The sequence below is a fragment of the Micromonospora sp. CNZ296 genome (assembly GCF_007827635.1).
In genome coordinates this window covers 1-53,944 of the sequence record NZ_VISW01000026.1, presented here as the reverse complement: position 1 = coordinate 53,944, position 53,944 = coordinate 1, and the positions used below count along the sequence as shown (strand labels likewise).

The following is a 53,944-nucleotide window of genomic DNA, read 5'->3' as shown; positions in this document are numbered from 1 at the left end:
GGATCGGGGCGGCCTGATCGGCGACCGGGCGGCCGGCGCCCTCTACGGTGGTTACCGCGGCCCGGTTCGCGCTGGATGGATCGCGGGCGCGTGCCGGCGGGCTCCGGCCGGACCGCCGACCGGACGACGAGGGGGATGCATGACCGAGGGCGCCGTCTCCCGGCCGGTGCGGATTCTGCTCGCCGACGACCAGCCGCTGCTGCGTACCGGATTCCGGATGGTGCTCGGCGCGGAGGACGACCTCGACGTGGTGGGTGAGGCCGGCGACGGCGTGGAGGCGGTGGAGCTGTCCCGGCGGCTGCTGCCCGACGTGGTGCTGATGGACATCCGGATGCCGCGCCTGGACGGAGTGGCCGCCACCCGGGCGATCGTGTCGGCCCGGCTGCCGGTCCGCGTGCTCGTGCTCACCACGTTCGAGCAGGACGAACACGTCGTCGGGTCGCTGCGGGCCGGGGCGGGCGGCTTCCTCACCAAGGACGTGCCGGCCGAGGATCTCGTCGCCGCGATCCGCACTGTGGCCGCCGGGGGCGCGGTGATGTCCCCACGCATCCTGCGCCGGCTGCTCGACCGCTTCGCCCAGGTGCTGCCGGACCCGGCCGCCGCGCCGGCGCGAGCGCTGGAGCCGCTGACCGACCGGGAGCGCGAGGTGCTCACCCACATGGCGCGTGGACTGTCCAACGCGGAGATCGCCCGGTTGCTGTCGGTCAGCGAGACCACTGTGAAAACCCATGTCGGTCATGTGCTGACGAAGCTACGGTTGCGCGACCGGGTCCAGGCGGTCGTGCTCGCGTACGAGACGGGCCTGGTCCGTCCCGGCGGCTGAGGTGGCGCGGGTCGCCTACCGTGACCAGCGGCGGGGCTGATGTGTTGACCATCACGCGGGGTCAGGCCCTGACGTCGGCGTCGCCTGCCGGTCAGGGGTCACCCTGAGCCCGGATGGGGGTCGACCCTCACCGGAAGATCGGCGCGGATTCCACCCCAGGTCGGAGGGCTTTCGGGCTCGCGACCCCGAGGATGGATTCCGCCGCACCGGCCAGCGGGGGCGGTGCGGCATGAGAACGACATACGGAAGAGGTAGATGACGTGACCGCGACGGTAGGCCGAGAGCAGGCCGCGGCCCGGGCGAACGACGTGTGGAAGGTGTACGGCAGCGGTGAGGCGCAGGTCGTCGCGCTGCGGGGGGTGACCGCCGAGTTCGAACGCGGCCGGTTCACCGCGATCATGGGGCCGTCCGGCTCCGGCAAGTCCACACTCATGCACTGCCTCGCCGGTCTGGACACGGTGACCAAGGGCACCGTGATGATCGGCGACACGACGGTGACCGGTCTCAACGACGCGGGTCTGACGAAGCTGCGCCGGGACAAGGTGGGCTTCATCTTCCAGCAGTTCAACCTGCTGCCCACGCTCACCGCGCAGGAGAACATCCTGCTGCCGCTGTCGATCGCCGGGCGCAAGCCCGACCCGGCCTGGTACGACACGGTGATCGACACGGTCGGCCTGCGGGAGCGGCTCGGGCACCGCCCGGCTCAGCTCTCCGGCGGCCAGCAGCAGCGCGTGGCGTGCGCCCGGGCGCTCGTCGCCCGCCCCGAGGTGATCTTCGCGGACGAGCCGACCGGCAACCTGGACTCCCGCTCCGGCGCCGAGGTGCTCAAGTTCCTGCGCAACTCGGTGCGCGAGCACGGCCAGACCATCGTGATGGTCACGCACGACCCGACCGCCGCCGCTTACGCCGACCGGGTGGTCTTCCTCGCCGACGGGCAGATCGTCTCGGAGCTGATCGAGCCGACCGCCGAGACGGTGCTGGACACGATGAAGAAGCTGGACGCCCCGGTCGAGGTGGGCAACTGATGCTGCGGGCAACGCTCAAGAGCCTGCTGGCGCGCAAGCTGCGCCTGCTGCTGTCCGGCCTGGCGGTGGTGCTCGGCGTCATGTTCGTCTCCGGCGCGTTCGTGCTCACCGACACGCTCGGGCGGTCCTTCGACGCGGTCTTCGCCGACGCGTACGCCGAGGTCGACGTCAGCGTCGAGGCGAAGCCGAAGATCGACGTCTCCACTACGGAGGGCATGCCGCTGAGCACCCCGATGCCGGCGTCGGTGCTCGACCGGATCAAGGCGGTGCCCGGCGTCGCCGACGCCGAGGGCGTGGTCGCCGCCGACGGCGCCCGCATGATCGGCAGCAACGGCAAGGTGGTCACCTCGTTCGGTCCGCCGCAGCTGGGCCAGAACTGGCTCGGTGAGAGCGACCTGGTGGAGATCCGCGAGGGCCGCGCGCCGCAGGCCGACGACGAGATCGTGATCAACACCGCGCTGGCCGAGGCGGGCAAGGTCAAGGTCGGCGACCGGGTCGGCGTGCTGACGCTCGCCCCGAAGAAGGAGTTCACGCTCGTCGGCGTGTTCGGCTACAGCGGCGGCCGGGACTCGATCGGTGGCGCCAACGAGGTCTACTTCACCACCCCGGTGGCGCAGCAGCTGATGCTGGGCAAGCCGGACGTGTTCAGCAACGTCAGCGTCCAGGCCGCCGACGGCACCACGCCGGCCGCGCTGCGCGACGAGCTGGCCCGCACCCTGGGCGCCGACTACCAGGTCAAGACCGGCGAGCAGCTCGCCGCCGACGCCTCGGCCGGCCTCAAGGAGGGGCTGTCGTTCTTCAACAAGATCCTCCTCGGGTTCGCCGCGGTGGCGCTGCTGGTCGGCACGTTCCTGATCCTCAACACGTTCTCGATCATCGTGGCTCAGCGCACCCGTGAGCTGGCCCTGATGCGCGCGATCGGGGCCAGCGGCAAGCAGGTCATCGGCTCGGTGGTGCTGGAGGCGCTCGCGGTCGGCCTGATCGCCTCGGTGCTGGGGCTCGCCGCCGGCATCGGCGTGGGCGCGCTGCTGGCGTACCTGTTCGGTCAGCTCGCCGGGGGTCTCACCCTGGCCGGGCTGGGTGTGCCGGCCTCGGCGGTGATCGGCGCGTTCGCGGTCGGCATGCTGATCACGGTGATCGCCGCGCTGCTGCCGGCGGTGCGCGCCTCGCGCATCCCGCCGATCGCCGCGATGCAGGACGTCGCCACGCCGGACCGGCCGCTCACCAAGGTCACCATCGGTGGCGCGGTGGTGACCGGCATCGGCGCGGTGCTGCTGTTCCTCGGTCTCGGCGGGCACGCCGGCGACAGCACCCTGGCGACCATCCTCGGCGGCGTACTGTTCGCGTTCATCGGCGTGGCGCTGCTGACGCCGATCATCAGCCGGCCGGTGGTCTCGCTGCTCGGCGCGATCTTCTCCTGGTCGGTGCCGGGCAAGCTGGGCCGGCTCAACTCGGGCCGCAACCCGCGCCGCACCGCGATCACCGCCGCCGCGCTGATGGTGGGCATCGCCCTGGTCACCGGCGTGACGGTGATCCTGGACTCGGCAAAGGGCAGCATCGGCGCGCTGGCCGAGGACACCATCAAGGCGGAACTGGTGATCTCCGGGGCGTCGTCCGGGCCGCGCCCGGCGAGCTTCGACCCGGCGGTGCTGGAGAAGGCCGCCACGATCCCGGGCGTCCAGATGGTCGACGGCGAGTACGGCGACATGGCAGTGGTCGGCGGCGAGCGGACCTGGGTGGCCGTGTCGAGCAACGTGGCCGCGCTCCAGCAGATCTTCGGGGCGAAGGCCACCGCCGGTGACATCAGCAAGCTGGCGCCGGACCAGATGCTGGTCAGCTCCGACACCGCGAAGGCACGCAACCTCAGCGTCGGTTCGACGGTGCCGGTGCAGCTGTCCCGCGGCGACGCCCGCACCTACACGGTCAGCGGCATCTACGAGAGCTCGCAGCTGACCAACCCGGTGACGCTGCCGCCGCAGGCCGCCGCGGACTTCGCCATCCCGCAGCCGATCCAGGGTTTCCTGCAGCTCGCCCCCGGCACGTCGGTGGACGCGGTGCAGCCGCAGGTCGAGCGGTTGCTGGCGGACAGCCCCGAGGTGTCGGTGGCCGACCGGGCCGCGTTCATCGAGCAGCAGACCGGCCAGCTGGACTCCCTGCTCCAGATGATCCAGATCCTGCTGGCGCTGGCCATCGTGATCGCCGTGCTGGGCATCATCAACACGCTCGCGCTGTCGGTGCTGGAACGGACCCGCGAGCTGGGCCTGCTGCGGGCGATCGGCCTGCGCCGCGCCCAGACCATGCGCATGATCACGGTCGAGGCGGTGGTGATCTCCATCTTCGGCGCACTGCTCGGCGTGGTGGTCGGCACCGGTCTCGGCGCGGCGGTGGTCGAGGCGCTCAAGGACGAGGGCATCACCGACCTGGTCCTGCCGTGGGGTCAGATGGTGACGTTCCTGATCCTGGCCGCGATCATCGGCGTGGTCGCCGCGGTGCTGCCGGCGATCCGGGCCGCGCGGATCAACGTCCTGGGCGCCATCGCCCACGACTGACGTGAAAGGAAGGGCCCCTTCTTAACGCCTCGCGCATAAGAAGGGGCCCTTCTTAACGATTGAGCAGGGCCGCGAGCAGCTCCAGGTCCGCCGCGAGCAGGCTCTCCACCTGGTGTACGCCGTCGGCGGGCGCCAGCGGCACCTCGGCCGGTACGGCCAGCACCGCCGCCCCGGCGGCGAGCGCACTGGCCACCCCGGTCGGTGAGTCCTCGATCGCCACGCACCGCTCGACCGGCACGCCCAGCAGACGCGCGGCGGTCAGGTACGGCTCCGGGTGCGGCTTCGCCGAGTCCACCTCGTCGCCGCAGACCACCGCGCCGAAGCTGTCCCGCCCCAGCGTGTCCAGGGCCACCTCGACCAGGGACCGGCCGCTGGAGGTGACCAGCGCGGTGGGGATGCCGGCGTCCCGTACCGCCCGCAGCAGCGCCAGCGCGCCCGGACGCCACCGCAGCCCGGTGCGGAACAGGTCCAGGATCCGGGCGCTGATCCAGTCGGCGCTTTCCTGCACGTCCCGCTCGGGCTGGCCCAGGTCGTCGTGCACGATCCGCATCGCGTCGGCCATCCCGGTGCCGACGATCGCGCGGCGGGCGTCCTCGGACAGGACACCGCCGTACACGGCGGCCAGTTCCTGCAAGGCGACGTCCCACAGTTTCTCGCTGTCGACCAGGGTGCCGTCCATGTCGAAGAGCACGGCGGCGGGGTGCTTGCTGCTCAGCGGGGGCCTCCTTCGATACGCGTACCCCGCCGATCCTGCCAGTCGCGTCCGGTGCGCCCGTCACCGTCCCCGATCGGGGTGACCCGCGGCATCAGCCGAGGCCGCAGGCGCCGAGCGACTTCTCGTACCCCCGGAAGAACGACTCGCTGCGCTGCTCGGCGGTGCCGTGCGAGCCCTCGGCGAACCACGGCTGGTCCGGGTCGTCGCCGACCGCCAGCAGCCCTTCCCGGAACTCCTCCAGGTCGCCGTCCTCCAGCTCCAGCGCCCCGGACCGCACGCTGTCACCGAGGTACGCCCCGGCCATGCAGTCGGCCTGCAACTCCTGCTGGATGGTGAAGTTGTAGCGGATGCCCAGCCGCACCTGCATGCCGTGGGCGTACTCGTGGCCGAGCAGGTAGAACAGGAACGCGTCGCCGATCTGCCGGAACGCCGCCACCGACCAGTTCACGTCGTAGGCGATGAAGTCGCCGGCCGAGCAGTAGACCGCGTTGTTGCGCGGCAGCCCCTGCCCGGCGCAGGCCACCTCGCCCTCGCGGCTGTAGGCCACCACCCGCCGGATCGGGGTGAACCGCTCACCGGAGGCGCGGAACCGCTCCGCCCAGTAGCGTTCGGCCAGCCGTACCGCGTCCTGGATGTCCTGCTTGAACTCGGCCACGCTCGTCGTGCCGTCCGCGCGGGTGGTCTGCGACTCGGGCTGCGCGCTGCGCGGGGGTGCCGGCTGCTGCGGCTCGCCCTGGTCGTAGCCGCCGGCCATGCAGCCGGCCGCCACCAGCGCGGCCACCACCAGTCCGGCGATCGGCCCGCGCCCCTGACGTCCCGCCCTGTCCCCCACCGTGACCTCCCGGCTGTTCGTTCCCGTGTCCCGCAGCAGTACCCCCGGCGGCCGCCGGTGATGCTCACCGGCTCTCACGCACCGCCGCCGGGAATCGTTCACCGGTGCGCGGGAACGGTACGGTCGGCGTCGTGGGCCGGTCGTACGCGGGAATCGTCTACTGGCGACGCAGCCTCTGGAACGGCATGCGGTGCGTACCGGTGCTGCTGACGCTCGACGAGGGCCGGCTGCGCGCCCGCGACCGGCGCGGCGCGGAGGTGTTCGCCGCGCCCGCCGGGCAGGTCGAGGCCCGGGGGACGATCGTCGGCACGATGCTGCTCACCGTCGGCGGCCACCGGTACGCCCTGGTCGGCGTGGGCGCCACCGTCTCACCGGCGCCGAGCGCGGAGCAGCGGCGGCGGTTGGATGAGTACACGGCCCGCGCCGAGCCTGTTCCCGACCTCGCGTCGTGGTGGGAGGTGCTGGCGGGGGCCGGCGTGACGGTGCGCTGACCGGCGCGGTCAGTCCAGGCCGCGCATGATGTGCGGCTCGCCGTCGTCGTCGCCGAAGCAGCGGTGCAGCACCTGGGCGCGCGCCCACAGGTCCAGGCTGCTCGGCGGTCCGACCGGCCCGGTTCCGGCGGGCGTGGTGGTCAGCACGGGAGCCGGTTCCGGCGGGACCTGCGACGTCACCTCGTCGGTCATGTCCGCCCCTTTCGTCGTACCCATGCTCGTCTGCGGGCGTTTCCGCCACGTCAACTCCGACGGCGCGGGCGTGGACGCGGCGCGCCTGACCCACGCCGGCCCGTACTCCGGTGACGGTAGCCCGCCGGGCCGTCGAGCACAGCCGTATTCCCGACGTCGCCGCAGGTCGCGGCCGGTGATCAGGCCCGCCCGCCGCCCGGTCCGCAGGTGGCGCAGCAGGTGTCGCCGCGCCAGGCGTCGCGGCCCTCGCGGACCGCGACCACGGCGATCACCAGGGCGGCGACCGGGTCGGCCCAGGACCATCCGAACAGGCCGTTGAGGGCCAGCCCGACGAGCAGGACCACCGAGAGGTACGTGCACAGCAACGTCTGCTTCGAGTCGGCCACCGCCGACCGGGAGCCCAGTTCACGCCCGGCGCGCCGCTGCGCTGCCGACAGCACCGGCATCACGATCACCGAGAGCCCGGCGAGCACCAGCCCGACCGGTGAGTGCGCGGCCTCGGCGCCGCCGAGTAGCGCCCGTACCGCCTCGACTGAGACGTACGCGGCGAGCGCGAAGAACGACACCGCGATGACGCGCAGCGTGACCCGCTCCCGGGCCTGCGGATCCGGACCGACGAACTGCCACGCCACCGCCGCCGCGGAGGCCACCTCGATGACCGAATCCAGACCGAAACCGATCAGGGCGGTCGAGGACGCGACGGTGCCGGCGCCGATCGCCACCACCGCCTCGATCACGTTGTAGGTGATCGTCGCGGCGACCAGCAGGCGTACCCGGCGGGTGAGCAGCGCACGGCGGTCCGGCCCCGGGCCTGCGGGCGTGACGGGGATCAGCGGCAGGCTCATCAGCAGCATCCGTCCGCGGCGTCCGGGCAGGCGGCCGGGTCGACCGCGAGCACGACGCCGACCAGGTCGCCGAGCGCGTGGGCGAGGCGGGCGTCGGCCAGCTCGTACCGGGTGCGGCGACCCTCCGGCACGGCCACGACCAGGCCGCAGCCGCGCAGGCAGGCCAGGTGGTTGGACAGGTTCTGCCGGCTGGTGCCGAGCGCCTCGGCCAGCTCGGCCGGGTAGCCGGGCCCCTCGCGCAGGGCCAGCAGCAGCCGGGCGCGCAGTGGGTCGGACAGCGCGTGACCGAAACGGGACAGCGCCTGGGAGTGGTGCAGCGTCCGCATGCTGTGACTGTACAGCGTCTGCTGTATTCAGGAAAGAATGAACCGGCGGTTGCATCCGGTACCCCGGTACGGGCTTACCGTCGAGAGGTGACCGACGAATCCTGGGTGCCCGACACCTGCACGCTGCCGACCACCGAGCGGCCGCTGCGGCTGGCCGAGTTCGACGGGCTGTTCCACGACGCGCTGCGCGGCGCCGACCGGCCGGCCGCCGGGCATCTGCGGCTGCACCTCGACGGCCGCGCCGAAGCGCTCGCCCGGGACCTGATCGCCCGCGAGTCCGCCTGCTGCTCCTTCTTCACCTTCGATCTCGCCGGCCCGGACGGCGACACGCTGACGCTCGACATCCGCGTTCCGGCGACCCGTGTCGCCGTACTCGATGCCCTGGCCCTGCGGGCCACGACCGCGCGGGGCCGGTGATGGGCGAGCCGGAACTGCGCAGCGGCCGGCTCGCCGACGCGGCCGGGGTCAACGTGCAGACGCTGCGCTACTACGAACGGCGCGGGCTGCTGCCCGCGCCCCGGCGGTCGCCGGGCGGGCATCGCCTCTACCCGGCCGAGACGGTCACCCTGCTGCGGGTGGTGAAGGCCGCGCAACGTCTCGGCTTCACGCTCGCCGAGGTCGCCGACCTGCTGACGGCCGGACGGCACGACGCCGGCCTGCGGACCCGGGCCCGCGACAAGCTCGCCGAGGTGGAGCGACGGCTCGCGGACCTCACCGCCGTCCGCGACACGCTCCGGGCCGCCGTCTCGGCCGGCTGCGACGACCTGGTCACCTGCGCCGAAAGCCCGCACTGTCCCCTGCCCTTCACCGGTCCGGACCGAGGCCCGGCTACGGTCTGACGCATGACGGTCGTGCGTTCCATCCTGCTGTTCCTGCTCGCCGCCCTCGCCGAGATCGGCGGCGCCTGGCTGGTGTGGCAGGGCTGGCGGGAGAACCGCGGACTGCTCTGGATCGCCGCCGGGGTGATCGCGCTCGGCGCCTACGGGTTCGTGGCCACGTTCCAGCCGGACGCGAACTTCGGCCGCATCCTCGCCGCCTACGGCGGCGTCTTCGTCGCCGGGTCGCTCGCCTGGGGCATGGTGGTCGACAAGTTCCGGCCCGACCGCTACGACCTCGTCGGAGCGGCCATCTGCCTGGTCGGCGTCGCCGTCATCATGTACGCCCCGCGCGCGAGCTGACGTCGCGGTGATGAGTTTCCGCGCCCGTGCCCGTCACACCTGCGAAGGGACACGACGACGCGGAGGGATGACGTCATGGGTAGGGACACGCAGCTGCAGGAGCTGGGCGTGAGCGATCTGGCTGAGGTCGACGAACCGGCGTTCACCGGGCTGGCGCAGCAGCACCGACGGGAGCTGCACGTGCACTGCTACCGGATGCTCGGGTCGTTCGAGGACGCCGAGGACACCGTCCAGGAGACGTTCCTGCGGGCGTGGCGGCGGCGGGACACGTTCGCGGGACGGTCGACGTTCCGGGCCTGGCTGTACCGGATCGCCACCAACGCCTGCCTGGACCGGCTCGCCAGGTGCCGGCCCGAGCCCGCGACCGGCGGCGAGGTGCGGTGGCTCCAGCCGTACCCGGACCGGCTGCTCGACGAGCTGCCCGCCGCCGACGCGGACGAGCCGGAAACCGTAGCGGTGGCGCGGGAGACGATCGAGCTGGCGTACCTGGTCGCGGTGCAGCACCTGGCGCCGCGCCCACGCGCAGTGCTGATCCTGCGGGACGTGCTCGGCTGGCCCGCGAAGGACGTCGCGGAACTCCTTGGGGACTCGGTCAACTCGGTGAACAGCGCCTTGCAGCGGGCTCGCGCGGGCATGCGGGAACACCTGCCCGCGCAACGGCAGGACTGGACCGGCGACGAGACGGACACCCGGACGCGCGAGCTGGTACGCCGCTTCACCGACGCCAGCATCGCCAAGGACGTCGACGGTCTCGCCGCCATGCTGCGCGACGACGTGCGCTGCTCGATGCCGCCCACCCCGGGCCTCCAGATCGGCCGCGACGCCGTGGTGAACGACTGGATCGCAGACGGTTTCGAGAGCCTGGGCAGCCTGCGAGCAGTGCCCACCGCCGTGAACCGGCAGCCCGCCGTCGCGTTCTACCTCTGGCAGGACAGCGACGGCGCGTACCTGCCGCTCACAGTCGACGCCTTGCGCATCACCGGCGGGGCCATCACCGAGATCGTCACGTTCCACGCCGACCAGTTCCCGCGGCTCGGGCTGCCGGAGCGCCTGCCGGCCGACCGCACGCCGTAGTGCCCGCGCGGACGCTCGCGCTGCCCGGCGGCGCGCGAGTTCCGGTGGTCGCGGCCCAGTGGCGTCACGCGTACGGCGTGGTCACGCGCGGCCGGGTGCAGCTGGAGCTGCGCGACGGCACCCCCGGGCCGGTCCTCGGCCGTGACGCCGGCTTCTGGCTGCGCGGAACCGGCGTACGCGCGCTGCGCAACCCCGGCCGTCGCACCGCGACGGTACGGATCCTCACCCCCGGCTCCTGGAGGAACGACATGATCAGCAGCACCGACACCGGCGTCACAGTGGGCCGCCCGCACGGCTTCCGGCGGCTCGCCGTCACCGGCCTGGTCGCCACGATCGCCGCGATGGCGGTCACCACGCTCGCGGCGGCGCTCGCCCGCGCTGCCGGTGTGGACTTCGAGATCCCCGACGGCGGCGAGACGATCCCGTTGGGCGGGTTCGCCGTGGTGACCGGGTTCTTCTCGCTCGTGGGCGTCGTCATCGCCGCCGTCCTGCTGCGGTTCAGCGCGCGTCCCGCGCGGCGGTTCGTGTGGACGGCGGTGTCACTGACCGCACTGTCGATGGTGCCGCCGTTGATCGCCGGGGGCGACGCAGCCACCACTGTCGCGCTGGTCGGGCTGCACCTGGTCGCGGCGGCGGTGATGATCCCCGCCCTGACGCGGAGCCTGCGCGCAGACCCTTCGCGAGGTGCCTGACGGCTACCGGGTCGTGGCTCCGCGGCGGTGGAGGGCCACCTTGGTGCCGCCGAACGCGACGAGCCAGGGCAACATCAGGAAGCCGCCGCAACCGATCACGATCAGCCACAGCGTCTCAGTCGGTTTGCCCTGGTGTTCCAGGCCGGGCCAGGTGAAGGCGCTGCCGAGCAGCGACAACGCGTAGAACAGGACGATCACGATCGCGGCGGCCGTACCGATCCGGCGGCTGAGCCCGATGCCCGCGGCGCAGAGAAACCCGAGCCCGGACATGACGACGGGGGCGAGGTACATACCGGACAGGACGACGAAGGTGTAGTACGTCGCGCCGGGGTCGAGAGCCGGGTCCGCCAACGGTGGCGGGCCGGCTCCGACCGCGTGGACGACAGCGGAGAGGGCGGAGTTCACCACTTCGGACTCCTCGCGCTGGGACGCTCGCACGCCATCGAAATCGATCCCTCAGTCTGGCACCGGTCGAGCCGCCGGACCGACCGGGAGCCGCAGGCCCGACACAGAATGATGCGATCCACAGGGTTCGATCGGTATCACTCGGGCACTTCGATACGGACCACACGCCGGGCGCCGCCAGTCGGCGCCCGGCGCCACGTACGACCGAGAGGTGACACCATGACCTTCCGCGCCAGGCTCGTCGGAGCCGCACTCGCCGGGACGCTCGCCGCCGGTGCATCGGCACTGGCCACGGCCTCCACGGCCAGCGCGCAGGCCGAACCCTGCGTTCAGCGCATCGCCGTGGTGAACAACGCCGCCTTCGTGATGTCCTTCAGTGTCGCGGCGAGCAACGGCCTGGAGACGGCGAACACCGACACCTACCCGATCAACCAGTCGCGGACGATCGATCTCACTACCACCGCGCTGCCGGTCGGGTCCGATGTGCGGCCGGTGGTGGACGCGGTGGCCGGAGCGCAACGGACCCCGAGCAGCTTCGTGTCGTACTGCGAGAACGGGCAGACCGCGACGTACTCGGTGACCGGGACGACGTACGACTACTCGGTCACGCTGATCGGCTGACCGACGCGTCGACGCTTCGGGGCGTCCGCCATCCCGGCGGGCGCCCCGCGCTCGTCCGCGCCAAGACGGGTAACCGGCGAGGGCCGCCGGTAGGCAGGTCGTCCGCTCACGCGTCAACCGATCGAGTCACCGAACGCCAAGGCGTCGAAGGCCCGTTCGAGGTCGGCCGTGTCCGCACCGGTGAGGACCGTTTCCAGGTACGCGCCGTCGGCACGCATGACTCAGGTCATCGAGCAGTCTTCACTCGCCCGCCCTGATCAATAAGACCGCAGGGCAGGACAGTAAGCGCGCTCACCCTGGCTACTTGGCGTTGAAGTAGTTCGCCTCCGGGTGGTGCACCACGATCGCGTCAGTGGCCTGCTCCGGCACCAACTGGAACTCCTCCGACAACTGCACCCCGATCCGCTCGGCGCCCAGCAACTCCACGATCTTCGCCCGGTCCTCCAGATCCGGGCAGGCCGGGTAGCCGAACGCGTACCGGCAGCCCCGGTAGTCGGTGCGCAGCAGGCCGGCCAGATCGGCCGGGTCCTCGTCGGCCACAGTGCCGCCGCCGGGCAGCACCAGCTCGGCCCGGATCCGCCGGTGCCAGTACTCCGCCAGGGCCTCGGTGAGCTGCACGGACAGGCCGTGCACCTCCAGGTAGTCGCGGTACTCGTTGCCGGCGAACATCTTCGCCGTGTACTCGCTGATCGGCTGCCCCACGGTGACCAGCTGCAACGCCACCACGTCGAGCTGGTCGCCCTTGGGCCGGAAGAAGTCGGCCAGGCACAGCCGCCGCTCCTGCCGCTGCCGGGGGAAGGAGAACCGGGCCCGCTCGCTGTGCCCGTTCTCGTCCAGCACCACCAGGTCGTTGCCCTCGGAGTACGCGGGGAAGTAGCCGTACACGACGGCCGCCTCCAGCACCTGGTCGGAGATCAGGCGGTCCAGCCAGTACCGCAGCCGGGGCCGGCCCTCGGTCTCGACCAGTTCCTCGTACGACGGCCCCTTGCCGCCACGGGCGCCGCGCAGGCCCCACTGGCCCAGGAACGTGGCCCGCTCGTCGAGCAGTGCCGCGTAGTCGGCCAGCGGCACACCCTTGACGACACGGGTGCCGAAGAACGGCGGCTTCGGCACCGTCACGTCCACCGCCACGTCGGAGCGGACCGACGCGTCGTCCAGTTCGGGCAGCGCCTCGCGCACCTGCGCCCGCTGCCGCTCGCGGCGCTCCCGGCGGGCCGCCAGTGCCGCCTCGCGCTCCGGGTCGACCATCGGCGCGCCGCCGCGCTTGGCCGCCATCACGCGGTCCATCAGGGACAGCCCTTCGAACGCGTCGCGGGCGTAGTGGACCTGGCCCGGGTAGATCGACCGCAGGTCGTCCTCCACGTACGCGCGGGTCAGCGCCGCGCCGCCGAGCAGCACCGGCCAGCGCTCGGCCACGCCGCGGGAGGCCATCTCGGCCAGGTTCTCCTTCATGATGACTGTGCTCTTGACCAGCAGGCCGGACATGCCGATCGCGTCGGCCCGGTGTTCCTCGGCCGCGTCGAGGATCGCGTTGATCGGCTGCTTGATGCCGATGTTCACCACGTCGTAGCCGTTGTTGGACAGGATGATGTCGACCAGGTTCTTGCCGATGTCGTGCACATCGCCCTTCACTGTGGCGAGCACGATCCGGCCCTTGCCGTCGTCGTCGGTCTTCTCCATGTGCGGCTCCAGGTAGGCCACCGCGGTCTTCATCACCTCGGCGGACTGGAGCACGAACGGCAACTGCATCTGGCCGGAGCCGAACAGCTCGCCGACCACCTTCATGCCGTCCAGCAGCAGGTCGTTGATGATGGACAGCGGCGTACGCCCCTGCGCCATCGCGGTGTCCAGGTCGGCCTCCAGGCCGTTGCGCTCGCCGTCGATGATCCGCCGCTTGAGCCGCTCGTCCAGCGGCAGCGCGGCCAGTTCCTCGGCCCGGGTGGCGCGCGCCGACGCCGCGTCCACGCCCTCGAACGCCTCGATGAACCGCTGCACCGGGTCGTAGCCCTCGCGGCGGCGGTCGTACACCAGGTCGAGCGCCACCTCGCGCTGCTCGTCCGGGATCCGCGACATCGGCAGGATCTTGCTGGCGTGCACGATCGCCGAGCTCAGCCCGGCCTGGGCGCACTCGTGCAGGAAGACCGAGTTGAGCACCTGCCGGGCCGCCGGGTTGAGGCCGAACGAGACGTTCGAGATCCCGGCGGTGAAGTTGACGCCCGGGTAACGCGCGGCGATCTCCCGGATCGCCTCGATCGTCTCGATGCCGTCGCGGCGGGTCTCCTCCTGCCCGGTGGCGATCGGGAACGTCAGCGCGTCGATGAGGATGTCCTCCCGGCGCATCCCCCACCGGCCGGTCAGGTCGTCGATCAGCCGGCAGGCCACCCGTACCTTCCACTCGCGGGTGCGGGCCTGGCCCTCCTCGTCGATGAGCAGCGCCACGACGGCGGCGCCGTGCTCCCTGACCACCGGCATGATCCGCGCGTAGCGGGAGTCGGGACCGTCGCCGTCCTCGAAGTTGACCGAGTTGACCACGCACCGGCCGCCCAGCATCTCCAGCCCGGCCTCGATCACCGCCGGTTCGGTGGAGTCCAGCACGATCGGCAGCGTCGAGGCGGTGGCGAACCGGCCGGCCAGCTCCCGCATGTCCTGCGTACCGTCACGGCCCACGTAGTCGACGCAGAGGTCCAGCAGGTGCGAGCCGTCGCGGGCCTGGCTGCGCGCGACCTCCACGCAGGCCTGCCAGTCCCCGGCGAGCATGGACTCGCGGAACGCCTTCGAGCCGTTGGCGTTGGTCCGCTCCCCCACCATCAGGATGCTGGCGTCCTGGGCGAACGGCACGTGGTGGTAGATCGAGGAGACCCCGGCCTCCGGCTTCGGCTCTCGCGCCACCGGCGCCCGCCCGCCGAGTCGCTCCACCAGCACCCGGATGTGCTCCGGGGTGGTGCCGCAGCAGCCGCCGATCAGGGCAACGCCGTAGTCGGTGACGAACTGCTCCAGCGCGTCGGCCAGCTCGTCCGGGCTGAGCGGGAAGTACGCCCCGTCGGCGGTCAGCACCGGCAGGCCCGCGTTCGGCATCACCGAGATCGGGATACGCGAGTGCTGCGCCAGGTAGCGCAGGTGCTCGCCCATCTCGGCCGGGCCGGTGGAGCAGTTCAGCCCGATCAGGTCGACGCCCAGCGGCTCGATCGCTGTCAGCGCGGCGCCGATCTCGCTGCCGAGCAGCATGGTGCCTGTCGTCTCCACCGCGACCTGGCAGATGATCGGGACGTCCCGGCCGGCCTCGGCGCGGGCCCGCTTCGACCCGACCACCGCCGCCTTGACCTGGAGCAGGTCCTGGCAGGTCTCGATGATCAGCGCGTCCGCTCCGCCGGCGATCAGGCCGGCGGCGTTCTCCTGGTACGCGTCGCGCAGCGAGGCGTAGCTCGCGTGCCCGAGGGTGGGCAGCTTGGTGCCCGGACCCATCGAGCCGAGCACGAACCGGGGATGCTCCTCCGTCGCGTACGCGTCGGCGGCCTCCCGCGCGATCCGCGCGCCCGCCTCGGACAGCTCCCGGATGCGGCCGGGGATGCCGTACTCGGCGAGGTTGGGCAGGTTCGCGCCGAACGTGTTGGTCTCCACGCAGTCGGCGCCTGCGGCCAGGTAGGCGTCGTGCACGCCGCGGACCACGTCCGGGCGGGTCACGTTGAGGATCTCGTTGCAGCCTTCCAGGCCGTCGAAGTCGTCGAGGGTGAGGTCGGCGGCCTGGAGCATCGTCCCCATCGCGCCGTCCGCGATCAGGATCCGATCGGCCAGCAGGTCACGCAACGAAATAGGCACATGCCCCAGGTTAGTGCGCCCGAGTGCGGCAGAGTCACCCGAACCGGGCCTTCCCACATTCTGCCCACCGGGCCGGCGTACACCTTTCCGCCGGTTCGCCCGAGTGGTCCGGCCCGGCGACCGGCGCGGCCGACGGGCCGGGCCCGGCGGCGGCACGTAGGCTGACGGACGTGAAGGACAACTGGGGTGCGACCGTGCGACGGGGCGGCGCCGCGCCCGACGAGCAGGGTGAGGTGACGGCGTGACCGAGTTCGACGGGCTGCCGGTACTGCGCTCGCCGGTCGCCATCGCGGCCTTCGAGGGCTGGAACGACGCCGCCGACGCCTCCACCGCCGCCGTGGAACACCTGGAACAGGTCTGGCAGGCCCGGGAGGTGACCGAGCTGGACCCGGAGGACTTCTACGACTTCCAGGTGAGCCGCCCGACGATCACCATGGCCGACGGGGAGACCCGGCGCGTCGAGTGGCCCACCACGCGCTTCATGGTGGCCAGCCCGGAGGGCACCGAGCGCGACGTGGTGCTGATCCGCGGCATCGAGCCGAGCATGCGCTGGCGTACGTTCTGCGAGCAGGTGCTGGAGATCTGCCACAGCCTGGAGGTCGAGCGGGTGGTGCTGCTCGGCGCGTTGCTGGCCGACGTGCCGTACACCCGGCCGCTGCCGATCAGCGGCAGCGCGTCGGACGCCGACGCGGCCAAGCGCTACCAGCTCACCCCCACCCGGTACGACGGGCCGACGGGCATCGTCGGCGTGCTGCACGACGCCTGCACCCGGGCCGAGGTCGACGCGGTGTCGTTCTGGGTGCACGTGCCGCACTACGCCAACAACCCGCCCTGCCCGAAGGCCACCCTCGCCCTGCTGCACCGGGTCGAGGAGGTGCTCGACCTGCCGGTGCCGATGGCCGACCTGGCCGAGGAGGCAGCCGAGTGGGAGCAGCGGGTGCGCAGCGCTGCCGAGCAGGACGCCGAACTCGGCGAGTACGTCCGTGAGCTGGAGGAACGGGTCGGCGACGCCGGCATCACCCCGTTGACCGGGGACGAGATCGCCCAGGAGTTCGAGAAGTACCTGCGTCGCCGCGGTGGTTCCGCCGGGCCGACAGCGGGTTCCTGGTAGCACCCTTCCGTCGAAGCCGGGCTCCCCTGCCGGGGCCCGGCTTCTTCGTGTCCGGGGTGGCGCCGTCACACCCGCTAGGGCATCCTAGGAACCTAGCTGTTGTGAGGAGGCGGGCATGCAGATCAACCCCGGCGCGGCCGAGTTCCCGCACCGGCAGATCGCCGCGCAGCTCAAGGCCCAGGTGCGCCGCGGCGACTGGGGTCCGGGCGAGCGGCTGCCGTCCATCCCGGCCATCGCCGAGATGTTCGGCGTCGCGAAGCAGACCGTGCAGCGCGCCGTCGACCAGCTGCGGGTCGAGGGCATCCTGATCACCAAACCCGGCTCCGGTACGTACGTCCGGGGCACCCGGCGCCGCCTCAACCGCCTGTCCCGGGGCCGGTACGGCGGCTTCCGCGGCTACCACACCGACCTGGCCGCCCGGTACCGCCAGCAGCTCGTCTCCGTCGGCCGTTCCCCCGCCCCGTCCGAGGTGGCCGACGCGTTCGGCGTCGCCGACGGCACCGAGCTGCTCTGCCGGCGGCACCTGGTACGCACCGACGACTCCCCGGTCGAGGTCGGCGCGTCCTGGTTCCTGCCCGCCGACACCGCCGGCACGTCACTGGAGCGGGCCGAGGCATTCGGCCGGCCGCTGTACCAGGAGGCGGAGGAGGTCACCGGCCGGCGGTACGTCACCGCCACCGACACGATCAGCGCCCGCCAGCCCAGCCGGGAGGAGGCGGAGATCCTCCAGATCCGCCCGGACACGCCGGTGCTGCACCTGCTGCACGTCGCGTACGACGAGCGGCACAAGCCGATCGAGGTCGCCCAGGCCACCTGGCCCGGCCCGATGACCACGCTGACCGAGGAGTACAAGATCCCCGCCCCCGCTCCCGACCAGGACCCCGACCCCGGCCTGGTCCTGGGCTGACCCGCCCTCGACGCCCGGCCCCGGCCCCGGCACCCCGGCACCCCGGCACCCCGGCACCCCGGCGATCTTGCACTTTCCGCCCCGGCGAAAGGGACATTCACGACACCCACGGGGCCACAACTGCAAGATCGCCGAGTCAGCGGTCGGGTCGCCAGCGCACGGAGCAGCCGGGGCCGGCCACGCCCGAGTGGAACATCACGTGTGTCAAACCGTCCTCGACGCACCCACCACGTTCCACCCACGCCACACCCGCCCCCGGACGGCGCGATCTTGCGGTTGCGGCCCCCGCGAACCGGGCAAAGCGCCGGAACGTGGGCCGCAAGTGCAAGATCGACGCGCGAGCAGCGCGAGAAGGCGCGGCGCGAGGGCGATGAGACGCGGCGGAAGGACAGGGCGGGGCTAGAGGGCGATGCCTAGGAGGGCGTCCACCGTGTCTCGGAAGAGGGCCGGAGCGGTCTCGTCGTCCGTGACGCCGTTCAGGGTTCCTTCGGCCCAACGGTCGGCCGCCGCCAACGCACCCGGCGTGTCCAGGTCGTCGGCCAGGCGCTCGCGTACCGCGGCCAGCAACGCCGCCCCCGACGGCCCGGCCGGCGCGGCGGCGGCCCGCCGCCAGCGGCCCAGCCGCTCCTGCGCCTCGGTGAGCAGGTCGTCGGTCCAGGAGCGGTCGCTGCGGTAGTGCCCGCTCATCAGCGCCAGCCGGACCGCCATCGGGTCGACCTTGTCGGCCCGCAGCCGGGACACGAAGACCAGGTTGCCCTGGGACTTCGACATCTTCTCGCCGTCCAGGCCGATCATGCCGGCGTGCACGTAGTGGTCGGCGAACGGTGCCTCGCCGGTCAGCCGCTCGGCGTGCGCGGCGGAGCACTCGTGGTGCGGGAAGATCAGGTCGTTGCCGCCGCCCTGCACGTCGATCCGGTCGCCGAGCAGGTTCAACGCGATGACTGTGCACTCGATGTGCCAGCCGGGACGGCCCGGGCCCAGGTCGCCGCCGGGCCAGGACGGCTCGCCCTCGCGGGCGCCGCGCCACAGCAGCGGGTCGAGCGGGTCGCGCTTGCCGGCGCGTTCCGGGTCGCCGCCGCGCTCGGCGAACAGCTCGATCATCTGCTCGCGGGTCAGGTTGGACTCGTATCCGAAGCGGGGCGCGGCGGAGATGTCGAAGTAGACGTCGCCGGTGCCGTCGTCGAGCCGGTACGCCGCGCCGTCCTTGAGCAGCATCAGCACCTTCTCGGCGATGTCCGGGATCGACTCGACCGCGCCGACGTAGTGCGCCGGCGGGATCATCCGCAGCGCCTCCATGTCCTCGCGGAACAGCGCGGTCTCCCGCATGGCCAGGACCTTCCAGTCCTCGCCGTCGCGTTCGGCGCGCTCCAGCAGCGGGTCGTCGATGTCGGTGACGTTCTGCACGTACCGCACGTCGAGGCCGGCGTCGCGCCACATCCGCTGCACCAGGTCGAACGTGATCATGGTGGCGGCGTGCCCGAGGTGCGTCGCGTCGTACGGGGTGATGCCGCAGACGTACATCGAGGCCGCGCCCTCGGGCCGGCTGGGATGGGCGCCCTGCCGCGCCGAGTCGTACAACCTCAGCGACACGCCCTCGCCGGGCAGCCGTGGCACGTCATGTCCCGCCCAAGACTCCATGACCGCCAGCCTAACGATCCGTCAGACGCTCGGGTGCCGCCCTACGGGTGATCAACGCGACAGCAGCTCACATGGGTGGCCAGGGCATCGCCGGCCACTCCTGCGGCGGCAGGGGGAACCGGCCGCTCTCGCGCAGCCGCTCGACCCGTTCCGCCAGCGCGGCCAGCTCACCGATGGTCAGGTGCTCGGCCAGTTCCTCACCGAGCGGCCCGCGGAGCTGCCCGGCCAGGCCGTCGAGCATCTCCACCGCGTCCGGCGGCAGTTCGCGGCCGGCCCAGCCCCACAGGACCGTACGCAGCTTCTCCTCGACGTGGAAGCTCACGCCGTGGTCGACGCCGTAGATCCGGTCGTCCGGGCCGACGAGCACGTGCCCGCCCTTGCGGTCGGCGTTGTTGATGATCGCGTCGAGCACGACGAGCCGGGCCAGGCGGGGGTCGTCGGCGTGCGCCAGCGCGTACGCCGCCCCGTCGTCGTCGCGCGCCGCGGCGACCGGGAACCAGCGCGGCGGGATCTCCCGCGCCGGCACGAATCCAACGAGCGGCTCGGCGTCGTCCGGCTCGTCGATCCAGAGCTGGCACGAGCCGGGGCCGAACGGGCCGTCGCGCAGCACCGTGGGCGGAACCAGGTCCCAGCCGGTGGCCCGGGACACCAGGTAGGCGGACACCTCCCGGCCGGCGAGCGTGCCGTCCGGGAAGTCCCAGAGCGGGCGCTCGCCGCGTACCGGCTTGTAGACACAGTGCGCTGTCACGTCGCCGAGCGCGATGACGCCGCGCAGCGTCGCGTTGGAGGCGTCGACGAGCCGCCCCTCCAGGGTCAGCTCACCGTCGGCGAGCAGCCGCAGTGCCTCGGCGCCGTCCTGTCGGGGCTGCAGTTCCGACGAGGTCACCGGTGATAGCCGTTGTGCCGGGGGCAGAGGTGACCGGCCGGGTCGAGCGGCTGGCCGCACAGCGGGCAGGGGGGCCGGCCGGCGTTCACGACGCGCTTGGCCCGTTCGATGAACTCGCGGGTCGCCTCCGGGGTCAGCCGCACCCGCAGGCGGTCGAGGTCGTCGTCCGGCTCGTCCGGGTCCTCGTCGGCGTCGTCGTCCGCGTCGCCCAGCTCGACCTCGACCTCGGCCTCACCGACGGCGATCGCCTCGATCACCACGGTGGCGGTGTCCACGTCGAAGGCCAGGCCCAGCGTGCCGACCCGGAACTCCTCGTCCACAGGCGTGTCGAGCGGCTCGTTGTCGCCGGTCACGGTGGTGACCGGCTCCGGAAGCTTCACGCCGAAGCGGCGCTGCGCCTCGGCGAGCAGCTCCTCCAGCTTCTCGGCGAGCAACGACACCTGGACCTTCTCCAGCGACACGCTGACCAGCCGGCCGCCGCCGCGCGCCTGGAGGAAGAACGTGCGCTCCCCCGGCGGGCCGACCGTACCGGCGACGAACCGCTCCGGCGGCTCGAAGGCGTGCACCTGGTGCGTCATACCCACGACCCTATCCGGCGTGTGGAAGCACCGCGCAGCCCACCGACGCCGAATCCGCCCAGAGCGAACGCGCCGCGTACGCCCGCTTCACCCGGCCGCGCCCGCGCCTCCACCGACCGCCGCGTCGGACTCGGCCGCCCGCGCCGGTCGCCGGCGCCGCTTGCGCGGCGGCGGGACCAGCGCCGACAGGTCACCGCCGGTGTCGTTGAGCCGGACCAGGAACGGTCGCAACGGGGTGTAGCGGATCGCCGTCACCGACGCCGGGTCGGCCACGATCCGCTGAAAAAGATCAAGGTGTACGCCGAGCGCGTCCGCCACGATCGCCTTGATCACGTCACCGTGGCTGCACGCCAGCCAGATGGCCTCCGGCCCGTGCTCGGCGGTGACCCGCGCGTCCCACGCCCGTACCGCGGCGACCGCGCGCGCGGACATGGCCGCCATCGACTCGCCCTGCGGGAACGCGGCGGCGCTCGGGTGCTGCTGGACCACCGGCCAGAGCGGCTCCTTCGCCAGCTTCTTCAGCGACTGCCCCTCCCAGTCGCCGTACCCGCACTCGATCAGCCCTTCGTCGACGACCGGCTCGGCGCCGGGAAGCGCCAGCTCGAGGGTCTGCCGGCAGCGGATGAGCGGGCTGGTCACCACCGCCGCCAGCGGCAGCCCGGCGAGGCGCCCGCCGACCGCCGTGGCCTGCGCCCGGCCGGTGTCGTCCAGCTCGACCGGTTGCCGCCCGGCCAGGCCGCCGTCGGCGTTCGCGGTGGTCCGGCCGTGTCGCAAGAGCAGAAGGGTCGCCACGCTGACCACCCTAGGCGGTACGTCCCCCCGATGATCGTCCCGCCACGACAGCTCGTTCCCCGGCCGCTCCCGGCTCCCGGCCCGCCTCCGCCCCCTCCGCCCCCCTTTCGGCGTCGATCATGAGGTTGGCCCGGACAAATCGGACGGCAATCCCGGCCAACTTCATGATCGACCGACGGAAGGCGTCCCGTGGGCGACGCCCGGGCCTCGCCGGGATCAGGTGCGTGGCGGCGGAGAACTTGGAAGGTTTGCGCCCCTCTGGGGGCCTTCTCGTACCAAGATCTCCCGTCGAGCGTAGGCGGATGCCGGGTGCCCCGCTCCAGCCGGGCTCGCGCCACTAGCTCCACCCTCGCGGACCCACCCACAGGGCCGATCATGAGGTTGGCGGAGACAAACCGGACAGACGATGCCGCTAAGTTCATGATCGACGCGGTGGGACGCGGGCGGGCGCGACATGGGCGGGCGACGCGGGCGGGCGACATGGGCGGGCGCGACGCGGGCGGGCGACATGGGCGGGCGCGACGCGGGCGGGCGGGACGCGGCCGGGCGCGACGTCGGTGGCGGGGGACATGGCGGGCTCGGGTGGATGGGGGCGGTGTCCGGGCTGCGTCGGGGTGTCGGGTTTCGGGGTGGTCGGGGACACGCGCCCGGCGGAATCGTGGGCGGGGCCGGGGCGTTATACCTGGTGAACGACCGCAGCAGCACCCCCGCAGCACGCGAGCGCGGGTGGCAGGGTCCGGGAATGATCCCGGGCAGGCGGTCGTTGTGGATGTCTCCGGCGCCACCCAGCCGAACCCCGCACGCCACCCCGGGCGTGCCGCGGGCCGCGTGTGAGCAGGACGCCGGATCCCCCCGAGAACCTTTCTTGAGCGCCTGACGGTGCTCGCACCCGCACCGAACCCCCCTTCGGCGCGGGCGTCGACCCCCGAATGGAGCCCCCTCATGAACACGATCCTGCGTAAGAGCATCCTCGGTATCGCCGGTCTGACCGTCGCCGGTGGCCTCGCCGCCGGCCCCCTCAACCACGACACCACCACCCCCACGCGGGACGCCGCGGTCACCACCACCCAGGCCGCCGCGAAGCTCGACACCGCCACACTCATCCCGCACGGCGTGCAGGGCAACCAGTCCCACATCGACCTCAACGACGAGCAGACCGCCAACGTCAAGGCCATCATCGCCGCCACCAAGAAGGCCGGCATGGACGAGCGCGCCGCCGTCGTCTCCATCGCCACGGCACTGCAGGAGTCGAAGCTGGAGAACCTCGGCCACCTCGGCGACCGTAACGACCACGACTCGCAGGGCCTGTTCCAGCAGCGCCCCTCCAGTGGCTGGGGCACGGTCGAGCAGATCACCGACCCCGAATACTCCACCACCGCCTTCCTCAAGGGCCTCAAGCAGGTCGACGGCTGGCGCGACATGCCGCTGACCAAGGCCGCCCAGACCGTCCAGGTCTCCGCCTACCCCGACCACTACGCCCAGTGGGAGCAGCAGGCCGCCGACCTCGTCGCCCAGCACTGGAACAGCTAAGAACCAAGTAAGAACAGCGAAAGGCCGGCACTCCGAACCAACGGGGTGCCGGCCTTTTCGCGTGCCAGGAGACAGCGTCAGGTCGCGCTGATCGTGCCGGTCGCCAGCAGGCAGATCACCAGGCTGCCCAGCGCCACCCGGTACAGCACGAAGACGTACAGCGTGTGGTGTGCGACGTAGCGCAGCAGCCACGCGATGGCCGCGTAGCCGACGGCGAACGCGATGAGCGTCGCGATCACCATCTGCGCCACGCTCGGCGCCGCGGTGCCCGGCGCGGACGGCTCGAAGACGTCGGGGAGGCTGAACACGCCGGAGATCACCACGGCCGGGATCGCCAGCAGGAACGAGTAGCGGGCCGCGGTCTCCCGGGTGAGGTTGAGCAGCAGGCCCGCGGTCAGGGTGCCGCCCGAGCGGGAGACGCCGGGGACCAGCGCCGCGGCCTGGGCGAAGCCCATGATGACGCCGTCGCGCATCCGGAAGTTCTCCAGCGTACGGGTCTGCCGGCCCCAGTACTCGGCGAAGGCCAGCAGCATCGCACCGATGATCAGCGTGCAGGAGATCAGCCAGAGGTTCCGGCCGGCGGTGCGGATCTGGTCCTTGAAGATCAGCCCGAAGATGCCGATCGGGATGGTGCCGACGATGACGTACCAGCCCATCCGGTAGTCGAGGCTCGACCGCACCGAACGGTCGACCAGGCCGACGAACCAGGTCCGGACGATCCGCCAGATGTCCTTGGCGAAGTAGATCAGGACGGCGGCCTCGGTGCCGAGCTGGGTCACCGCGGTGAACGACGCGCCCGCGTCCCGGCCGAAGAACAGGGCCGAGGTGATCCGCAGGTGCCCGGACGAGGACACCGGAAGGAACTCGGTCAGTCCCTGGACCAGGCCCAGGACGATGGCCTCGATCCAGGTCACTCGCCGACTCCGGACAGCTCCAGCGCCTCGGCGACGGTACGCAGGGTCTGCACCCCGCTGTCCCGGTCGGCCACGAACAGCGACACCGACAGCGTGGTCACGCCGGCGGCGGCGTACTCCCGCATCCGCTCGGCGATGCGCTCCTTCGGGCCGAGCAGCGAGGTGCGGTCGATGAACTCCATCGGTACGGCGGCGGCCGCGTCGCGCTGCCGCTTGGCCAGGTAGAGGTCCTGGACCTCGCGGGCGGCGTCGCCGTAGCCCATCCGGGTGGCGAGCTGGTTGTAGAAGTTCTGCTTGCGGCTGCCCATGCCGCCCACGTACAGCGCGGCGTACCAGCGCACCAGCTCGGCGCAGGTGGCGATGTCGTCGCCGACCACGACCGGCACGGACGGCACCACGTCGAAGCCGGCCAGTTCCTTGCCCGCCGCCGCGCGCCCGGCGCGCACCGAGGCGAGGTGCTCCTCGGCGAACTCCGGTGAGTAGAAGACGGCCAGCCAGCCGTCGGCGATCTCGCCGGCCAGTTCCAGGTTCTTCGGGCCGACTGCGGCCAGGTAGATCGGGATGTGGTCGCGCGGCGGGTGGAAGCCCAGCCGCAGCGCCTTGCCGGGGCCGTCGGGCAGCGGCAGCGTGTAGTGCTCGCCGTCGTACGCGACCTCCTTGCGGGCCACCGCCAGCTTGACGATGTCGACGTACTCCCGGGTGCGGGCCAGCGGCTTGGCGAACCGCACGCCGTGCCAGCCCTCGGAGACCTGCGGGCCGGACACGCCCAGGCCGAGCCGGAACCGGCCGCCGGAGAGCGTGTCGATGGTCGCGGCGGTCATCGCGGTCATGGCGGGGGTACGGGCCGGGATCTGCATGACCGCGGAGCCCACGTCGATGCGCTCCGTCTGACCGGCGATCCAGGCCAGCATGCTCGGCGAGTCCGAGCCGTACGCCTCCGCGGCCCAGACCACCGAGTAGCCGAGCCGGTCCGCCTCCTGGGCCAGCGCCAGGTGGTCGAAGGGCGTGCTCCACGCCGTCTGGTATCCGAGGTTGAGCCCGAGTCGCACTGATCCTCCCACCGTCCGCACCACAGGTCGCATCAGGTTACGCAATGAGCGTGGCGCCCTCGACGTCCGGCTCGCCCCGAACATGTCACACCGGGTGGAGCTCGCGCGGGAAGTTGACTGCGGCGAGGATATCCGTGACGCCGGGTTCGAAATAAGGTTCACGCATGCAACAGCGACCGCTCGGCCGAAGCGGGCTGGCGGTATCGCGGCTCGCGCTCGGCACCATGACCTGGGGACGGGACACCGACGCCGACGACGCGGCCGCCCAGCTGAAGAGCTACCTCGACGCGGGCGGCAACCTCGTCGACACCGCCGACGTGTACGCCGACGGCGACGCCGAGTCGGTGATCGGCTCGCTGCTGGGCAGCCTGGTGGACCGCGACGAGCTGCTGATCGCCACCAAGGCGGGCCTGCGGCCGGGCAGCCGCCGCCGGGACGGATCGCGCGGTCACCTGCTGCGTACGCTGGACGCCTCGCTGCGCCGGCTGGGCACCGATCACGTCGACCTGTGGCAGGTGCACGGGTACGACCCGGACACCCCGCTGGAGGAGACGCTCTCGGCGCTGGACCACGCGGTGTCCAGCGGGAAGGCCCGCTACGTGGGTGTGTCGAACTTCTCCGGCTGGCAGACCGCCCGGGCCGCCGCCTGGCAGGCCGCCTGGCCGGGGCGCGCCCCGGTGGTCGCCGCGCAGGTGGAGTACTCGCTGCTGGAGCGCGGCGTGGAGCGGGAGGTGCTGCCCGCCTGCGCCGGGATGGGGCTGGGCGTGCTGCCCTGGTCGCCGCTGGGCCGGGGCGTGCTCACCGGCAAGTACCGCAACGGCCGCCCGGCCGACTCGCGGGCGGTGTCGCCGCACTTCGAGCGGTTCGTCGCGACGTACCTGGAGCCGCGCTGCTCCAGCATCGTGGAGGCGGTCGCCATCGCGGCCGGCGGGCTCGGCGTGTCGCCGCTGGAGGTGGCGCTGGCCTGGGTGCGGGACCGGCCGGGCGTGACCGCGCCGATCCTGGGCGCCCGGACCGTCGGGCAGCTGCTCGGCGCGTTGCAGGTGGAGCGGATGACGCTGCCGGAGGAGATCGTCACGGCGCTGGACGACGTGTCGGCGGTGCCGGTGGGCTATCCGGAGCGCGACGGCTGAGCCGTACGAGGGCGATCCGGGTCAACCGCAGGGGGTGGCGGAGGGCCCGCGACCTGGGCAGCATAGGGGCATGGACTACGAATACGCGCCGCTGCGGTTGCCCTCGAACGTCGATCGGCTGACCGCCGCGGCGCAGCTGGCGATCCAGGCCGAGTTCTCCGGCTGGGAGCTGGCCCGGGTGCGGCTCTACCGGGACGGCACGCGGCAGGTGGTGCTGCGGCGCCGCCTGGTCAACCAGTCGCAGCCGGGTCTGTCGTACTGACGAGGGGCCCGTCCCCGGGGCCGCGCGACGCGGCGCCGCCCCGGGGCCGCGCACGGCCTAGTGCGCGTGGTCGTGCTCCTCGTCGAGTTCCATGAACGGGTGCTCGTCGAGCCGGCCGACCAGCCGGTCGTCGGCGGCCGGCTGGAACGGGCCGACCGGGTCGTCGTCGTCGAACGACTCCAGGTCGACGGGGGTGCCGACCTCGCTGACCATCACCACACCGTCCAGCGGCTCCAGCTCCGGCACGTCGAGCGCGGACAGCGAGCCGTCGCCGCTCTGCAGCAGCTCCAGCACCGCCTCGCCGACGCCCTCGACCGGCGCCGGCTCGTCCTCCTCCGGGGTGCCCTCCCGGCGGGCCGCCTCGGCCGCGCGCAGCAGCGCTGCGACGCTCGGCACCCGGTAGTCGCGCCGCTGCCGCACCGAGATGACCCGCGGGTGCGGGTCGGTGGGCTCGCCGCCCTCGACGGCGCCGAAGCGCTCGTCGGCCTCGTCCGGGTCGATCGACTCCACGTCCCAGGGCGTCACCTCGCCGAACGCGTCGAGCAGCTGCTCGTCGTAGGCGAACGAGGCGTTGTTCAACGCGACGTACGCCTGCCAGACGGCGTCGTCGTCGATCCGGCCCTGGGCGGCCCGGACGGCGGCCAGGTGGGCGCGGGCGGCGTCGATCACCCGCTCGAGGGCGGCGTCCAGCTCACCGTGCTGGTCGGTCATGTGTGGCAGTCCCTTCGCGATGGGGGGAGGTTCCGCGCCGGCGGCGCCGCGGCGGGCGCGGTCAGCAGGTACGGAGGAAGCGGTCCAGAACCCGCACGCCGAACTGTAGTCCGTCCAGCGGAACCCGCTCGTCGATGCCGTGGAACAGGCCGGAGAAATTGAGGTCGGCGGGCAGCCGCAGCGGCGCGAAACCGAAGCAGCGGATGCCGAGCTGGGAGAACGCCTTGGCGTCGGTGCCGCCGGAGAGCATGTACGGCACCGGGTGGGCGCCCGGGTCCTCGGCGCGCAGCGCCTCCGACATCCGCGCCACCAGGTCACCGTCGAACGTGGTCTCCAGGGCCGGCTGGCGCTGGACGTACTCGATGGCGATGTCCGGCCCGACCAGCTCGCGCAGCTGCCGCTCCAGTTCCTCGCTCTGCCCGGGCAGGCTGCGGCAGTCGATGGTGGCGGTGGCCCGGCCGGGGATGACGTTGTCCTTGTAGCCGGCGGCCAGCCGGGTCGGGTTGGCGGTGTTGCGGACGGTCGCGCCGATGATGTTGGCGATCGGGCCGAGCTTGGCGATCGCGGTCTCCGGGTCGTCCGGGTCGATCTCGATGCCGAGCACGTCGGACACCTCGGCCAGGAACGCCCGCACGGTGTCGGTCATCACCACCGGGAAGCGGTGCCGGCCGATCCGGGCGACCGCCTCGGCGAGCGCGGTGACGGCGTTGTCGTCGTGCACCATCGAGCCGTGGCCGGGCCGGCCCCTGGCGTGCAGGCGCAGCCAGTCGATGCCCTTCTCGGCGGTCTCGATCAGGTAGAGGCGGCGCTGCTCGTCGACCGAGTAGGAGAAGCCGCCGACCTCGCCGATCGCCTCGGTGCAGCCGTCGAACAGGTCGCGGTGGTGCTGGGTGAGGAAGTGCGCGCCGTAGTCGCTGCCGGCCTCCTCGTCGGCGGTGAAGGCGAGCACGACGTCGCGCCGGGGGCGTACGCCGGTGCGCTGCCAGTCGCGGACCACGGCGAGCACCATGGCGTCGAAGTCCTTCATGTCGATCGCGCCGCGACCCCACAGGTAGCCGTCGCGGATCTCGCCGGAGAACGGGTGCACCGACCACTCGTCCGGGTCGGCGGGCACCACGTCGAGGTGGCCGTGCACGAGCAGCGCGTCGCGGCCGGGCTCGGTGCCGGCGATCCGGGCGACCAGGTTGGCCCGGCCGGGCGCCGACTCGTGGATCTCGGCGTCGACGCCGACCTCGGCGAGTTTCTCCGCCACGTACTCGGCGGCGCGCCGCTCCCCTGCGCTGGTGTCGTTGTCGCCGGTGTTGGTGGTGTCGATGCGCAGCAGGTCGCGGCAGAGGTCGACGACCTCGTCGGTGGCGTCGGGTCGGGCGGGGGCGGCGTCGCTCGTCATCGCTTCCTTATACCAGCAGGTGAGGTGGTCGCGGGCCGCCGGTGGCACGGCGGCGGTTTCGCGGATCGCCGCGCCGGGTACCGCCGGACCGCCCGGACATCGACTCCGGCCGTCACGAGGAGGGCACCATGACCGTCCCCCTGCCGCCGCTGCCGCCCACCGCCGACGACGCGTACCGGCCGGGTGGGCGCAGCGTCGCCGACCTCGTGGACACCGAGCACCGGGCGCTGCTGGGGCTGGCCGACCGGGTCACCGATCCGGCGCTGGACGCGGCCGGCCGGCGCGAGGTGCTCGACGTCCTGACCGCCGCGGTGTCCCGGCACCTGTCCGCCGAGGAGCAGTACCTCTTCCCGGCCGCCCGCGCCGCGATGCCGGACGCCGCCGAGCTGGTCGAGCGGGAGATCGAAGCCGACGCCGGGCTGCTGACCGCGCTCAAGGAGCTGTCCGGGGCGGACGACCCGGCGGTCGCGGACGTGGCCGAGCGGGTCCGCCGGCACGTCAGCCGTGTCGCGGCGCTGGTCACGCCGCTGCGCGAGGTGGCCAGCGACGCCGATCTGATCCGGCTGGGCAACCGGTGGGAGATCGCGGAGGAGGCGGCGCCGACCCGCCCGCACCCCGGCACGCCCGCCACCCCGCCCTGGAACAAGATCGTCGAACCGGCGGTCGGGGTGCTGGACAAGGTGCGCGACGCGGTCACCGGACGGCGTACCCGGCTGAGCGACCTGGAGCATCCGCGCGAGGGGTGAGCCGATCGCCCCTTCCGTGTATCGGTTCGTGGTCCTACCGTCACGGTATGGATCTGGAGCTGCGACACCTGCGTGTGGTCTGCGCGATCGCGGAGACGGGGAGCGTCACCAAGGCCGCCTCGGCGCTCGGCCTGGCCCAGCCGGCGCTGACCGCCCAGCTTCAGCGGATCGAACGGGCGCTGGGCGGGCCGTTGTTCGAACGGGACCGCCGCGGCGCCCGTCCCACCGCGCTGGGTGAGCTGGTGCTGGACCGGGCGCGGGTGCTGCTGCCGGCGATGAAGGGCCTGCGGGACGAGGCGGCCCGGATGGCCGGTGCGGGCGATCCGCTGCGCCGGTACCGCTTCGGCGGGGTGAACAGCCCGATCCTGGGCCGGCTGGTGCACCGGCTCGCCGCCGAGCGGCCGGACGCGCAGATCACCACGTACGGCTCCTGGTCGGTGGACGAGCTGGCGCAGATGGTGGCCGGTGGCCGGCTCGACTTCGCACTGACCGGCGTGTGCGGCGACTCGACGCCGTCGGCGGGGTTCGGGCTGAGCTGGCGGGAGGTGGCGGTCGAGCCGATCTGCGTGCTGCTGCCGCAGACCCACCCGCTGGCCGGCCACGCCGAGGTCGACCTGGTCGACCTGCGGCGCGAGCGGTGGGTGGCCGCGCCGGGCGACGGCTGCTTCGGCGACTGCTTCGCCGCCGCCTGCGCCCGCGCCGGCTTCACCCCGAAGAAGGTGTACGAGGCGGACGTGCGGGCCGCGCTGGACCTGGTGGACGCGGGCGAGGCGGTGGCGTTGTGCCAGGCCACGTTCCGTCCGGTGGCCGGGCTGGTCACCCGCCGGCTGGCCGGCACGCCGCTGCGCTGGCGGCTGCTGCTGGGCTGGCATCCGGACGTGCCGGCCGCGGCGGTGGCCGAGCCGGTGCTGGCGGCGGCGGTCGCGGCGTACACCGACGCGCTGGCGAACCATCCGGAATACCTGGGGTGGCTGCTGGCGCACCCGGAGTTCGGTGTGCAGCCCAACGGCTCGGGCGGGGTGCGAATCGCCTGAACCCGGGTATCACCGGCGACATGACTGATCTGTATCCGGCCGCCGACCAGCGGGAGCTGCTGCGCCAGGCGGCCACCGCGCACACCAGCGCCTCCGCCGAGGTGGAGGCGTTCCTGCGCCGGTTGCCGGAGGTGCCGGGTCCGGCCGACGTGACCGAGTACGCCAACCTGCTCAGCCGCGAGGAACGCGCCCGGGCCGACCGGCAGGCCGCGGCGGACGCGGCCGGGCTGCGGCTGCCCAGCCTGGAGTCGGAGTAGCCGGCGGCGCCCGGGCGGTGGTCCGCCCGGGCGCCGTCGTACCGGCTCAGCGTTCGACGAGTACGTCGTGACCGAGGTCGAGCAGGGCGTGGCGCCACTCGTCGTCGGCGTTGCCCCGGCGTGGCCGCTGCGCGGTCAGCTCCCGGATCCGGCTGATCGCCTCCCGCATCACCTCGATGTCCTCCGGCGTGAGGTCCACCTTGCGCTTGCGCAGCACGGCGAGGATCTGCCGGCCCGGCTCGGGCAGGTCCAGGTCCGGGCCCGGACCGAACGCCTCCTCTCCCGAGCCGCGGGTCAGCAGCCACTGCCGCAGCGTCTCGGAGGACACGTTCACCTCGGCGTGGAAGTCGTCCCAGATCACCTCGACCTCGGGGTCGAGTCGCGCCTCGCGTACCATCACGCCTCCTCTCCCGGCGGCGGCCCGGGTGCCGGCTCGCCCTCGTTCGGTGTGTGCTGCTTCAGACCCTCCGGCGGCACCCGGACCCGGGACGGGTTCGCCGTCGGGGCCGCCTCGATCGGTTCACCGGCCCCGGTGTCGTCGTCGGGGACTTCCTCGGGTTCGGTCATGTCCGCCCTCCGGTCCTTCGGTGACGGCCCGTCCCGGCCCGGCCGGGACGGGCCCCGGCCGGTCATCGGGGATGGGACGTGGTGGCCGGCGTGTAGCCCCGCTCACCGGCGGCGACGTCGAAGACGAGCTGGTCGTCACGGGTGTCGACGGTGACCTTCTGCCCCGGTGAGACCTCGTTCTCCAGCAGCATCCGGGACAGCCGGTTGTCGACCTCGCGCTGGATCACCCGGCGCAGCGGCCGGGCGCCGAACTCCGGCTGGTAGCCGTGCTCGGCGAGCCAGTCGACGCCCGCCGTACTGAAGTCGACCTGGATGTCCTGGGCGTGCATGCGGCGGCGGGTCTCCTCCAGCAGCAGCCCGGTGATCTGGCGGAGCTGCTCGGCCTCCAGCCGCTGGAAGATGATCACCTCGTCGATGCGGTTGAGGAACTCCGGGCGGAAGTTCTCCTGGAGCCGGCGCATCAGCCGCTCCCGCAGTTCGTCGCTCTCCTGCTCGCCGGGCCCGCCGGTGGCGAAGCCGACGGTGCGCTGGGTGCCGGTGATCAGCTCCGAGCCGAGGTTGCTGGTCATGATCAGGACGGTGTTCTTGAAGTTCACGGTGCGGCCCTGGCTGTCGGTGAGCCGGCCGTCGTCGAGCACCTGGAGCAGGATGTTGAACACGTCCGGGTGCGCCTTCTCGATCTCGTCGAGCAGCACCACCGCGTACGGGCGGCGGCGGACCGCCTCGGTGAGCTGACCGGCCTCCTCGTAGCCGACGTACCCGGGCGGGGCGCCGACCAGCCGGCTGACCGTGTGCCGTTCCTGGAACTCGCTCATGTCCACCCGGACCATCCGGTCCGCCTCGCCGAACAGCGCCTCGGCGAGCGCGCGGGCCAGCTCGGTCTTGCCGACGCCGGTCGGGCCGAGGAACAGGAAGCTGCCCATCGGCCGGTCCGGGTCGGCCAGCCCGGTGCGGGAGCGGCGTACCGCCTCGGCGACGGCGCTGACCGCGTCGTCCTGGCCGATGATCTTCTCGTGCAGGTGCCCCTCCAGGCGCAGCAGCCGGTCGCGTTCCTCCTCGGTGAGCTGGGTGACCGGGATGCCGGTGGCCCGGGAGACCACCTCGGCGATCTCCGTCGGCCCCACCTCGGGCACGTGGCTGGGGCCCTCGTCGCCGCGGGCGCGGCGGACCTGGTCCTCCAGTTCGGCGAGCCGGTCGCGCAGCGCGGAGGCCCGCTCGTACTGCTCGTCGGAGACCGCCTGCTCCTTGTCCCGGCGCGTCTCGTCGAGCTGCTGCTCCAGCTCGCGCACGTCCTCGGCGGGGGTACGGGTGCGCAGCCGCACCCGCGCGCCGGCCTGGTCGATCAGGTCGATCGCCTTGTCCGGCAGGAACCGGTCGGTGACGTACCGGTCGGACAGCTCACCGGCGGCGATCAGCGCCTCGTCGGTGAACCGGACCTGGTGGTGCGCCTCGTACCGGTCGCGCAGGCCGCGCAGGATCGCGATGGTGTCGTCGACCGTCGGCTCGGGCACCAGCACCGGCTGGAACCGGCGGGCCAGTGCGGCATCCTTCTCGATGCTGCGCCGGTACTCGTCGAGCGTGGTCGCGCCGATCACCCGCAGCTCGCCGCGCGCCAGGGCTGGCTTGAGCATGTTCGACGCGTCCATTCCGCCCTCGCTGCCGGCGCCGCCCGCGCCGACCAGCGTGTGGATCTCGTCCAGGAAGATGATCAGCTCCTCGCGGTGGGCGCGGATCTCGTCGATCACCTTCTTCAGGCGCTCCTCGAAGTCACCCCGGTAGCGGGTGCCGGCGACCAGGCCGGACAGGTCGAGCTGGATCACCCGCTTGCCGATCAGCGTCTGCGGCACGTCGCCGTCACAGATCCGCTCGGCCAGGCCCTCCACGATCGCGGTCTTGCCGACACCGGCCTCACCGATCAGCACCGGGTTGTTCTTGGTCCGCCGGGACAGGATCTCCACCGCCTGCTCGATCTCGTCGGCCCGGCCGATCACCGGGTCGATCTGGTCCATCCGGGCCAGCTCGGTGAGGTCCTGGCCGTACTGGTCGAGCGTCGGGGTGCCCCGGTCCGGGCGCGGGGCGTTCGCCGCGCCGCGCTCGGCGCTGGCCGCCTGCAACGACTCGGGCTGGATCCGGCCGGCGGCGAGCATCCGGCCGGCCGGCGACTCGGGGTTCAGCGGCAACGCCATCAGGATGTGCTCGGGACCGATGTAGTTGGCGCCCATGGCGCGGGACAGCTGGTGCGCGTCCAGCAGCGCCCGCTTCGCGGCCGGGGTCAGCGACAGGTTCGGCGGCACCTCGCCGCGCGGTGCGCCCTCACCGCGCCCGCCCAGCGCGCCCAGCAGCGCGTCCGGGTCGGCGCCGGCCCGGCGGACCAGGTCACGCAGCGGCTCGCGCTGCAACGCCGCCCAGAGCAGGTGGTCGGTGTCCAGGTCGTTGCTGTGCTTCTGGGCGGCGCGGCGGGCCGCGTCGGCGAGCATCTCCCGGGCGTCGGCGGTCATCAGGCGCGTGATGTCGACCCGGTGCGCCGGCCGGCGTCCCCCCTCGCCCCGGCCGAAGTATCGGGCCAGGAACTCGTCCCAGGGGTCGTTGCCGAAGTCACCCGGTCCCATCATCTCGTCCTCCGCAGTCAGTCGGCACGACCGGCACCCGGCACGCGCGGCACGGTCGGCGGTGGCTACCCGGCGGTCGGCGCGACAAACGCGACCGGATGGCAGGCTGGGGGGCATGGAGAGCAGACCGCTGCTGATCGTGGACGGCGCGAACGTGGTGGGCTCGCGCCCGGACGGCTGGTGGCGCGACCGGGCCGGCGCGGCGGTCCGGCTGCGCGACGCGCTGGTGCCCGTCGGCGAGGCGGGCGTGCCGCCGGAGCTGCCGCCACCGGTGCAGGTGGTGCTGGTGGTGGAGGGCGCGGCCCGGCACGTGGCACCCGCGCCCGGCGTGGAGGTGGTCTCCGCGCCCGGCTCCGGCGACGACACGATGGTCGAGCTGGTCGCCGCGGCACCGGATCGGCGGCGGGTGGTGGTCACCGCCGACCGGGAGCTGCGCGAGCGGGTGACCGCGCTGGGCGCGGAGGTACGCGGCCCGCGCTGGCTGCGCCCTTAGCCCGGCCGGTCCCGCGAGCGGGACCACGGCGTCCGCCGGCGGGACCGCCGGCCGGGGTCTTCGCGCACGTCAACGCGGGAACCGGACACGAGGGCCGCAACCACGCGAGGGTGGATGTTCGTCCACCCGTTCCGATGGGTTGTAATGGAGATCTCTTCCGCCCCCAGGAGGTCCCCGTGGCGAGCGTCGCCGAGCTGAAGGCCGCCATCGATGTCGCTCTCCAGCAGATCGGTGACGGCCAGACAGCGGTGCAGGCAGCCGGCGAGAAGCTGGCCGAGGCGCAGCAGACGCTGGCCGGCGCGCTGGAGGGCAGCGGTCACGAGACGGTCGAGGCGGCCCAGGCCTCGCTGACACAGGCGGGCCAGGAACTGGAGGAGTGTCTGGCCGCGACACTGGTCGCGGTGGAACAGGCACAGCTCTACGTCGCGACGCTCTGAGGCCGGCCGTGTCCATAGTCGAGGACATCGGCGCGCAGGTGCGCGCCGCCGCCGAGGAACTGCCGCTGGCGCAGCTCGCCGCCGCGCTGGAGAAGCTCGGCCAGGCGCAGGAGCGGCTGCGCTGGGTGCGCCAGGAGTCGTCGGACCCGATGGGGGTGCCGGAGCTGTCCTCGGCCACCGAGCACGCCGAGACCGCCGGCTACGCGCTGCGCGTGGCGCAGGAGCAGCTCACCGCGTACCTGGCCGCGATCGGGCTGGCGCCGGACGGGGCGCGGCCGGCGCCGCCGGGCGAGCGGCCGCCGAAGCACGACACGCCGCGCGGCGAGGAGCCGCCCGCGGCCGGCCCGGCCGCCGAGCCGGGTGAGCAGCCGGCGGTACGGCGCTGGTGGGCGGTGCGGGTGGCGGAGCTGACCGGCGGCCGGGAGGGCGCGCCGGACGAGCCGGACGAGCGCGTCGAGGACTCCCACGAGCTGCTGCGCCGGGTGGTCGCCGGGATCCGCTCCGGCGACCGGGACCGGCTGCACCGCGAGTTGCGCCGGGCGCACGCCGACGTGGGGCTGGGGCTGGCCGCGATCACCCCGCCGCTGCTGCGCGAGCTGGCCGGTGAGCTGCTCGGCCACCCGCCCCGCGCGGACGACCTGCCCCGGCTGCGCGGCGCGCTGGACTCCCGGGTCCGCGACCTGCTGCCCGGGCTGCCGCGGCCGGTGCTGGACACGCTGCTGACCCGGGTCTGCCGGATGCCCCCGCCGCGCCGCGACGACGACGCGGAGCAGCCGCACGCGGCCGACCCGGCGGTCACCGCGGGCGTGCTCACCGGCGTACTGCTCGACCGGCTCGGCCGGGACCTGCCCAAGGACACCGACGATCGGGAGCCGTCCCGTGGCTGACGTCCGCGCTCAACTGGTGACGCGAGTCCGGGGGATGCTCTCCGAGGCCCTGGGCGCCACCCGTACCCGGCTCACCGCCGCCGAGGCCGAGCTGGCCGCCGGTCGGGACCGGCTGGCCCGTACCCGCCGGGCCGCCGCGGCCGTGCCCGCCCGGGTGGGCGCCGCCCGCGACCGGCGCCTGGCCGAGATCGACGCCCGGCACACCGCCCGCCTCGCCGAGCTGGCCCGCCGGGCCGCCGCCGCCGCGGAACGGGAGGCGCCGGGCGCGGCGTCCGCGCCGTGGGACCGCTGGCGGGCCACGCCCGCCGGCCGGTCCGAGCCGCCCGGCGCGTTGCGCGTCGGCACGGTACGCCTCGACGGCGCCGAACCGGTGCCGGCGCTGGTCCCGCTCCTGGACGCCGGGCACGCGCACCTGGGCGGCGGCGACCGGGACGGGCTGGCCGCCGTGGTGCCCGCGCTGCTGCTGCGCTCGGTCGGGCGGGCCGACCCGGGCGCGGTGCGGCTGTACGGGTACGACCCGGAGCACCTGGGCGGCGGTCTGGCCGGATTCGCGCCGCTGGGCACGGCCGGGCTGCTCACGTTCGTCGGGCCGGGCGGGCTGGGCCGCCTGCTGGACGACCTGGTGGAGCAGATCCGCCGGATCAACGCCACGGTGCTCGCCGGTGAGTACGGCTCGCTGCGCGAGCTGGCCGCCGCCACCGGACGCCGGCCGGAGCCGTGGCGGGTGGCGGTGCTGCTCGGCGGCGACGAGCTGTCCCGGCACGAGCGCGGCCAGCTCGACCGGGTGGTGCGTACCGGGGCGGCCTGCAGCGTGCACCTGGTGGTCCGCGGCATCGAGCTGCCCGACGACCCGACCGTCACCCGGATCACCGTGGAGCCGGACGACGCCCGGGTGGCCGGACTGCCGGTGGTGCTCGACGCGCCGCCGCCGCCCGCCCTGGTCACCGAGACCTGCCGCACCGTCGCCTCCCGGGTGGCCGCCGGCCCGCCGCCGACGCCGTTCACCGACCTGCTCCCGCCGCCGGACGAGTACTGGCGGGAGGACTCGGCGCACGGGCTCAGCGCCCCGGTCGGCGAGGGCCCGCACGGGCGGCAGGTGCTGCTCACGCTCGGCGACTACCCGCCGCACGCGTTGATCGGCGGCCCGTCGGGCACCGGCAAGACGAACCTGATCTTCGCCTGGATCGGCGCGCTCGCCGCCCGCTACTCCCCCGCCGAGCTGGAGTTCTATCTGCTCGATTTCAAGGAGGGCGTGTCCTTCGCCCGGTTCGCGCAGGGCCGGCGCGACCCGAGCTGGCTGCCGCACATGCGGCTGGTCGGCATCAACGTCAACACCGACCGGGAGTTCGGTCTGGCGCTGCTGCGCTTCCTCGCCGAGGAGCTGCGCCGGCGCGCCGACGCCGCGAAGAAGCACGAGGTCACCAAGCTGGCCGAGCTGCGCGCGGTGGACCCGGACGGGCACTGGCCGCGCATCGTGGCGGTGGTCGACGAGTTCCAGGCGCTGCTCGCCGGCCGGGACGTGGTCGCCCGGGAGGCCGCCGACCTGCTGGAGGACCTGGCCCGGCGGGGCCGGTCGCAGGGCATCCACCTGGTGCTGGCCTCGCAGGACGTGCGCGGCATCGAGGCGCTGTGGGGGCGGCCGGCGCTGGTCGCCCAGTTCACGCTGCGGATCGCGCTGCCGAAGGCGCTGCGCATCCTGGCCGAGCGCAACGACGCGGCGCAGTCGCTGCCCCGCCACCACGCGGTGATCAACGCCGAGTCGGGCCTGGCCGAGGGGAACGAGGTGGCCCGGATCCCGTCGGCGAGTGACTGGGAGACGTGGAGCGAGCTTCAGCACCGGCTGTGGCGGATGCGCCCGCAGGACGCCGCGCCGGCCCGGCTGTTCGACGGCGACGCGATCCCGAAGCTGGCCGACGCGCCGGACTTCCGCGCGCTGACCGCGCCGGAGCAGGGCGTGCCCCGCAGCCCGGTGGCGCTGCTCGGCGAGATCATCGACGTGCAGTCCCGCTCGGCGGCGCTGCGGTTGCCCCGCGCTCCCGGCCGCAACCTGGCGGTGCTCGGCACCCGGGTGGACGAGGCGTGCGCGGTGCTCGACGCCGCCGCCCGGTCGCTGGCCCGGCAGTACCGGCCCGGCACCGCCCGGTTCTCCATCGCCTGCCTGGACCCGGACGCCGACCCGGCCGCCCGCGCCCTGTACGAGGACCTGGAAGGCGACGCCTCCTGGTACGACGAGGAGACGGTGCCGGAGCTGATGGCCGAGGTGGGCGACGGACTCGGCGCGCCGGGTGCGGCGCGTACCCCGCACTTCCTGCTGCTGTACGCGGTGGACGCGGCGGCAGCGGCGCTCGCCGGCAAGGCCGGTACGCGCACCGGGCTGGAGCAGTTGCGCCGGATCCTGCACGACGGGCCGGAGCGGCGTACGCACGTGCTGGCGTGGTGGCGCGGCGTGGCCCGGATGCGCGTCGACCTGGGCGGCGCGGGCGCGCGCACCGACCAGATCGGCGCCTGGGTGGCGCTGGACGTGCAGGGCGGTGAGCTGGGCTCCTCGCTGTATCCGGGCAGCGGCGGGCCGGACTGGTATCCCCGGCCGTGGCGCGGTCTCTACTTCGACCGGGCGGTGCACCGCACCGGACAGGTGATCATCCCTTATGGTCCCTCCCGATGAACGAACCGGTTGCCAGTGAGACGTACGACGCGCAGATCCGCCGGCTCGCCGAGCTGACCGCCCGGGTGTCCGCTCAGCGGGCCGAGGCGCACACCTGGTACGCCCAGCAGGTGGCCGCCGCCGAACGGGCGGTGGCGGAGGCCGCCGAGCAGGTGCGGCAGGCCGAGGCGGAGGTGGCCGAGGCGTCCCTGCTGGTGGAGCGCGTCGACGGCGAGGTGACTCACCTGTGGACGCAGTTGCGGGCCCGGCTGGGCGTGGGCGCCCGGCGGCTGGGCGACCCGCCCGGCCCGGTACGCGGCGCGGCTGGTGACCCGGTGCCGCTGCTGCGGGCGGTCCGGGAGCTGCTGGACCGCACCGGGGCGCCGGGCGAGCTGCCCGGCTCGGTGAACCCGCTGCTGGTCGCGTGCGGCATCGGCGGGGCGCTGTTGGCGTACGCGCTGGGGGTGGGTGCGCGGGCGCTCGCCGCCGGTGCCAGCGGTGACCTGGCGGTGGGCCTGCCGGTGCTGGCGCTGGTGGTGACGCTGCTCGGTCCGGTGATCGGGCTGGCGCCGGCCCGGCTGCTGGCCGACCGCCGCCACGCGGTGCTGACCCCACGCCCGATGATCCTGGTGGCCGCCTCCGGCCTGGTCACGACCCTGCTCCTGCTCACGGTGACCTACACCCGCTGACCGCCCCCTCCCCACGCCCTCTCTCGGGCCGTCGATCATGAGGTTGGCGGCGCGACACGCCACGTCGCACCGCCGGTCAACCTCATGATCGCGCCCGTCAGGCGGGGGTCAGGACCGCCTCCTTCAGCAGGCGGCGGGCCAGGGTCAGGCGGTCGGCGTCGTCGTCCAGGCCGGGCAGGTCGCCGACCCGGGTCACCTCGCCGGTCAGCAGCGCGCGCAGCGCCGCCTCGCAGGTGCCGGGCAGCGTGAGCGTCCGGTCCGGCACGCGCAGCGTGACCCGTCCGTCGGCGGCCGGGGCGAGCTGCCAGCGCAGGCCGCCACGCACCGCCACCTCGCTGTCCGCTGTGAGCCGGGCCAGCGCCTGCGCCTGGGCCAGCGGCCGGATCGGCGCCGGGCGGGCGGCCGGCCAGACCCGGGCGCGCAGCCGGCCGGCCACCGCCGCCGGGTCGGCCCGCAGCAGCCAGTCGCGCAACGCCTCGACGGTCTCGGTCAGCTCCGGCTCGATCGCGTCCGGGTCGGCCAGGTCGAGCCCGAACGGCAGGCTCGCGCGCAGCCGCGCGTCCTCGGCGGCGAGCGCGAGCAGCTCCTCGACCACGGCGTACCGGGTCAGCGCCCGGATGCCCACGGTCAGGTGCAGCGAGCTGGACTCCTGCGCCTGGGCGCTGTGCAGCCAGCCGCGCGGCAGGTAGAGCGCGTCGCCCGGTTCGAGCACGACGTCCAGCTCGGGGCGCCCGTCGGCGGTCGCGGAGACCTCGTCGGCCCGGCCGCCCCAGGGCTGGCGCTCCAGCGGGTCGGCCAGCACGGGCGGGTGGATCCGCCAGTGCTTGCGCCCGTCCACCTGGAGCACGAACACGTCGTGGGTGTCGTAGTGGGTGGCGAAGCCCTGACTGCCGGCCGGGGTCAGGTAGGCGTTCACCTGCAACGGCTGGGCCAGCGCGGTGCCCAGGTCACGGGCGAAGTCGACGAGCGCCGGCCAGGTGCGGTGCAGGCCCTGCAACACCAGCGTCGCGCCGTCGGCGTACAGCGCCAGCACCTTCTCGTCGACGACCTGGTCGCCGATCTCGGCGCCGGCGCCACCGCCGCCGGTGAACCGCGCCGCCGGCACGAGCTGGCCGTCCTTGGCGACCCGCAGGAACGGGGTACGCAGGCCGCGGCGGCTGAGCAGCTCGTCGGCGTCGGCGGGGCTGAGCAGGTCGGTGAAGCCGTCCGGGTTGGGCAGTTCGGCGGCGCGGGACAGCAGCGGGCTGCGCCCCCAGTGGTCGGCGGCGAACTTGGCCGGCTCCACCGCCACGCACCGGGCCAGCGCTTCGGTCGCGGAGAACGGAACCGCCGGGCGGCCGTGGCCACCCGGCGGGTCGACGTGCGTGGTGCTCATGTGTCAGGCGCTGCCGTCGGCGCCGCCGTCGCGCTGGCCGGGGGTCGCGCCGCCGTCGGCCGGACCCTCCGCGCTGCCGTCCGCGCCACCGTCGTGCTGACCCGGGGTCGCGCCGCCGTCAGCGGGGCCCTCGGCGCCGCCGTCCGCGCCACCGTCGTGCTGACCCGGGGTCGCGCCGCCGTCAGCCGGACCCTCCGCGCCGCCGTCCGCGCCACCGTCGTGCTGACCCGGGGTCGCACCGCCGTCGGCCGGGCCTTCCAGGCCGCTGCCGCCGCTGCTCTGGATGTCGTCGTCGTTCAATGCCATGGGTGCTCCCTCGGTGTGCCGCCCCGCGTGGTGCCGGGGTCCGTGTGCAGCGGGTGGTACCCCACGCCCGATCTTCTCTAACCACACCGTAGACGCCCTTACGCCGCCGTACGGACGGTTCGCGGGGCAAGCGGCCGGGACGGGTGGATGCCAGGATGGCGGGAGGACGACGCGAGGAGACGCACGTGACGCAGCCGGAGCCGCTCACCCCGCTGACCGAGGACTGGCAGCGGGCGCTCGCAGTGGTGGCCCACCCCGACGACCTGGAGTTCGGCGCCGCCGCCGCGGTGGCGCGCTGGACCGGGCAGGGCAAGGAGGTCGTGTACTGCCTGCTCACCAGCGGCGAGGCGGGCATCGACGGGATGACGCCGGAACGCGCCCGGGTGGTGCGCGAGGAGGAGCAGCGGGCCTCCGCCGCCGTGGTCGGGGTGTCGGAGGTCGAGTTCCTCGGCCTGCCCGACGGGCTGCTGGAGTACGGCGTGCCGCTGCGCCGGGCCATCGCCGCCGTGGTGCGCCGGCACCGGCCGGACGTGGTGCTGACGAACAACTTCCGGGAGACGTGGGACGGGGCGTACGCGCTGAACCAGGCCGACCACATCGCCTGCGGCCGGGCCACGCTGGACGCGGTCCGCGACGCCGGCAACCGGTGGATCTTCCCGGAGCAGCTCACCGACGGCACGCAGCCGTGGTCGCGGGTGCGTGAGGTGTGGGCGGCCGGGTCGCCGGCGGCCCGGCACGGGGTGGACGTGACCGGCACGTTCGACCGGGGCGTGGCGTCGCTGCGGGCGCACGGGGCGTACCTGAGCGGGCTCGGCGACGGCGGCTTCGACGCCGAGGAGTTCCTGGAGGGCATGGCCCGGCCGGCCGGCAGCCGGCTCGGCACGCGGTTCGGCGCCACGTTCGAGGTCTTCCAGATCAACCTTCAGTAGGGCGCGGCGACGTTCCTGGTCGGCACGTCGGGCTGGCAGTACCGGGACTGGCGGGAGCGTACGCCCGGCGACGTCTGCGTGGCGGTGAAGATGAGCCGCTACCTCACGCACGTCGAGCGGCTGCGAAGACCCGGCCGAGCCGGTGGCCCGCTTCCTGGCCCGGCGGGGCGGGCTGCCGGTGTCCCGGACGCCGGCGGCCCGCCCCGCCGAGGGGGCGGGACGGGCCGGTCCGGTGCCGGATCAGGGAATCATCTGACGCAGGTCACCCGGCATGGTGGCCTTCACGTCCTCCCACTCGCCCTGGGTGACGTGCCGCCGCAGCGTGTCCAGCACGACCTGCACCACCCGCTGCGCGCCGCCCTCGGCGTCGTACGGGAAGCCCTGGCGCACCTCGTACAGGAAGTCGTCGCGGTTGAGCTTGATCGGTACGTTCTCCGGCTGCCAGCCGTCGAAGTAGATCCCGCGCACCAGCACCGGCAACTGCTGGGCGAACTCTGTGCTCTCCTGCACCGGCAGCCGGTCCCGCAGCAGGTGCAGCACGGTACGCAGCGCGGCGTAGGACTGGTTGCGCCGTTCCTTCGGCCAGCCGTACGCGGACTCGATCTCCTTGAGGATCACGTTCGTCTTGTCCAGCGAGGACTCGAACGCGGACAAAAGCTGTTCGGCCATCGGGCTCACCCCCGTGCTTCGGTCTCCCAGCGTCGGTCGTCGGCGCGGCGCGGCGGGCCGCTGGGGCCCCGCCACAGCCGGGTCGGGCTGAACCGGCCGGGCCGTTCGCCCCGCCGTGCCGCCTCGGAGCTGCCGACCACGTGCAGTACGCCACCGCGGCGTCGGTCCGCCACCACCCGTACCGTCATGACCCACCTCCTCGTCGCGGCGCCCGAGCCGGCGCCCACTACCCATGCTGCGGCGGGTGCGGGTGAGCCGGCCTCACCCGCACCGGGTGAGACGATCAGGCGTCCAGCAGGCCCGCGAGTGTGGTGCCGTTGCGCTGCGCGTAGTCCTGGTAGCAGTTGTTCATCAGCACGTGCGTCTGCTCGGCCTGGCCGGCCAGCTCGCGCAGCTTCGGCGCCCAGTCGCGCAGCTCCCGCTCGGAGTAGTCGTAGCCGAACTTCTCGTGGATGTCCTTGCTGGTCCACTTGTCGCTGTGCCCGTGGAACCGGACCACCGCGAGGTCAGCGGTGGCCGCCAGCACCGGGGGAATGGACGACTTGTGTCCCTGCGGCATGTCCACGCAGACGAACGGCAGCTCGTGCTCGCGCAGGAAACCGAGCGTCTCCTCGGCGTTGTCGCCGTCGAACCAGGAGGCGTGCCGGAACTCGAAGACCGGGCGCAGCGGCGCGCACCGCCGCGCCACCTCCAGCAGGTACTGCTTGTTGGCCCGCTTGATGGTGAACCAGGGCGGGAACTGGAACAGCAACGCGCCCAGCTTGCCGGCCTCGACGAGCGGGTCGAGTGCGGACAGGAACCGGGTCCAGACCTCCTCGTACGCCTGCGCGGGCAGGTCGTCCGGGTAGACGTTGCGCTTGTCCGTCTCCGGGCGCAGGTCCTTGTAGAGCGCGGAGACGCGGGTGGGGTGGCCGGTCAGCAGGCTGAACGCCTTGACGTTGAAGGTGAACCCGGCCGGGGTGCGTTCGGCCCACAACCGGGCGGTGCGCTCGGCCGGTGGCGAGTAGTAGGTGGCGTCCACCTCGACCAGCGGGAACTGCCGGGCGTAGTAGGACAGCCGCTTCTCCGGTGTGTCGGCGCTCGCCGGGTACCAGCCGGAGTCGAGCAGGGTCCGGTCGGTCCACGAGGCGGTGCCCACCTTGATCTCACCCATGGGGACAGTCCACCGCGTCGGAGGACCGACCGGCAACCGGAACGGCGTTCAGGCCGCCCGCCGCTCCCGGGTCTGCTTGCAGGCCACGCAGGAGGTGGCGGACGGGAAGATCTCCAGCCGCTCCACCGGGATGGGCGCGGTGCAGCCCTCGCAGAAGCCGTAGGTGCCCTCGTCCAGGCGGGTCAGCGCGTGCTCGAACTGGGCCCGCCGGTCCAGGATGGTGCGCAGCAGCGACTGCGCGGTGTCCCGCTCGGCGGTCTTGGTGCCGCTGTCGGCCTGGTCGTCGCCGGCGGTGTCGCCGACCTCCACCAGCCGGAGCACCTGGCTCTGCGCCACGGTCTGCTCGTACTCGGCGGTCAGCTCGTCGTACCGCGACCGCAGGGACTGCCGGATCTGGTCGACCTCCGCCTGGGAGCGGCCCGTGGCTGTCGTGTCGTGGACGAGCATCGCTGCCTGCCTTTCCTGCGCCCTCATACCGGACCGGGGCGGCCTGCGCCCCGGATCCGGTCCGACTGTGGATGCGCGGGCGACGAGATCACCCGTGCTCTGTGAGCCGGGCGATTACCCCCGCCCTCGGCGGGTCAAACCGGCTGTTTCCTGAGTGTTTCCGGTGAGTCCGCAGCCGCTGGTCAGGCGGCCTCGACGAGCGCCGGACGGCGCGGGTCGTCGGCCCGGACCACCACGTCGGCGAAGGACGCCGGGTCGACCTCGCCGGCGTAGCGGGCGAACGCGGGCAGGGTCCACCGCAGCGCCGGGTCGGTGCGCCGCGCAAGCGCCGCCGGGGAGAGCACGAGGTGGACGGTGACGTCGAACGGCAGCGCGCCGCCGAGCAGCAGCGCGCCGCTGACCAGGACCACCCCGCCGGGCGGCAGATCCACGTACGCCGCGCGGCTGGCCCGGTCGGCGTCGGCGTCCCACAGCGACGGCAGCAGCCGGCCGGAGCCGTCCGGGCCGGCCGGGTCGAGCACCTCGCGGCGCAGTCCCGGTTCGTCGAGCCAGCCCTCGTAGTACGCGTCGGGGTTGGTGCGGCCGTGCTCCAGGCGCACCGAGGCGGGCCGGAGGAAGTCGTCGGCGCGGACGTGCAGCACCGGACGGCCGGCGGCGCGCAGCGGTTCGACCAGCGCTTCGGCGAGCGTGTCCGGCCCGGCGGCGGGCGGGCCGTCCACGGCGACCCGCAGCCGGCCGGGCGTCCCGGTGCGGGCGAGACGCTCGGCCAGCTCGGTGACGAGCCGGTCGGGGCTGATCGGGCGCACGCGCATCGGACCATCGTGCCGCGCGGGCGGGCGGGTCACCACATGATCGGTTCGGGCGGTCGGGGCTCCGTCCGGCGGCGATCGTCGGGTGGTGGTCGGGTGGTCAGCCGGTGCGGTCGATGGTGACGCGGGCGTCGTCGGCGAGCCGGTAGCCGACGCCGTAGACGGTGGTGACGAGCGGGACGTCCACACCGACCTTGCCGCGCAGCCGGCGTACGTGCACGTCGACGGTGCGGACGCCGGCGTGCTCGTACCCCCAGACCGCGTTGAGCAGTTGCAGCCGGGTGAACACCCGGCGCGGGTGGGCGACCAGGTGCAGCAGCAGGTCGAACTCCAGGCGGGTCAGCGGCAGCGGCTCACCGTCTCGCAGCACCGACCGGGACGACGCGAGGATGTGCAGGGTCGGGATGGTCGGGGCGAGCGGACGCGCCGGAGCGCGGCCGGCCGGGACGGCGTCGGGCCGGCGTTCGGCCGGGACCGTGCCCGCGCTGACCACCGCGTCGCCGCGTTCGAGCATCTCGCGGGCGGCGTCGAGCAGCCGGCGGGCGGCCGGGGTGAGCGACTCCTCGCAGGCCAGGGGGATGTTGAGGGTGACGGTGAGCATGGGCGCGGCGGCGGTGTTGGCGGGACGACGCTGGCCGCCGGGGGGACGACCGGGGACCGCGGGTTGGGACGTATGCCATCCGGCGCGCGACGAGGCGGGGCTGACCGACATGGTCCTCCTTGGGCTGGTCCGGGTATCTCCCCACGGCCCGGGACGCCGCTTCATCGATGCTTCCCGGCGTCTCTGCGAGGGTCAAGGGGCGGCCGCGTTGCATGAATGTGACATTTGACGAACACATCGCAGCCGTGCGCTCGCTCTGCGTGCGAGGCCCGTTGATTACAGCAGAGCACCGATTCGCCGGTGGTACGGGGGGTCTCCCCGGGGGTTCACAGTGGCGGATCAGCGGCGAACGTGAACGCGGCGCACCCGATCCCGGGGTGCGCCGCGTGCCGGCCGGGCGGGGGTCAGGCGTCGCGGTCCACGACGATCGCGGCGTCGTCGGCGAGGCGGTAGCCCACGCCGTACACGGTGGTCACCAGCGGCGTGTCCGGCCCGAACTTGGCCCGCAGCCGGCGCACGTGCACGTCGACGGTGCGCGCCACGGCATGCTCGTAGCCCCAGACGTTCGCGAGAAGTTGCAGGCGGGTGAACACGCGGCGGGGATGTTCGGCGAGGAACAGCAGCAGGTCGTACTCGATGCGGGTCAGCGGGATCTCGGCGCCGCCGTGCCGGACCCGCCGGGTGCCGGTGAGGATGCGCACGCCGCCGGGGACGGGCGCCGCCGGGGCGGCGGCGTCGCCGCGGCGCAGGTCGAGCACGGTACGGGCAGCCGGCCCCTCCGCGGAGGCGGCCAGTCCCTCGCCGGAGGCGGCCAGTTCGTCGAGCAGGTCGACCAGGCGCGCGAGGCCCGGCGTCAGCGGCCCGGTACCCAGGTCGAGCGTGATGGTGAGCGTCGGTGCGGTACGCGGCCGGGGCGGCACGGCCCGGTCGGGGCGGCCCGATCGGGCCGGACGGGTGGTGAGGGCGACGACGGACATGGGAGCCTCCTGTGCGGGCGGTCGCCCCGCCCCGCCGGATGCGGCGGGACGGTCAGCGGAGCGCCCCGCCGGCGGTGACCGGGGGCGCGGCGGACGAGGGTCGGGTCGGCGGGGTGGGACCGAGGGTGGGCAGGCCGGCGATCTGCCAGGCGGCGAAGCCGCCGACGACGTCGGTGGCCCGGTGCAGGCCGATGTCCTGGAGCGCGGCGGCGGCCAGCGACGAGGTGTAGCCCTCCTGGCAGAGCACGATCACCGGGACGTCGTAGCCGGTCGCCTGCGGCAGGCGGGCCGCGCAGCGCGGGTCGAAGCGCCACTCCAGCACGTTGCGTTCGACCACGAGCGAGCCGGGCACTGTGCCCTGCGCGGCCCGCTGGGCGGCCGGGCGGATGTCTACGAGCAGCGCTCCGCCCCGGCACGCCAGGTGGGCCTGTTCCGGGTCGAGGCGGCGCAGGCGGGCGCGGGCGGCCGCGAGGATCTCGTCGATGCCCCGCGAGCCGGGCGGCGGGACCGGACAGCGCTCGGTGCGGGTGGGGGTCTGCGCCATCGTGGCGTCCTTCCGTTCGTCGGGGTTGCTTGTGCGGCTCACCAGGCCACACCGGCTCGGGCCACCTCGGCGACCCGGAGCCGGCCGGAGACGAGGTGGTAGCGGGTCATCCGGGTCAGCGCCGGCCGGTACACGTGCACGCTGACGGCGGGCTCGTCGCCGTGGTTGGTGACCTGGTGCACGTGCCGGGCGCCGAAGCGCCGGCCGGCTCCGGCGGCGAGCCGGTGCGGGCGCAGCCGCCCGCCGCTCACCGTCTCCTCGGTGAGCACGCCGGCCACGACCAGGAACGCGCCGGACGAGCCGCCGTGGTCGTGCAGGCCGGTGCCCTGTCCGGGCAGCCAGCTCAGCGCCCACACCTCGTGCTCGTCGCCGGCGTCCAGCCGGGCGTACCACCGCTCGGACGCCCCGAAGCGCAGCGGCACCGGCCAGCCGTCCGGGTCGGCCCAGCGGGCGGCGACGGCGAGCAGGTCGGCGGGAACGGTGCTGGTCATCGGCGGGACGTCCTCACGGTGCGGAGCGGATGTGCTCCCCCAGCTTAGACGGTAAAGCCTATCGGTTTAGTAGGTAATACCGAATGCTGGGACGAGGTGCGCACTCACCGCCGCACCGGCGGCTCCACCTTGTAACCCGGCACCGACGGCCAGCGGACCGTGAGCACCGTGGACTCCCGCTCGGCGTACCAGGAGTGGTCCACGCCCCGGCCCCACACCACGTAGTCACCGGGCGCGCGCAGCACCACCGTCCGGTCCGGCAACTCGATCCGGAACGCGCCGCTGATCAGCACCAGCAGGGCGGTACGCCGCTCACCGGTGGCCCACCGGGACCGGGTCTCCCCCGCCGGGTGCACGCCCCACTTCACCTCGACGTCGGTGCTGTGCCGCACGTCCCCGGCCGGCTTGAAGTGGCCCAGCAGCCAGCCCGCGTCGGTCGCGCCGTCCACCGCCGCGTTGCCCACGTACACCCGATCGTCCATGCGCGCGCCTCCCGTGCCCGGCTGCGCAAGCTACCAGGCGCGTCCGGCCGCGACGCCATAGCCTGGGCGGATGCCCGACGAACTCGACGCCGAGACCATCGCCTTCGCCCACCGGATGTTCGACCTGGCCCGGGCCGGCGCCACCGAGGAGCTGGCGGCCAACGTGGACGCCGGGCTGCCGGTCAACCTCACCAACGCCAAGGGCGACACGCTGCTGATCCTCGCCGCGTACCACGCCCACCCGGACACGGTGGCCGCGCTGCTGGCCCGGGGCGCCGACCCGGCCCGGGTCAACGACAGGGGGCAGACCGCGCTCGCCGCGGCCGTGTTCCGGCGCCAGGAGGCGGCGGTCCGCGCGCTGCTCGACGCCGGCGCCGACCCGGACCACGGCGCCCCGTCCGCGGTCGAGACCGCGCGGTTCTTCGAGCTGCCCGACATGCTGGCGCTGCTCGGCCGCGCGTGAGCGGCGGGCGGTATACAGGGACGGTGGAGGATCCCGTACCCGAGCAGATGCGCACGGCGGCCGCGGCGTTCCTGGCGGCACTGGACGAGCCGGCCCGCGACGCCGCCCGGCACGCCTTCGACGACGAGCCGGCCCGCCGGTGGCTGGAGTACCGGCCGCGGCCCCGGCCCGGCGTCACGCTCGCCGGCCTGGACGTCACCGCCCGCAAGGCCGCGCACCGGCTGCTCGCCACCGCGCTCAGCCCGGCCGCGTACGCGCAGGCCATGGCCGTGATGGCCCTGGAAGAGGTGCTGGACCGGGCCGAGGACTGGCGGCGCGGCCGGCACAGCGGCGACTACTGGGTGGCCGTCTTCGGCGACCCGGCCCGCGACGACGACTGGGCGTGGCGGTTCGAGGGACACCACCTGTCGGTGAGCATGACAGTCGCCGACGACCGGGTCTCCCCCGCGCCGGTGTTCCTCGGCGCCAACCCGGCCACCGTCCGGCATTCCGGGCGCCCGGTCTCCCGGCCCCTGGGCCCCGAGGAGGACCTGGCCCGCGAACTGCTCGACGTGCTCGGACCGGCCGGCCGGTCCGCCGCGATCATCGCCGAGGAGGCGCCGGCCGACATCATCAGCGCCACCCGCGCCACCGCGCCGGGCCGGCTCGACCCGCCCGGCGTACCCCGAGGGCGGCTGCGGCCCACCGGCCGGGCGCTGCTCGACCGGCTGGTCGCGCTCTACCTGGACCGGCTGCCGCCGGAGCTGGCGGCCCGGGAGGCCGACCGGCTCGACGGCGGCGAGCTGCACTTCGCCTGGGCCGGCCCGGTCGAGCCGGGCCGGCGGCACTACTACCGGGTGCAGGGCGACGACCTGCTGATCGAGTACGACAACACCACCGACGACGGCAACCACGCGCACACCGTGCTGCGCCGCCCCGCCGGTGACTTCGGCGCCGACGTGCTGGCCGCGCACCACGCCGAGGCGCACCGGCCCGGCCCGCTCAGCCCCGGTGCGCCTCGATGAGGAAACGGCGGGCGTACGCGACGAACGGTCCCTCGGCGCGGATCCGCTCGTCCAGGCGGCGCAGCTCGTCGGTGTAACGGCCGACTGTGAAGCCGGGCACCGTCCAGACCACCTTGCGCAGGAACCAGACCACCGCGCCGACGTCGTGGAAGACGGTACGCAGCGTCGCCTCGCGCAGGTCGACGACTGTGAGCCCGGCGGCCCGCGCGTCGGCGACCGCCACCTCCGGGTGCCGGTGCTCCGGTGGCGGCAGCGGCCCGAGGATCGCCTCGCTCAGCTCCCGCACCGTGCCGGGGCCGATCTGCTGGGACAGGTAGGTGCCGCCGGGGCGCAGCACCCGGGCCACCTCGTCCCACCAGGTGTGCACCGGATGACGGCTCACGACCAGGTCGAAGGCGGCATCCCGGAACGGCAGCGGCGGCCGGTCGGCCACCCGTACCACTGTCCCGCCCAGCGGACGCAGGTTGCGCCGGGCCACCGGCACGTTCGGCGGCCACGCCTCGGTGGCGACCAGCAGCGGCGGCGGCGCGGGCACCTCGGCCAGCACCTCTCCCCCGCCGGTGTCGACGTCCAGCGCCGCCCTCACGGCGGCCATCCGGTCGCCCACCAGGCGTGCGTACCCCCAGGGCGGGCGCTCCTCGGTGGCGCGGCCGCGCAGCCAGTCGAAGCCCCAGCCCTCCACCGGCGCGGCCTCGGCCTCGGCTACGAGTTCGGAGAACGTGCGGACCATGCCCGCGAGCCTGCCGCCCGCCGACGGCCGCGGCAACGGATTTCGGCCGGGTCAGAACGGGCGCGGACGGGCGATCTCGACTGTGGACCCGGGGGGCACGTCGCCGAACGTCTCGAAGCCGGTCGGCTCGGTGGCCCGGTCGAACTGCTGCATCAGCCGCGCGCCCAGGGCCACCCCGACCGCGCCGACGGCGAGCGCGACGAGTTCGGCGGCGAGCAGGGCGCCGTTCGCGCCGCGCTGCGGGGCGTTCGCCCGGATCAGGCAGGACAGCAGGAACAGCCCCGCCATCACGGCGTTCACGAGATTGAACGTCAGGACGGTCCGGCTGGTGCGCCCGGCACGGACGTCCCACAGGTCGACCAGGCCGGCGACGGTGGTGAGCCCGGCGGCGACGAGCGCGGCCACCGCGGTCCAGTAGCCCACCTCACCGAGGAACGCCGGACCGCCCGCCACGTCGGCCAGGTCGAAGACCGCGGCGCAGACGAACAGGCCGAACGGGAACGTGACAAGCATCGGTTGGATGGGATGCCCCTGCACCCGCAGTCGGCTCTGCATCGCTTCCTCCCCAGGTCGGCGCAGCTCACCAGTCCAGAGTGCTACCCGAGGCACCGCGGGGTGAAACGACTGTCGCTCAGTTGTCCCGGGGCCGGGAGACGGTCAGCACGAGCCGCTCGGCCACCTCGCGCAGCGGGATGTCCAGCGAGGACGCGGCGCTGCGCAGCACCCGCAGCGCCTCCGGGGCGGGACAGCCGCGCTGCGTCATGATCACGCCGACGGCCTGCCCGACCACTCCCTCGGCCAGCAGCGAGTCGTCGATCTCACCGGCCCGGCTGGCGGCCCGCTCACGGTCGCGCGCGGCGGCCAGCAGCAGCCCGGCGTGCTCGGCGAGCAGCATCGCGGTGAGCTGGTGCCGGGGGGTGAGCGCGTCGGGCGACTCGGCGTACAGGTTGATCGCGCCGATGACCTGCTCGTCCACGTCGACCGGCGCGGAGATCACCCCGTGGACGCCGAGCACGCGGGCCCGCTCGCTCCAGGCCGGCCAGCGCGTCTCGTCGGACAGCCCACCCGCGATGATCATCTCCCGTCGGCGGATCGCCGTCAGGGCCGGTGTGTCCGGGCCGTGCCGCAGGTCGTCCAGCTCGGCCCGGTCCGGGTCGGAGGCGGCCACCCCGGCGGGCTCACCGGCGCGCAGCGCGGTGAAGCCGCAGCAGTCCACGCCCGGCACGGCGTCGCGGGCGATCCGGACCAGGCGGTCGAGCGCCTCGTCGAACCCGGCCACGCCGATCAGACCGGCGGTCAGCTCGCGCAGCAGCGCGGCCGTCTCCAGCACACCGAGGTTGTCGATCATGGGTTGGCGCGTGTCGAGGTTCACCGGGCCGGGGCCTCCACCGTCCCCGCGTACGTCCACGCGGTCTCCCCGTCCGGCACCGTTGCCTGTCCCATGTCCGTCCCTCCTGTGGCCGGGCCCCGGCCTACTACCCTCGCAGACCGCGGGCGAAACCGCGCAAAAAGGCCCCTCCCGGTTACACCGGAAGGGGCCTTCGGCGCGGGTCAGCGCGACCCGGAGATGAGCCGCCGGCCCACCGAGGCGATCAGCCGGTCCAGCTCCGAGCCGAACGGGTTGTCGTGCACCAGGTACGTCCAGGTGGCGCTCGGGCGCACCAGCTTCGATGAGTCCGGCTCCCAGCCCTCGTCGAACTCGGTCTCCTCGAACGTGGCCACGGTCCGCGTCTCGATCTCGGGCACCAGCGCGTTGAACGCCGGCACCGCGCTGCGGTGGAACTCGTCGAGCGGGTCGAGCCGGCCCAGCGCCCGCAGGTGCACGCCCTCGCGTACCTCGGACAGCTCGGCCAGATGGTCGGCCCAGAGCCGGTCCAGGTGATAGAGGGCGATCTTGCGGGCCACGTCGGCGAGCAGGTCCTCGTCCATCTCGCCGGCCTTCTCCGGCACCCGCTCCAGCAGCATCAGCGCGGCGATGTCGCTGGTCAGCAGCCGCTCCCGGCGCTCGGCAAGCGCCTTGCGCTGCTGCTCGATCACCTGGCTGTAGCGCCACGTGTTGCGGTGGATCTCGTGGTTGACGCCCTCGGCGACGCGCTGGGCGTGCTCGACCGCGTAGTCGACCTGCGGGTCGGTGACCAGGCCGTCGGCGTTCATCCGGGGCGAGGCCGGCACGGTGTCGCCGGCGTGCCGGACCACCAGGTCGTCCTCCAGGCTGACGAAGAACACCGACCCGCCCGGGTCGCCCTGCCGGCCGGCCCGGCCGCGGAGCTGGTCGTCGACCCGGCGGCTGTCGTGCCGGCCGCTGCCGATCACGTACAGGCCGCCCAGTTCCGCCACCCGGTCCCGGTCGGCCTGGTCGCTGCCGCCCAGCCGGATGTCCACGCCCCGGCCGGCCATCTGGGTGGAGACCGTCACCGCGCCGTACGCGCCGGCCTCCGCGATGATGCCGGCCTCCTCGTCGTCGTTCTTGGCGTTGAGGACCACGCAGGAGACGCCGGCGGCGTTGAGCGCGGCGGCCAGCCCTTCGGACTCCTTGACGTCGAGCGTGCCGACCAGCACCGGCCGCCCCGCCTGGTGGCAGCGCGTGATCTCGTCGACCAGCGCCTCCTCCTTCTCGGCGCGGGTGGCGTAGATCCGGTCCGGCTCGTCCTCGCGGACGCAGGGGGTGTTCGGCGGGATCACCGCGACCTCGAGGCCGAAGAACTCGCGGAGCTGGTCGCCGACGAGCACCGCGGTCGCGGTCATGCCGCAGACAGTCGGGTAGAGCGCGATGTACGCCTGCACGGTGATCGTGCCCAGCACCTCGCCCTCGGCGGTGGCGTCCAGGCCCTCCTTCGCCTCGACCGCGGCCTGGAGCCCGTCCGGCCAGCGGCGGCGCTGGGCGACCCGGCCGCGCATCTCGTCGATCAGCTCGACCGAGTCGTCCCGGACGATGTAGTCCACGTCGCGGTGCAACAGGGCGTGCGCGTGCAGCGCCACGTTCACCGCGGAGAGCTGCCCGACGTGCTCCTCGTCGTACAGGTCGATGCCGCCGAGCTTGGCCTCGACGGTGGCCAGGCCGACCGAGGTGAAGGCGACGCTGCGGCCGTCCTCGGCGACCGTGTAGTGCTTGCCCTTGCGCAGCCCGCGCACGAGCGCGGCCGCGGCGTGCACCGGGTCCTGCTCGCCGCCGACCGCACCGGCCAGCACCATCGGCACCCGGGCCTCGTCGATCAGGATCGAGTCGGCCTCGTCCACGATCGCGGTCTTCAGCGGCGGCTGCACCCGGTCGGCCAGGTCGGTGACGAGCTGGTCGCGCAGGAAGTCGAAGCCGGCCTCGCTGACCGACACGTAGGTGACGTCGCAGCCGTACGCGGCGCGCCGCTCCTCGGGCGTGGACGCCTCGTTGACCCAGCCGACGGTCAGCCCGAGCAGGTCGTAGACGGGCGTCATCCACTCGGCGTCGCGGCGGGCCAGGTAGTCGTTGACGGTGAGCACGTGCACCGGGCCGTTGCCCAGCCGCACGTGCCCGTACGCGGCGACAGTCGCGGTGAGCGTCTTGCCCTCACCGGTGGCCATCTCGGCGACCTTGCCGGACAGCAGCGCCATCGCGCCGAGCAGCTGCACGTCGTAGGGGCGCTGGTCGAGCCCGCGCCGGGCCGCCTCGCGGCCGATCGCGCAGATCTCCTCGTAGCCTGTGGCCCGGCCGGCGGCCTCGGTCAGCTCGGCGTCGGAGAGCTGCTCCAGGTCCGCCTCGCGCGCCTCGATCGCCGGCAGCAGCTTCTCCAGCGGCGCCAGGTCGACAGTCGTCCCCGGGCGCTGGAGGAACCGGCGGAACCTGGTCTTCAACCGTTGCGACACACCCATGAGCGGCAACGGTACGCGAACCGGAGCCGATTGTGACCCCCGCCCGCCGCGCGCCGGGTTCCGCCCTTCGCGTCCGCTTCGGTCGATCATGAGGTTGGCGGCGTCCGGCGTCCGTTTTGTCGCCGCCAACCTCATGATCGACGCCCTGGAAAGGGGGGCGGGGGGGGGGGGGGTGGGGGATGCTCCTATAGAAGTCAAGCGGTGTTGAGGGTGGTGAAGTCGGCGAGGAGGGCGGTGTGGATCTCGCGGACGATGTAGCGCTTGAGGCAG

Annotated in this window: 60 protein-coding genes; 26 read left to right on the top strand and 34 right to left on the bottom strand. The window is 73.6% G+C overall.

Features of this window, described 5'->3' with window-relative positions:
- The first annotated feature begins 139 nt into the window (after positions 1-139).
- The 3 genes from FB455_RS30545 to FB455_RS30535 all read left to right on the top strand — a co-directional run bounded on the left by FB455_RS30545 (position 140) and on the right by FB455_RS30535 (position 4,397).
- The gene (locus FB455_RS30545) at positions 140-823 is read left to right on the top strand and encodes a response regulator (protein ID WP_013286098.1); all 684 of its coding nucleotides are present in this window, start codon (positions 140-142) and stop codon (positions 821-823) included.
- A 260-nt stretch (positions 824-1,083) separates the two neighbouring features.
- Positions 1,084-1,848, top strand: a complete 765-nt coding sequence (locus tag FB455_RS30540; RefSeq protein WP_013476954.1) for an ABC transporter ATP-binding protein — start codon at positions 1,084-1,086, stop codon at positions 1,846-1,848.
- A complete protein-coding gene (locus tag FB455_RS30535; RefSeq protein WP_030274012.1) occupies positions 1,848-4,397 on the top strand; it encodes an ABC transporter permease in 2,550 nt (849 codons plus the stop codon). Before FB455_RS30540 ends, FB455_RS30535 begins: the two co-directional genes overlap by 1 nt.
- A 52-nt stretch (positions 4,398-4,449) precedes the next feature.
- Here the strand turns inward: FB455_RS30535 and FB455_RS30530 are convergent, their stop codons facing one another.
- Positions 4,450-5,088 carry an HAD family hydrolase gene (locus FB455_RS30530; RefSeq protein ID WP_030274014.1) on the bottom strand — a complete coding sequence of 213 codons (639 nt, stop codon included), beginning with the start codon at positions 5,086-5,088 and terminating at the stop codon, positions 4,450-4,452.
- A 115-nt stretch (positions 5,089-5,203) separates the two neighbouring features.
- Complete coding sequence (locus tag FB455_RS30525) at positions 5,204-5,944, bottom strand: neutral zinc metallopeptidase (protein WP_030274016.1); 741 nt, start codon at positions 5,942-5,944, stop codon at positions 5,204-5,206.
- A 104-nt stretch (positions 5,945-6,048) separates the two neighbouring features.
- On the opposite strand from FB455_RS30525, the gene FB455_RS30520 reads away from it, so the two are divergent.
- Positions 6,049-6,435, top strand: a complete 387-nt coding sequence (locus FB455_RS30520) for a hypothetical protein (protein ID WP_052166216.1) — start codon at positions 6,049-6,051, stop codon at positions 6,433-6,435.
- A 9-nt stretch (positions 6,436-6,444) separates the two neighbouring features.
- Here FB455_RS30520 and FB455_RS30515 read toward each other — a convergent pair whose 3' ends face one another.
- From FB455_RS30515 to FB455_RS30505, 3 genes are all read right to left on the bottom strand, one after another.
- Positions 6,445-6,627: a hypothetical protein gene (locus tag FB455_RS30515; RefSeq protein WP_013286093.1), complete on the bottom strand. Its 183-nt coding sequence runs from the start codon at positions 6,625-6,627 to the stop codon at positions 6,445-6,447.
- Between the two features lie 179 nt (positions 6,628-6,806).
- Entirely contained in the window at positions 6,807-7,472 is a 666-nt protein-coding gene (locus FB455_RS30510; protein ID WP_030274019.1) for a cation efflux transmembrane domain-containing protein, read from the bottom strand.
- Positions 7,472-7,798, bottom strand: coding sequence for an ArsR/SmtB family transcription factor (locus FB455_RS30505; RefSeq protein ID WP_030274021.1), 327 nt, complete (start codon positions 7,796-7,798; stop codon positions 7,472-7,474). Before FB455_RS30505 ends, FB455_RS30510 begins: the two co-directional genes overlap by 1 nt.
- 87 nt (positions 7,799-7,885) lie before the next feature.
- On the opposite strand from FB455_RS30505, the gene FB455_RS30500 reads away from it, so the two are divergent.
- From FB455_RS30500 to FB455_RS30480, 5 genes are all read left to right on the top strand, one after another.
- Positions 7,886-8,215, top strand: coding sequence for a hypothetical protein (locus FB455_RS30500; protein WP_030274023.1), 330 nt, complete (start codon positions 7,886-7,888; stop codon positions 8,213-8,215).
- Positions 8,215-8,637 carry a MerR family transcriptional regulator gene (locus FB455_RS30495; RefSeq protein WP_030274025.1) on the top strand — a complete coding sequence of 141 codons (423 nt, stop codon included), beginning with the start codon at positions 8,215-8,217 and terminating at the stop codon, positions 8,635-8,637. The genes FB455_RS30500 and FB455_RS30495 overlap by 1 nt, the downstream gene beginning before the upstream one ends.
- Positions 8,638-8,640: 3 nt before the next feature.
- Entirely contained in the window at positions 8,641-8,976 is a 336-nt protein-coding gene (locus FB455_RS30490; RefSeq protein WP_013286088.1) for a YnfA family protein, read from the top strand.
- A 75-nt stretch (positions 8,977-9,051) separates the two neighbouring features.
- On the top strand, positions 9,052-10,050 hold the full coding sequence (locus tag FB455_RS30485; RefSeq protein ID WP_030274027.1) for an RNA polymerase subunit sigma-70: 999 nt from the start codon (positions 9,052-9,054) through the stop codon (positions 10,048-10,050).
- Positions 10,050-10,742 (top strand): DUF6069 family protein, encoded by a 693-nt coding sequence (locus tag FB455_RS30480; protein WP_030274029.1) that lies wholly within the window; start codon positions 10,050-10,052, stop codon positions 10,740-10,742. The genes FB455_RS30485 and FB455_RS30480 overlap by 1 nt, the downstream gene beginning before the upstream one ends.
- Positions 10,743-10,745: 3 nt before the next feature.
- On the opposite strand, the gene FB455_RS30475 is transcribed toward FB455_RS30480, so the two are convergent.
- The gene (locus tag FB455_RS30475) at positions 10,746-11,150 is read right to left on the bottom strand and encodes a hypothetical protein (protein WP_030274031.1); all 405 of its coding nucleotides are present in this window, start codon (positions 11,148-11,150) and stop codon (positions 10,746-10,748) included.
- Positions 11,151-11,366: 216 nt separating this feature from the next.
- On the opposite strand from FB455_RS30475, the gene FB455_RS30470 reads away from it, so the two are divergent.
- The gene (locus tag FB455_RS30470) at positions 11,367-11,768 is read left to right on the top strand and encodes a hypothetical protein (protein ID WP_013286084.1); all 402 of its coding nucleotides are present in this window, start codon (positions 11,367-11,369) and stop codon (positions 11,766-11,768) included.
- A 300-nt stretch (positions 11,769-12,068) separates the two neighbouring features.
- Here the strand turns inward: FB455_RS30470 and metH are convergent, their stop codons facing one another.
- Positions 12,069-15,584: a methionine synthase gene (gene metH, locus FB455_RS30465; protein ID WP_030274033.1), complete on the bottom strand. Its 3,516-nt coding sequence runs from the start codon at positions 15,582-15,584 to the stop codon at positions 12,069-12,071.
- A 241-nt stretch (positions 15,585-15,825) separates the two neighbouring features.
- Here metH and FB455_RS30460 point away from each other — a divergent pair, with 241 nt between their 5' ends.
- Both FB455_RS30460 and FB455_RS30455 read left to right on the top strand, forming a co-directional pair.
- Positions 15,826-16,695, top strand: a complete 870-nt coding sequence (locus FB455_RS30460) for a PAC2 family protein (RefSeq protein WP_013286081.1) — start codon at positions 15,826-15,828, stop codon at positions 16,693-16,695.
- A 115-nt stretch (positions 16,696-16,810) separates the two neighbouring features.
- A complete protein-coding gene (locus FB455_RS30455) occupies positions 16,811-17,602 on the top strand; it encodes a GntR family transcriptional regulator (protein ID WP_013286080.1) in 792 nt (263 codons plus the stop codon).
- Positions 17,603-18,001: 399 nt separating this feature from the next.
- Here FB455_RS30455 and mshC read toward each other — a convergent pair whose 3' ends face one another.
- The 4 genes from mshC to FB455_RS30435 all read right to left on the bottom strand — a co-directional run bounded on the left by mshC (position 18,002) and on the right by FB455_RS30435 (position 21,505).
- Complete coding sequence (gene mshC, locus FB455_RS30450; protein WP_013286079.1) at positions 18,002-19,240, bottom strand: cysteine--1-D-myo-inosityl 2-amino-2-deoxy-alpha-D-glucopyranoside ligase; 1,239 nt, start codon at positions 19,238-19,240, stop codon at positions 18,002-18,004.
- Between the two features lie 67 nt (positions 19,241-19,307).
- Positions 19,308-20,126, bottom strand: coding sequence for an SCO1664 family protein (locus FB455_RS30445; RefSeq protein ID WP_013286078.1), 819 nt, complete (start codon positions 20,124-20,126; stop codon positions 19,308-19,310).
- Positions 20,123-20,704, bottom strand: coding sequence for a DUF3090 domain-containing protein (locus FB455_RS30440; protein WP_013286077.1), 582 nt, complete (start codon positions 20,702-20,704; stop codon positions 20,123-20,125). The genes FB455_RS30445 and FB455_RS30440 overlap by 4 nt, the downstream gene beginning before the upstream one ends.
- An 87-nt stretch (positions 20,705-20,791) precedes the next feature.
- The gene (locus tag FB455_RS30435) at positions 20,792-21,505 is read right to left on the bottom strand and encodes a histidine phosphatase family protein (protein WP_030274036.1); all 714 of its coding nucleotides are present in this window, start codon (positions 21,503-21,505) and stop codon (positions 20,792-20,794) included.
- Between the two features lie 933 nt (positions 21,506-22,438).
- On the opposite strand from FB455_RS30435, the gene FB455_RS30430 reads away from it, so the two are divergent.
- Positions 22,439-23,026, top strand: coding sequence for a hypothetical protein (locus tag FB455_RS30430; protein ID WP_145755624.1), 588 nt, complete (start codon positions 22,439-22,441; stop codon positions 23,024-23,026).
- 77 nt (positions 23,027-23,103) lie between these two features.
- On the opposite strand, the gene FB455_RS30425 is transcribed toward FB455_RS30430, so the two are convergent.
- Together FB455_RS30425 and FB455_RS30420 are read right to left on the bottom strand one after the other, a co-directional pair.
- Entirely contained in the window at positions 23,104-23,940 is an 837-nt protein-coding gene (locus tag FB455_RS30425) for an undecaprenyl-diphosphate phosphatase (protein ID WP_013286073.1), read from the bottom strand.
- Positions 23,937-24,989: an LLM class F420-dependent oxidoreductase gene (locus tag FB455_RS30420; protein ID WP_013286072.1), complete on the bottom strand. Its 1,053-nt coding sequence runs from the start codon at positions 24,987-24,989 to the stop codon at positions 23,937-23,939. Before FB455_RS30420 ends, FB455_RS30425 begins: the two co-directional genes overlap by 4 nt.
- Positions 24,990-25,153: 164 nt before the next feature.
- Here FB455_RS30420 and FB455_RS30415 point away from each other — a divergent pair, with 164 nt between their 5' ends.
- A complete protein-coding gene (locus tag FB455_RS30415) occupies positions 25,154-26,122 on the top strand; it encodes an aldo/keto reductase (protein ID WP_013286071.1) in 969 nt (322 codons plus the stop codon).
- 70 nt (positions 26,123-26,192) lie between these two features.
- Entirely contained in the window at positions 26,193-26,384 is a 192-nt protein-coding gene (locus tag FB455_RS30410) for a DUF5703 family protein (RefSeq protein WP_030274256.1), read from the top strand.
- Positions 26,385-26,441: 57 nt separating this feature from the next.
- On the opposite strand, the gene FB455_RS30405 is transcribed toward FB455_RS30410, so the two are convergent.
- Together FB455_RS30405 and FB455_RS30400 are read right to left on the bottom strand one after the other, a co-directional pair.
- A complete protein-coding gene (locus tag FB455_RS30405) occupies positions 26,442-27,095 on the bottom strand; it encodes a hypothetical protein (RefSeq protein WP_013286069.1) in 654 nt (217 codons plus the stop codon).
- A gap of 61 nt (positions 27,096-27,156) precedes the next feature.
- Positions 27,157-28,485 carry a M20/M25/M40 family metallo-hydrolase gene (locus FB455_RS30400; RefSeq protein ID WP_145755623.1) on the bottom strand — a complete coding sequence of 443 codons (1,329 nt, stop codon included), beginning with the start codon at positions 28,483-28,485 and terminating at the stop codon, positions 27,157-27,159.
- A 128-nt stretch (positions 28,486-28,613) separates the two neighbouring features.
- Between FB455_RS30400 and FB455_RS30395 the strand changes: the two genes are divergently transcribed.
- The 3 genes from FB455_RS30395 to FB455_RS30385 are packed head-to-tail and all read left to right on the top strand — an operon-like array spanning position 28,614 to position 30,522.
- Positions 28,614-29,231, top strand: a complete 618-nt coding sequence (locus FB455_RS30395; protein WP_145755622.1) for a hemerythrin domain-containing protein — start codon at positions 28,614-28,616, stop codon at positions 29,229-29,231.
- Between the two features lie 47 nt (positions 29,232-29,278).
- On the top strand, positions 29,279-30,265 hold the full coding sequence (locus FB455_RS30390) for a LysR family transcriptional regulator (protein WP_047893392.1): 987 nt from the start codon (positions 29,279-29,281) through the stop codon (positions 30,263-30,265).
- A gap of 20 nt (positions 30,266-30,285) precedes the next feature.
- Positions 30,286-30,522, top strand: a complete 237-nt coding sequence (locus FB455_RS30385) for a hypothetical protein (protein WP_120570108.1) — start codon at positions 30,286-30,288, stop codon at positions 30,520-30,522.
- A gap of 46 nt (positions 30,523-30,568) precedes the next feature.
- Here the strand turns inward: FB455_RS30385 and FB455_RS30380 are convergent, their stop codons facing one another.
- The 3 genes from FB455_RS30380 to FB455_RS30375 form a co-directional block, all read right to left on the bottom strand.
- Complete coding sequence (locus FB455_RS30380) at positions 30,569-30,919, bottom strand: DUF3140 domain-containing protein (RefSeq protein WP_013286064.1); 351 nt, start codon at positions 30,917-30,919, stop codon at positions 30,569-30,571.
- Entirely contained in the window at positions 30,919-31,089 is a 171-nt protein-coding gene (locus FB455_RS34470; RefSeq protein ID WP_013286063.1) for a hypothetical protein, read from the bottom strand. Before FB455_RS34470 ends, FB455_RS30380 begins: the two co-directional genes overlap by 1 nt.
- 62 nt (positions 31,090-31,151) lie before the next feature.
- The gene (locus FB455_RS30375; protein ID WP_013286062.1) at positions 31,152-33,701 is read right to left on the bottom strand and encodes an ATP-dependent Clp protease ATP-binding subunit; all 2,550 of its coding nucleotides are present in this window, start codon (positions 33,699-33,701) and stop codon (positions 31,152-31,154) included.
- A gap of 112 nt (positions 33,702-33,813) precedes the next feature.
- Here FB455_RS30375 and FB455_RS30370 point away from each other — a divergent pair, with 112 nt between their 5' ends.
- The 5 genes from FB455_RS30370 to FB455_RS30350 all read left to right on the top strand — a co-directional run bounded on the left by FB455_RS30370 (position 33,814) and on the right by FB455_RS30350 (position 38,848).
- Positions 33,814-34,191: a hypothetical protein gene (locus FB455_RS30370; protein WP_013476982.1), complete on the top strand. Its 378-nt coding sequence runs from the start codon at positions 33,814-33,816 to the stop codon at positions 34,189-34,191.
- A gap of 176 nt (positions 34,192-34,367) precedes the next feature.
- Positions 34,368-34,628, top strand: coding sequence for a hypothetical protein (locus tag FB455_RS30365; RefSeq protein WP_013286060.1), 261 nt, complete (start codon positions 34,368-34,370; stop codon positions 34,626-34,628).
- An 8-nt stretch (positions 34,629-34,636) separates the two neighbouring features.
- On the top strand, positions 34,637-35,515 hold the full coding sequence (locus FB455_RS30360; protein WP_047893395.1) for a hypothetical protein: 879 nt from the start codon (positions 34,637-34,639) through the stop codon (positions 35,513-35,515).
- The gene (locus tag FB455_RS30355) at positions 35,508-38,180 is read left to right on the top strand and encodes an FtsK/SpoIIIE domain-containing protein (protein ID WP_145755621.1); all 2,673 of its coding nucleotides are present in this window, start codon (positions 35,508-35,510) and stop codon (positions 38,178-38,180) included. Before FB455_RS30360 ends, FB455_RS30355 begins: the two co-directional genes overlap by 8 nt.
- Positions 38,177-38,848: a hypothetical protein gene (locus FB455_RS30350; protein WP_145755620.1), complete on the top strand. Its 672-nt coding sequence runs from the start codon at positions 38,177-38,179 to the stop codon at positions 38,846-38,848. Before FB455_RS30355 ends, FB455_RS30350 begins: the two co-directional genes overlap by 4 nt.
- 97 nt (positions 38,849-38,945) lie before the next feature.
- Here the strand turns inward: FB455_RS30350 and FB455_RS30345 are convergent, their stop codons facing one another.
- Together FB455_RS30345 and FB455_RS30340 are read right to left on the bottom strand one after the other, a co-directional pair.
- Entirely contained in the window at positions 38,946-40,223 is a 1,278-nt protein-coding gene (locus FB455_RS30345) for a JmjC domain-containing protein (RefSeq protein WP_145755619.1), read from the bottom strand.
- Between the two features lie 3 nt (positions 40,224-40,226).
- The gene (locus FB455_RS30340; protein ID WP_013476987.1) at positions 40,227-40,529 is read right to left on the bottom strand and encodes a hypothetical protein; all 303 of its coding nucleotides are present in this window, start codon (positions 40,527-40,529) and stop codon (positions 40,227-40,229) included.
- 185 nt (positions 40,530-40,714) lie between these two features.
- Here FB455_RS30340 and FB455_RS30335 point away from each other — a divergent pair, with 185 nt between their 5' ends.
- On the top strand, positions 40,715-41,458 hold the full coding sequence (locus FB455_RS30335; RefSeq protein WP_123110439.1) for a PIG-L deacetylase family protein: 744 nt from the start codon (positions 40,715-40,717) through the stop codon (positions 41,456-41,458).
- A gap of 240 nt (positions 41,459-41,698) precedes the next feature.
- On the opposite strand, the gene FB455_RS30325 is transcribed toward FB455_RS30335, so the two are convergent.
- The 10 genes from FB455_RS30325 to FB455_RS30280 form a co-directional block, all read right to left on the bottom strand.
- On the bottom strand, positions 41,699-42,127 hold the full coding sequence (locus FB455_RS30325; protein ID WP_120573804.1) for a DUF2267 domain-containing protein: 429 nt from the start codon (positions 42,125-42,127) through the stop codon (positions 41,699-41,701).
- Between the two features lie 5 nt (positions 42,128-42,132).
- A complete protein-coding gene (locus FB455_RS30320) occupies positions 42,133-42,315 on the bottom strand; it encodes a hypothetical protein (protein ID WP_013476990.1) in 183 nt (60 codons plus the stop codon).
- A gap of 95 nt (positions 42,316-42,410) precedes the next feature.
- Positions 42,411-43,280, bottom strand: coding sequence for a DUF72 domain-containing protein (locus FB455_RS30315; RefSeq protein WP_145755618.1), 870 nt, complete (start codon positions 43,278-43,280; stop codon positions 42,411-42,413).
- A gap of 48 nt (positions 43,281-43,328) precedes the next feature.
- Positions 43,329-43,727, bottom strand: coding sequence for a TraR/DksA family transcriptional regulator (locus tag FB455_RS30310; protein WP_013286049.1), 399 nt, complete (start codon positions 43,725-43,727; stop codon positions 43,329-43,331).
- Positions 43,728-43,909: 182 nt separating this feature from the next.
- Positions 43,910-44,539 (bottom strand): nucleoside/nucleotide kinase family protein, encoded by a 630-nt coding sequence (locus tag FB455_RS30305; protein WP_013476993.1) that lies wholly within the window; start codon positions 44,537-44,539, stop codon positions 43,910-43,912.
- A gap of 97 nt (positions 44,540-44,636) precedes the next feature.
- Positions 44,637-45,248, bottom strand: coding sequence for a winged helix-turn-helix domain-containing protein (locus tag FB455_RS30300; RefSeq protein WP_123110435.1), 612 nt, complete (start codon positions 45,246-45,248; stop codon positions 44,637-44,639).
- A 293-nt stretch (positions 45,249-45,541) separates the two neighbouring features.
- The gene (locus FB455_RS30295; protein ID WP_145755617.1) at positions 45,542-46,114 is read right to left on the bottom strand and encodes a winged helix-turn-helix domain-containing protein; all 573 of its coding nucleotides are present in this window, start codon (positions 46,112-46,114) and stop codon (positions 45,542-45,544) included.
- A 52-nt stretch (positions 46,115-46,166) separates the two neighbouring features.
- Positions 46,167-46,658 (bottom strand): rhodanese-like domain-containing protein, encoded by a 492-nt coding sequence (locus FB455_RS30290; RefSeq protein ID WP_145755616.1) that lies wholly within the window; start codon positions 46,656-46,658, stop codon positions 46,167-46,169.
- Between the two features lie 38 nt (positions 46,659-46,696).
- Positions 46,697-47,149, bottom strand: coding sequence for a cysteine dioxygenase (locus tag FB455_RS30285; RefSeq protein ID WP_145755615.1), 453 nt, complete (start codon positions 47,147-47,149; stop codon positions 46,697-46,699).
- Positions 47,150-47,253: 104 nt separating this feature from the next.
- Positions 47,254-47,631 carry a cupin domain-containing protein gene (locus tag FB455_RS30280; protein WP_120570125.1) on the bottom strand — a complete coding sequence of 126 codons (378 nt, stop codon included), beginning with the start codon at positions 47,629-47,631 and terminating at the stop codon, positions 47,254-47,256.
- 70 nt (positions 47,632-47,701) lie between these two features.
- On the opposite strand from FB455_RS30280, the gene FB455_RS30275 reads away from it, so the two are divergent.
- Positions 47,702-48,094: an ankyrin repeat domain-containing protein gene (locus FB455_RS30275; RefSeq protein ID WP_145755614.1), complete on the top strand. Its 393-nt coding sequence runs from the start codon at positions 47,702-47,704 to the stop codon at positions 48,092-48,094.
- Between the two features lie 23 nt (positions 48,095-48,117).
- Positions 48,118-49,098, top strand: a complete 981-nt coding sequence (locus FB455_RS30270) for a DUF3500 domain-containing protein (RefSeq protein ID WP_049800121.1) — start codon at positions 48,118-48,120, stop codon at positions 49,096-49,098.
- Here the strand turns inward: FB455_RS30270 and FB455_RS30265 are convergent.
- The 4 genes from FB455_RS30265 to secA2 all read right to left on the bottom strand — a co-directional run bounded on the left by FB455_RS30265 (position 49,076) and on the right by secA2 (position 53,674).
- Positions 49,076-49,828 carry a class I SAM-dependent methyltransferase gene (locus tag FB455_RS30265; protein ID WP_145755613.1) on the bottom strand — a complete coding sequence of 251 codons (753 nt, stop codon included), beginning with the start codon at positions 49,826-49,828 and terminating at the stop codon, positions 49,076-49,078. The two genes, FB455_RS30270 and FB455_RS30265, sit on opposite strands and share 23 nt — an antisense overlap.
- Before the next feature lie 51 nt (positions 49,829-49,879).
- On the bottom strand, positions 49,880-50,383 hold the full coding sequence (locus FB455_RS30260; RefSeq protein WP_013286039.1) for a DUF2231 domain-containing protein: 504 nt from the start codon (positions 50,381-50,383) through the stop codon (positions 49,880-49,882).
- 76 nt (positions 50,384-50,459) lie between these two features.
- On the bottom strand, positions 50,460-51,200 hold the full coding sequence (locus FB455_RS30255) for a GAF and ANTAR domain-containing protein (RefSeq protein ID WP_013286038.1): 741 nt from the start codon (positions 51,198-51,200) through the stop codon (positions 50,460-50,462).
- 179 nt (positions 51,201-51,379) lie between these two features.
- On the bottom strand, positions 51,380-53,674 hold the full coding sequence (secA2, locus tag FB455_RS30250) for an accessory Sec system translocase SecA2 (protein ID WP_013286037.1): 2,295 nt from the start codon (positions 53,672-53,674) through the stop codon (positions 51,380-51,382).
- Positions 53,675-53,944: the final 270 nt, after the last annotated feature.

Bases quoted from the DNA above. Each gene is read 5' to 3' on its own strand.
- FB455_RS30545 (WP_013286098.1), top strand. From the start codon at position 140: ATGACCGAGGGCGCCGTCTCCCGGCCGGTGCGGATTCTGCTCGCCGAC.
- FB455_RS30535 (WP_030274012.1), top strand. From the start codon at position 1,848: ATGCTGCGGGCAACGCTCAAGAGCCTGCTGGCGCGCAAGCTGCGCCTG.
- FB455_RS30515 (WP_013286093.1), bottom strand. From the start codon at position 6,627: ATGACCGACGAGGTGACGTCGCAGGTCCCGCCGGAACCGGCTCCCGTG.
- FB455_RS30510 (WP_030274019.1), bottom strand. From the start codon at position 7,472: ATGAGCCTGCCGCTGATCCCCGTCACGCCCGCAGGCCCGGGGCCGGAC.
- FB455_RS30505 (WP_030274021.1), bottom strand. From the start codon at position 7,798: ATGCGGACGCTGCACCACTCCCAGGCGCTGTCCCGTTTCGGTCACGCG.
- FB455_RS30495 (WP_030274025.1), top strand. From the start codon at position 8,215: ATGGGCGAGCCGGAACTGCGCAGCGGCCGGCTCGCCGACGCGGCCGGG.
- FB455_RS30490 (WP_013286088.1), top strand. From the start codon at position 8,641: ATGACGGTCGTGCGTTCCATCCTGCTGTTCCTGCTCGCCGCCCTCGCC.
- FB455_RS30485 (WP_030274027.1), top strand. From the start codon at position 9,052: ATGGGTAGGGACACGCAGCTGCAGGAGCTGGGCGTGAGCGATCTGGCT.
- FB455_RS30470 (WP_013286084.1), top strand. From the start codon at position 11,367: ATGACCTTCCGCGCCAGGCTCGTCGGAGCCGCACTCGCCGGGACGCTC.
- FB455_RS30455 (WP_013286080.1), top strand. From the start codon at position 16,811: ATGCAGATCAACCCCGGCGCGGCCGAGTTCCCGCACCGGCAGATCGCC.
- mshC (WP_013286079.1), bottom strand. From the start codon at position 19,240: ATGGAGTCTTGGGCGGGACATGACGTGCCACGGCTGCCCGGCGAGGGC.
- FB455_RS30440 (WP_013286077.1), bottom strand. From the start codon at position 20,704: ATGACGCACCAGGTGCACGCCTTCGAGCCGCCGGAGCGGTTCGTCGCC.
- FB455_RS30430 (WP_145755624.1), top strand. From the start codon at position 22,439: ATGAACACGATCCTGCGTAAGAGCATCCTCGGTATCGCCGGTCTGACC.
- FB455_RS30415 (WP_013286071.1), top strand. From the start codon at position 25,154: ATGCAACAGCGACCGCTCGGCCGAAGCGGGCTGGCGGTATCGCGGCTC.
- FB455_RS30410 (WP_030274256.1), top strand. From the start codon at position 26,193: ATGGACTACGAATACGCGCCGCTGCGGTTGCCCTCGAACGTCGATCGG.
- FB455_RS30405 (WP_013286069.1), bottom strand. From the start codon at position 27,095: ATGACCGACCAGCACGGTGAGCTGGACGCCGCCCTCGAGCGGGTGATC.
- FB455_RS30400 (WP_145755623.1), bottom strand. From the start codon at position 28,485: ATGACGAGCGACGCCGCCCCCGCCCGACCCGACGCCACCGACGAGGTC.
- FB455_RS30395 (WP_145755622.1), top strand. From the start codon at position 28,614: ATGACCGTCCCCCTGCCGCCGCTGCCGCCCACCGCCGACGACGCGTAC.
- FB455_RS30390 (WP_047893392.1), top strand. From the start codon at position 29,279: ATGGATCTGGAGCTGCGACACCTGCGTGTGGTCTGCGCGATCGCGGAG.
- FB455_RS30385 (WP_120570108.1), top strand. From the start codon at position 30,286: ATGACTGATCTGTATCCGGCCGCCGACCAGCGGGAGCTGCTGCGCCAG.
- FB455_RS30380 (WP_013286064.1), bottom strand. From the start codon at position 30,919: ATGGTACGCGAGGCGCGACTCGACCCCGAGGTCGAGGTGATCTGGGAC.
- FB455_RS34470 (WP_013286063.1), bottom strand. From the start codon at position 31,089: ATGACCGAACCCGAGGAAGTCCCCGACGACGACACCGGGGCCGGTGAA.
- FB455_RS30375 (WP_013286062.1), bottom strand. From the start codon at position 33,701: ATGATGGGACCGGGTGACTTCGGCAACGACCCCTGGGACGAGTTCCTG.
- FB455_RS30370 (WP_013476982.1), top strand. From the start codon at position 33,814: ATGGAGAGCAGACCGCTGCTGATCGTGGACGGCGCGAACGTGGTGGGC.
- FB455_RS30350 (WP_145755620.1), top strand. From the start codon at position 38,177: ATGAACGAACCGGTTGCCAGTGAGACGTACGACGCGCAGATCCGCCGG.
- FB455_RS30345 (WP_145755619.1), bottom strand. From the start codon at position 40,223: ATGAGCACCACGCACGTCGACCCGCCGGGTGGCCACGGCCGCCCGGCG.
- FB455_RS30340 (WP_013476987.1), bottom strand. From the start codon at position 40,529: ATGGCATTGAACGACGACGACATCCAGAGCAGCGGCGGCAGCGGCCTG.
- FB455_RS30325 (WP_120573804.1), bottom strand. From the start codon at position 42,127: ATGGCCGAACAGCTTTTGTCCGCGTTCGAGTCCTCGCTGGACAAGACG.
- FB455_RS30320 (WP_013476990.1), bottom strand. From the start codon at position 42,315: ATGACGGTACGGGTGGTGGCGGACCGACGCCGCGGTGGCGTACTGCAC.
- FB455_RS30315 (WP_145755618.1), bottom strand. From the start codon at position 43,280: ATGGGTGAGATCAAGGTGGGCACCGCCTCGTGGACCGACCGGACCCTG.
- FB455_RS30310 (WP_013286049.1), bottom strand. From the start codon at position 43,727: ATGCTCGTCCACGACACGACAGCCACGGGCCGCTCCCAGGCGGAGGTC.
- FB455_RS30305 (WP_013476993.1), bottom strand. From the start codon at position 44,539: ATGCGCGTGCGCCCGATCAGCCCCGACCGGCTCGTCACCGAGCTGGCC.
- FB455_RS30300 (WP_123110435.1), bottom strand. From the start codon at position 45,248: ATGTCGGTCAGCCCCGCCTCGTCGCGCGCCGGATGGCATACGTCCCAA.
- FB455_RS30295 (WP_145755617.1), bottom strand. From the start codon at position 46,114: ATGTCCGTCGTCGCCCTCACCACCCGTCCGGCCCGATCGGGCCGCCCC.
- FB455_RS30290 (WP_145755616.1), bottom strand. From the start codon at position 46,658: ATGGCGCAGACCCCCACCCGCACCGAGCGCTGTCCGGTCCCGCCGCCC.
- FB455_RS30285 (WP_145755615.1), bottom strand. From the start codon at position 47,149: ATGACCAGCACCGTTCCCGCCGACCTGCTCGCCGTCGCCGCCCGCTGG.
- FB455_RS30280 (WP_120570125.1), bottom strand. From the start codon at position 47,631: ATGGACGATCGGGTGTACGTGGGCAACGCGGCGGTGGACGGCGCGACC.
- FB455_RS30275 (WP_145755614.1), top strand. From the start codon at position 47,702: ATGCCCGACGAACTCGACGCCGAGACCATCGCCTTCGCCCACCGGATG.
- FB455_RS30265 (WP_145755613.1), bottom strand. From the start codon at position 49,828: ATGGTCCGCACGTTCTCCGAACTCGTAGCCGAGGCCGAGGCCGCGCCG.
- FB455_RS30260 (WP_013286039.1), bottom strand. From the start codon at position 50,383: ATGCAGAGCCGACTGCGGGTGCAGGGGCATCCCATCCAACCGATGCTT.
- secA2 (WP_013286037.1), bottom strand. From the start codon at position 53,674: ATGGGTGTGTCGCAACGGTTGAAGACCAGGTTCCGCCGGTTCCTCCAG.